The sequence below is a fragment of the Sporosarcina highlanderae genome (genome assembly GCF_030433715.1).
Lineage (GTDB): Bacteria > Bacillota > Bacilli > Bacillales_A > Planococcaceae > Sporosarcina > Sporosarcina highlanderae.
On the sequence record NZ_JAROCC010000005.1, the window covers coordinates 1 to 57,277 of the forward strand.

General features: G+C 39.6%; 67 protein-coding genes, 1 tRNA gene, 1 pseudogene and 2 riboswitches. Of the genes and pseudogenes, 13 read left to right on the plus strand and 56 right to left on the minus strand.

Translation table 11 applies throughout. The features are described 5' to 3' along the window. Positions 1–99 precede the first annotated feature (99 nt). From P5G49_RS07390 to P5G49_RS07445, 12 genes are all read right to left on the minus strand, one after another. Positions 100–681, minus strand: coding sequence for an ECF transporter S component (locus P5G49_RS07390; protein WP_301242857.1), 582 nt, complete (start codon positions 679–681; stop codon positions 100–102). A 216-nt stretch (positions 682–897) separates the two neighbouring features. Next, positions 898–1,029: riboswitch (FMN riboswitch) on the minus strand. A gap of 76 nt (positions 1,030–1,105) precedes the next feature. Beyond that, the gene (locus P5G49_RS07395; protein WP_301242858.1) at positions 1,106–2,305 is read right to left on the minus strand and encodes a hypothetical protein; all 1,200 of its coding nucleotides are present in this window, start codon (positions 2,303–2,305) and stop codon (positions 1,106–1,108) included. Further along, a complete protein-coding gene (locus P5G49_RS07400) occupies positions 2,306–2,833 on the minus strand; it encodes an RNA polymerase sigma factor SigX (RefSeq protein WP_301242859.1) in 528 nt (175 codons plus the stop codon). Between the two features lie 73 nt (positions 2,834–2,906). Beyond that, complete coding sequence (locus tag P5G49_RS07405) at positions 2,907–4,706, minus strand: ATP-binding protein (RefSeq protein WP_301242860.1); 1,800 nt, start codon at positions 4,704–4,706, stop codon at positions 2,907–2,909. Further along, entirely contained in the window at positions 4,699–5,418 is a 720-nt protein-coding gene (locus P5G49_RS07410; RefSeq protein WP_301242861.1) for a response regulator transcription factor, read from the minus strand. Before P5G49_RS07410 ends, P5G49_RS07405 begins: the two co-directional genes overlap by 8 nt. A 103-nt stretch (positions 5,419–5,521) precedes the next feature. After that, positions 5,522–6,706 (minus strand): c-type cytochrome biogenesis protein CcsB, encoded by a 1,185-nt coding sequence (gene ccsB / locus P5G49_RS07415; RefSeq protein WP_301242862.1) that lies wholly within the window; start codon positions 6,704–6,706, stop codon positions 5,522–5,524. Between the two features lie 2 nt (positions 6,707–6,708). Continuing rightward, positions 6,709–8,352 (minus strand): cytochrome c biogenesis protein ResB, encoded by a 1,644-nt coding sequence (gene resB, locus P5G49_RS07420; RefSeq protein ID WP_301242863.1) that lies wholly within the window; start codon positions 8,350–8,352, stop codon positions 6,709–6,711. Between the two features lie 16 nt (positions 8,353–8,368). Beyond that, on the minus strand, positions 8,369–8,899 hold the full coding sequence (gene resA / locus P5G49_RS07425; protein WP_301242864.1) for a thiol-disulfide oxidoreductase ResA: 531 nt from the start codon (positions 8,897–8,899) through the stop codon (positions 8,369–8,371). Between the two features lie 134 nt (positions 8,900–9,033). Next, positions 9,034–9,765 (minus strand): pseudouridine synthase, encoded by a 732-nt coding sequence (locus P5G49_RS07430; RefSeq protein ID WP_301242865.1) that lies wholly within the window; start codon positions 9,763–9,765, stop codon positions 9,034–9,036. Between the two features lie 137 nt (positions 9,766–9,902). Continuing rightward, positions 9,903–10,913: a D-alanyl-D-alanine carboxypeptidase family protein gene (locus P5G49_RS07435; RefSeq protein ID WP_301242866.1), complete on the minus strand. Its 1,011-nt coding sequence runs from the start codon at positions 10,911–10,913 to the stop codon at positions 9,903–9,905. After that, positions 10,910–11,521 (minus strand): SMC-Scp complex subunit ScpB, encoded by a 612-nt coding sequence (gene scpB, locus P5G49_RS07440; protein WP_301242867.1) that lies wholly within the window; start codon positions 11,519–11,521, stop codon positions 10,910–10,912. The genes P5G49_RS07435 and scpB overlap by 4 nt, the downstream gene beginning before the upstream one ends. Further along, positions 11,508–12,269 (minus strand): segregation/condensation protein A, encoded by a 762-nt coding sequence (locus P5G49_RS07445; RefSeq protein WP_301242868.1) that lies wholly within the window; start codon positions 12,267–12,269, stop codon positions 11,508–11,510. The genes scpB and P5G49_RS07445 overlap by 14 nt, the downstream gene beginning before the upstream one ends. 68 nt (positions 12,270–12,337) lie before the next feature. On the opposite strand from P5G49_RS07445, the gene P5G49_RS07450 reads away from it, so the two are divergent. Further along, positions 12,338–12,838 (plus strand): DUF309 domain-containing protein, encoded by a 501-nt coding sequence (locus P5G49_RS07450; protein ID WP_301242869.1) that lies wholly within the window; start codon positions 12,338–12,340, stop codon positions 12,836–12,838. A 14-nt stretch (positions 12,839–12,852) separates the two neighbouring features. Here the strand turns inward: P5G49_RS07450 and P5G49_RS07455 are convergent, their stop codons facing one another. The 13 genes from P5G49_RS07455 to P5G49_RS07515 all read right to left on the minus strand — a co-directional run bounded on the left by P5G49_RS07455 (position 12,853) and on the right by P5G49_RS07515 (position 23,501). Beyond that, positions 12,853–13,215 (minus strand): GNAT family N-acetyltransferase, encoded by a 363-nt coding sequence (locus P5G49_RS07455; RefSeq protein ID WP_301243115.1) that lies wholly within the window; start codon positions 13,213–13,215, stop codon positions 12,853–12,855. 228 nt (positions 13,216–13,443) lie between these two features. Continuing rightward, positions 13,444–14,772 carry a diaminopimelate decarboxylase gene (gene lysA, locus P5G49_RS07460; RefSeq protein ID WP_301242870.1) on the minus strand — a complete coding sequence of 443 codons (1,329 nt, stop codon included), beginning with the start codon at positions 14,770–14,772 and terminating at the stop codon, positions 13,444–13,446. A gap of 63 nt (positions 14,773–14,835) precedes the next feature. Further along, positions 14,836–16,284 (minus strand): spore germination protein, encoded by a 1,449-nt coding sequence (locus P5G49_RS07465; protein WP_435877197.1) that lies wholly within the window; start codon positions 16,282–16,284, stop codon positions 14,836–14,838. Positions 16,285–16,288: 4 nt separating this feature from the next. Then, positions 16,289–17,077 (minus strand): SigF/SigG family RNA polymerase sporulation sigma factor, encoded by a 789-nt coding sequence (locus tag P5G49_RS07470; RefSeq protein ID WP_301242871.1) that lies wholly within the window; start codon positions 17,075–17,077, stop codon positions 16,289–16,291. Positions 17,078–17,080: 3 nt separating this feature from the next. Beyond that, positions 17,081–17,527: an anti-sigma F factor gene (gene spoIIAB, locus P5G49_RS07475; RefSeq protein ID WP_301242872.1), complete on the minus strand. Its 447-nt coding sequence runs from the start codon at positions 17,525–17,527 to the stop codon at positions 17,081–17,083. Then, a complete protein-coding gene (locus tag P5G49_RS07480) occupies positions 17,517–17,867 on the minus strand; it encodes an anti-sigma factor antagonist (protein WP_301242873.1) in 351 nt (116 codons plus the stop codon). Before P5G49_RS07480 ends, spoIIAB begins: the two co-directional genes overlap by 11 nt. A 222-nt stretch (positions 17,868–18,089) precedes the next feature. Beyond that, positions 18,090–19,388 carry a pyrimidine-nucleoside phosphorylase gene (locus tag P5G49_RS07485; RefSeq protein ID WP_301243117.1) on the minus strand — a complete coding sequence of 433 codons (1,299 nt, stop codon included), beginning with the start codon at positions 19,386–19,388 and terminating at the stop codon, positions 18,090–18,092. A 14-nt stretch (positions 19,389–19,402) separates the two neighbouring features. Continuing rightward, complete coding sequence (gene deoB / locus P5G49_RS07490; RefSeq protein WP_301242874.1) at positions 19,403–20,596, minus strand: phosphopentomutase; 1,194 nt, start codon at positions 20,594–20,596, stop codon at positions 19,403–19,405. A 37-nt stretch (positions 20,597–20,633) separates the two neighbouring features. Continuing rightward, positions 20,634–21,533: a site-specific tyrosine recombinase XerD gene (gene xerD, locus P5G49_RS07495; RefSeq protein WP_301242875.1), complete on the minus strand. Its 900-nt coding sequence runs from the start codon at positions 21,531–21,533 to the stop codon at positions 20,634–20,636. Positions 21,534–21,615: 82 nt separating this feature from the next. Beyond that, positions 21,616–22,074: a ferric iron uptake transcriptional regulator gene (gene fur / locus P5G49_RS07500; RefSeq protein WP_301242876.1), complete on the minus strand. Its 459-nt coding sequence runs from the start codon at positions 22,072–22,074 to the stop codon at positions 21,616–21,618. A gap of 86 nt (positions 22,075–22,160) precedes the next feature. Continuing rightward, entirely contained in the window at positions 22,161–22,673 is a 513-nt protein-coding gene (locus tag P5G49_RS07505) for a hypothetical protein (protein WP_301242877.1), read from the minus strand. A gap of 45 nt (positions 22,674–22,718) precedes the next feature. Beyond that, entirely contained in the window at positions 22,719–22,901 is a 183-nt protein-coding gene (locus P5G49_RS07510) for a hypothetical protein (RefSeq protein WP_301242878.1), read from the minus strand. Between the two features lie 51 nt (positions 22,902–22,952). Continuing rightward, positions 22,953–23,501: an NUDIX hydrolase gene (locus P5G49_RS07515; RefSeq protein WP_301242879.1), complete on the minus strand. Its 549-nt coding sequence runs from the start codon at positions 23,499–23,501 to the stop codon at positions 22,953–22,955. Between the two features lie 104 nt (positions 23,502–23,605). Here P5G49_RS07515 and P5G49_RS07520 point away from each other — a divergent pair, with 104 nt between their 5' ends. Further along, a complete protein-coding gene (locus P5G49_RS07520) occupies positions 23,606–24,508 on the plus strand; it encodes an aldo/keto reductase (protein ID WP_301242880.1) in 903 nt (300 codons plus the stop codon). Between the two features lie 104 nt (positions 24,509–24,612). Continuing rightward, positions 24,613–24,828: a hypothetical protein gene (locus P5G49_RS07525; RefSeq protein ID WP_301242881.1), complete on the plus strand. Its 216-nt coding sequence runs from the start codon at positions 24,613–24,615 to the stop codon at positions 24,826–24,828. Between the two features lie 55 nt (positions 24,829–24,883). Here P5G49_RS07525 and P5G49_RS07530 read toward each other — a convergent pair whose 3' ends face one another. Both P5G49_RS07530 and P5G49_RS07535 read right to left on the minus strand, forming a co-directional pair. Beyond that, the gene (locus tag P5G49_RS07530; protein WP_301242882.1) at positions 24,884–26,188 is read right to left on the minus strand and encodes a nucleobase:cation symporter-2 family protein; all 1,305 of its coding nucleotides are present in this window, start codon (positions 26,186–26,188) and stop codon (positions 24,884–24,886) included. Further along, positions 26,185–26,772, minus strand: a complete 588-nt coding sequence (locus P5G49_RS07535; protein ID WP_301242883.1) for a xanthine phosphoribosyltransferase — start codon at positions 26,770–26,772, stop codon at positions 26,185–26,187. The genes P5G49_RS07530 and P5G49_RS07535 overlap by 4 nt, the downstream gene beginning before the upstream one ends. 147 nt (positions 26,773–26,919) lie before the next feature. Then, a riboswitch (purine riboswitch) is annotated at positions 26,920–27,021 on the minus strand. 216 nt (positions 27,022–27,237) lie between these two features. On the opposite strand from P5G49_RS07535, the gene P5G49_RS07540 reads away from it, so the two are divergent. Then, on the plus strand, positions 27,238–27,567 hold the full coding sequence (locus P5G49_RS07540) for a KGG domain-containing protein (protein ID WP_301242884.1): 330 nt from the start codon (positions 27,238–27,240) through the stop codon (positions 27,565–27,567). Between the two features lie 79 nt (positions 27,568–27,646). On the opposite strand, the gene P5G49_RS07545 is transcribed toward P5G49_RS07540, so the two are convergent. The 4 genes from P5G49_RS07545 to P5G49_RS07560 form a co-directional block, all read right to left on the minus strand. Next, complete coding sequence (locus P5G49_RS07545; RefSeq protein ID WP_301242885.1) at positions 27,647–28,417, minus strand: exodeoxyribonuclease III; 771 nt, start codon at positions 28,415–28,417, stop codon at positions 27,647–27,649. 305 nt (positions 28,418–28,722) lie between these two features. Beyond that, positions 28,723–29,634 carry a pseudouridine-5'-phosphate glycosidase gene (locus tag P5G49_RS07550; RefSeq protein ID WP_301242886.1) on the minus strand — a complete coding sequence of 304 codons (912 nt, stop codon included), beginning with the start codon at positions 29,632–29,634 and terminating at the stop codon, positions 28,723–28,725. Continuing rightward, entirely contained in the window at positions 29,631–30,728 is a 1,098-nt protein-coding gene (locus P5G49_RS07555) for a carbohydrate kinase (protein ID WP_301242887.1), read from the minus strand. The genes P5G49_RS07550 and P5G49_RS07555 overlap by 4 nt, the downstream gene beginning before the upstream one ends. A gap of 86 nt (positions 30,729–30,814) precedes the next feature. Then, positions 30,815–31,933 (minus strand): NAD(P)/FAD-dependent oxidoreductase, encoded by a 1,119-nt coding sequence (locus P5G49_RS07560; RefSeq protein WP_301242888.1) that lies wholly within the window; start codon positions 31,931–31,933, stop codon positions 30,815–30,817. 198 nt (positions 31,934–32,131) lie between these two features. On the opposite strand from P5G49_RS07560, the gene P5G49_RS07565 reads away from it, so the two are divergent. Next, positions 32,132–33,226 carry a branched-chain amino acid aminotransferase gene (locus P5G49_RS07565; protein WP_301242889.1) on the plus strand — a complete coding sequence of 365 codons (1,095 nt, stop codon included), beginning with the start codon at positions 32,132–32,134 and terminating at the stop codon, positions 33,224–33,226. Positions 33,227–33,277: 51 nt separating this feature from the next. On the opposite strand, the gene P5G49_RS07570 is transcribed toward P5G49_RS07565, so the two are convergent. The 4 genes from P5G49_RS07570 to P5G49_RS07585 form a co-directional block, all read right to left on the minus strand. Continuing rightward, positions 33,278–33,436 (minus strand): aspartyl-phosphate phosphatase Spo0E family protein, encoded by a 159-nt coding sequence (locus P5G49_RS07570; protein ID WP_301242890.1) that lies wholly within the window; start codon positions 33,434–33,436, stop codon positions 33,278–33,280. A 191-nt stretch (positions 33,437–33,627) separates the two neighbouring features. Then, a complete protein-coding gene (locus tag P5G49_RS07575) occupies positions 33,628–34,179 on the minus strand; it encodes a YhcN/YlaJ family sporulation lipoprotein (RefSeq protein WP_301242891.1) in 552 nt (183 codons plus the stop codon). A gap of 111 nt (positions 34,180–34,290) precedes the next feature. Continuing rightward, positions 34,291–34,545, minus strand: a complete 255-nt coding sequence (locus P5G49_RS07580; protein ID WP_301242892.1) for a YqkE family protein — start codon at positions 34,543–34,545, stop codon at positions 34,291–34,293. 18 nt (positions 34,546–34,563) lie between these two features. Next, a complete protein-coding gene (locus tag P5G49_RS07585) occupies positions 34,564–35,748 on the minus strand; it encodes an acetyl-CoA C-acetyltransferase (RefSeq protein ID WP_301242893.1) in 1,185 nt (394 codons plus the stop codon). A gap of 108 nt (positions 35,749–35,856) precedes the next feature. Between P5G49_RS07585 and P5G49_RS07590 the strand changes: the two genes are divergently transcribed. From P5G49_RS07590 to P5G49_RS07605, 4 genes are all read left to right on the plus strand, one after another. Next, on the plus strand, positions 35,857–36,762 hold the full coding sequence (locus P5G49_RS07590) for a hydroxymethylglutaryl-CoA lyase (protein ID WP_301242894.1): 906 nt from the start codon (positions 35,857–35,859) through the stop codon (positions 36,760–36,762). A 15-nt stretch (positions 36,763–36,777) separates the two neighbouring features. Continuing rightward, on the plus strand, positions 36,778–37,704 hold the full coding sequence (locus P5G49_RS07595; RefSeq protein WP_301242895.1) for an alpha/beta hydrolase: 927 nt from the start codon (positions 36,778–36,780) through the stop codon (positions 37,702–37,704). A 149-nt stretch (positions 37,705–37,853) separates the two neighbouring features. Further along, entirely contained in the window at positions 37,854–38,330 is a 477-nt protein-coding gene (locus P5G49_RS07600) for a pyridoxamine 5'-phosphate oxidase family protein (protein WP_301242896.1), read from the plus strand. Between the two features lie 76 nt (positions 38,331–38,406). Next, the gene (locus tag P5G49_RS07605) at positions 38,407–38,772 is read left to right on the plus strand and encodes a TIGR02328 family protein (protein WP_301242897.1); all 366 of its coding nucleotides are present in this window, start codon (positions 38,407–38,409) and stop codon (positions 38,770–38,772) included. Between the two features lie 69 nt (positions 38,773–38,841). Here the strand turns inward: P5G49_RS07605 and P5G49_RS07610 are convergent. From P5G49_RS07610 to P5G49_RS07640, 7 genes and pseudogenes are all read right to left on the minus strand, one after another. Next, positions 38,842–38,928: pseudogene (locus P5G49_RS07610) on the minus strand (YneF family protein); the annotation flags it as partial. Between the two features lie 397 nt (positions 38,929–39,325). After that, positions 39,326–39,399 (minus strand) — tRNA-Arg (locus P5G49_RS07615). 274 nt (positions 39,400–39,673) lie between these two features. Next, positions 39,674–41,125: a restriction endonuclease subunit S gene (locus tag P5G49_RS07620; RefSeq protein WP_301242898.1), complete on the minus strand. Its 1,452-nt coding sequence runs from the start codon at positions 41,123–41,125 to the stop codon at positions 39,674–39,676. After that, positions 41,122–42,558 carry a class I SAM-dependent DNA methyltransferase gene (locus P5G49_RS07625; RefSeq protein ID WP_301242899.1) on the minus strand — a complete coding sequence of 479 codons (1,437 nt, stop codon included), beginning with the start codon at positions 42,556–42,558 and terminating at the stop codon, positions 41,122–41,124. Before P5G49_RS07625 ends, P5G49_RS07620 begins: the two co-directional genes overlap by 4 nt. Before the next feature lie 113 nt (positions 42,559–42,671). Further along, the gene (hsdR, locus tag P5G49_RS07630; protein WP_301242900.1) at positions 42,672–45,893 is read right to left on the minus strand and encodes a type I restriction-modification system endonuclease; all 3,222 of its coding nucleotides are present in this window, start codon (positions 45,891–45,893) and stop codon (positions 42,672–42,674) included. A 417-nt stretch (positions 45,894–46,310) separates the two neighbouring features. Next, positions 46,311–46,862, minus strand: a complete 552-nt coding sequence (locus tag P5G49_RS07635) for a hypothetical protein (RefSeq protein WP_301242901.1) — start codon at positions 46,860–46,862, stop codon at positions 46,311–46,313. Between the two features lie 547 nt (positions 46,863–47,409). After that, positions 47,410–47,634, minus strand: coding sequence for a hypothetical protein (locus tag P5G49_RS07640; protein WP_301242902.1), 225 nt, complete (start codon positions 47,632–47,634; stop codon positions 47,410–47,412). 207 nt (positions 47,635–47,841) lie between these two features. On the opposite strand from P5G49_RS07640, the gene P5G49_RS17485 reads away from it, so the two are divergent. The 4 genes from P5G49_RS17485 to P5G49_RS07655 are packed head-to-tail and all read left to right on the plus strand — an operon-like array spanning position 47,842 to position 50,342. Beyond that, positions 47,842–48,426, plus strand: coding sequence for a transposase (locus P5G49_RS17485; protein ID WP_363322169.1), 585 nt, complete (start codon positions 47,842–47,844; stop codon positions 48,424–48,426). After that, positions 48,383–49,396 (plus strand): Mu transposase domain-containing protein, encoded by a 1,014-nt coding sequence (locus tag P5G49_RS07645; RefSeq protein WP_363322170.1) that lies wholly within the window; start codon positions 48,383–48,385, stop codon positions 49,394–49,396. Before P5G49_RS17485 ends, P5G49_RS07645 begins: the two co-directional genes overlap by 44 nt. After that, positions 49,393–50,142, plus strand: coding sequence for an IS21-like element helper ATPase IstB (gene istB / locus P5G49_RS07650; RefSeq protein ID WP_301242903.1), 750 nt, complete (start codon positions 49,393–49,395; stop codon positions 50,140–50,142). The genes P5G49_RS07645 and istB overlap by 4 nt, the downstream gene beginning before the upstream one ends. After that, complete coding sequence (locus tag P5G49_RS07655; protein ID WP_301109191.1) at positions 50,139–50,342, plus strand: hypothetical protein; 204 nt, start codon at positions 50,139–50,141, stop codon at positions 50,340–50,342. The genes istB and P5G49_RS07655 overlap by 4 nt, the downstream gene beginning before the upstream one ends. Before the next feature lie 229 nt (positions 50,343–50,571). On the opposite strand, the gene P5G49_RS07660 is transcribed toward P5G49_RS07655, so the two are convergent. The 14 genes from P5G49_RS07660 to P5G49_RS07725 form a co-directional block, all read right to left on the minus strand. Beyond that, positions 50,572–51,072 carry a hypothetical protein gene (locus P5G49_RS07660; RefSeq protein ID WP_301242904.1) on the minus strand — a complete coding sequence of 167 codons (501 nt, stop codon included), beginning with the start codon at positions 51,070–51,072 and terminating at the stop codon, positions 50,572–50,574. Between the two features lie 142 nt (positions 51,073–51,214). Then, positions 51,215–51,670, minus strand: a complete 456-nt coding sequence (locus P5G49_RS07665) for a hypothetical protein (protein WP_301242905.1) — start codon at positions 51,668–51,670, stop codon at positions 51,215–51,217. 139 nt (positions 51,671–51,809) lie between these two features. Further along, positions 51,810–52,157, minus strand: coding sequence for a hypothetical protein (locus P5G49_RS07670; protein WP_301242906.1), 348 nt, complete (start codon positions 52,155–52,157; stop codon positions 51,810–51,812). 108 nt (positions 52,158–52,265) lie between these two features. Further along, positions 52,266–52,673, minus strand: a complete 408-nt coding sequence (locus tag P5G49_RS07675) for a hypothetical protein (protein WP_301242907.1) — start codon at positions 52,671–52,673, stop codon at positions 52,266–52,268. Positions 52,674–52,848: 175 nt separating this feature from the next. Next, positions 52,849–53,655, minus strand: a complete 807-nt coding sequence (locus P5G49_RS07680) for a hypothetical protein (protein ID WP_301242908.1) — start codon at positions 53,653–53,655, stop codon at positions 52,849–52,851. A 26-nt stretch (positions 53,656–53,681) separates the two neighbouring features. Next, a complete protein-coding gene (locus P5G49_RS07685) occupies positions 53,682–54,008 on the minus strand; it encodes a hypothetical protein (protein ID WP_301242909.1) in 327 nt (108 codons plus the stop codon). Between the two features lie 635 nt (positions 54,009–54,643). Next, positions 54,644–55,021: a hypothetical protein gene (locus tag P5G49_RS07690; RefSeq protein WP_301242910.1), complete on the minus strand. Its 378-nt coding sequence runs from the start codon at positions 55,019–55,021 to the stop codon at positions 54,644–54,646. Positions 55,022–55,106: 85 nt separating this feature from the next. After that, positions 55,107–55,676, minus strand: a complete 570-nt coding sequence (locus tag P5G49_RS07695; protein ID WP_301242911.1) for a hypothetical protein — start codon at positions 55,674–55,676, stop codon at positions 55,107–55,109. 108 nt (positions 55,677–55,784) lie between these two features. After that, on the minus strand, positions 55,785–55,946 hold the full coding sequence (locus tag P5G49_RS07700; protein ID WP_301242912.1) for a hypothetical protein: 162 nt from the start codon (positions 55,944–55,946) through the stop codon (positions 55,785–55,787). Between the two features lie 119 nt (positions 55,947–56,065). Then, a complete protein-coding gene (locus P5G49_RS07705) occupies positions 56,066–56,209 on the minus strand; it encodes a hypothetical protein (protein WP_301242913.1) in 144 nt (47 codons plus the stop codon). Between the two features lie 23 nt (positions 56,210–56,232). Further along, positions 56,233–56,385 carry a hypothetical protein gene (locus P5G49_RS07710; protein WP_301242914.1) on the minus strand — a complete coding sequence of 51 codons (153 nt, stop codon included), beginning with the start codon at positions 56,383–56,385 and terminating at the stop codon, positions 56,233–56,235. Next, positions 56,382–56,567: a hypothetical protein gene (locus tag P5G49_RS07715; RefSeq protein WP_301242915.1), complete on the minus strand. Its 186-nt coding sequence runs from the start codon at positions 56,565–56,567 to the stop codon at positions 56,382–56,384. Before P5G49_RS07715 ends, P5G49_RS07710 begins: the two co-directional genes overlap by 4 nt. A gap of 107 nt (positions 56,568–56,674) precedes the next feature. Further along, positions 56,675–56,872, minus strand: coding sequence for a hypothetical protein (locus P5G49_RS07720; RefSeq protein ID WP_301242916.1), 198 nt, complete (start codon positions 56,870–56,872; stop codon positions 56,675–56,677). Beyond that, on the minus strand, positions 56,869–57,243 hold the full coding sequence (locus P5G49_RS07725) for a hypothetical protein (RefSeq protein ID WP_301242917.1): 375 nt from the start codon (positions 57,241–57,243) through the stop codon (positions 56,869–56,871). Before P5G49_RS07725 ends, P5G49_RS07720 begins: the two co-directional genes overlap by 4 nt. Positions 57,244–57,277 lie beyond the last annotated feature (34 nt).

Below are 57,277 nucleotides of genomic sequence, written 5' to 3' on the forward strand. Positions count from 1 at the left end.
CACGGAAAGCGTCCGCTCGGAACGAAAATCAACAGTTCCAGCATAAGCCCTCGTAAGTGGACTTTTTCAGTGGCCTCCGCAATCGGGATAGCCTCTTTTTTACATTGATAATTTATGCTGTTGTTGGTTAATCCATTTATACATGCTCTTATATAGTAACAACGAAACGACCATTAACATGATCCCTTTTATGAGATTAAAAGGAAGGATCCCTAATACGATTACATTAAATAATGCGTCACCTGTATAGGCTGGCACATTTAAAAAGTAAGTATACATCGGCAGGAATACTGCATAATTCAATACGCTCATACCTATAGCCATTGTGACAGTTCCTGTAATTAGGCCCACTGTAAGTCCTTTTGTTGATTTGATTTTATTGAAGATGAAATAGATTGGCATTATGAAAAGAATTCCTGTTACAAAGTTTGCAATCTCACCAACCGGTACACCAGTCGGACTTCCCGATAAGAACCAATGCAGTACATTCTTCAGCAGTTCTACTGCGATACCCGCAACTGGTCCCATCGTCATAATTGCTATTACTGCCGGTATTTCACTGAAATCGATTTTCAGGAATGCTGGCAGTGCTGGTAGTGGGAAATTCAACTGCATCAAAACGGTTGAAATGCTCCCAAGCATTGCGATGAGAATCATCTTTCTTAACTTCTTGTTGTTCATTTTGTTCCTCTCTCCTTTTGCGATTCACTTCAAAAGAGGAAAGGTCTGACCGTGTTTTTTTGCTGTCCAATAAAAAAACCCCAAAGCTAATACGCTTCAGGGAGAGTTTTAAAAGGCATCATTAAATAAAGGATTGACAATGAAGAGAATTCCCCACATGTCTCCCATACTTAAATAAGCACCCTTTTTGTAGACAACACAAAAAGACGGCTGCACCTTCACCTTCTCCCATCCAGACTATACTGTCGGCTCCGGAATCCCACCGGAATCAGCTGTTAAGCTCGCGGGCTAAGAAGTAAATCTTCTATTTCCGCCGGTCGGGAATTGCACCCTGCCCCGAAGATGAATCAATATTATATTACTACTCTATTGTAGATCAAAAAAAGCATTTTGTAAACTCACCTGTTTACAAAATGCTTTTATACTATGGAAGCCAAATTGGATTTGCACCAACCGGTTTCGGCAATGGTTTTGTCAGATCGTAATATATGAAATGACTCTGTTTAGTATTTTGTAATTGGATCTGCATATTGTAGCTACCCGCAGTCAACATGAGGCCTTCAATCATTTCCAACGCTTCTTCTTGGGAGATTTCTGTAAGGTCTATTTGCGAATCGAAAGTCACACTAACAATTCCATCCTCTTCAGTTACTTGGTAGTCAACTCCAGCTGGAATGACCTCTTTTACAATGTCATTTTCCGCCTTTTTCATGGCTAATAGAGCCTCAGTAACTGTTTTAGAATCTCCATGCTCATATGGGATCAAATACACTTCCCCGGACGGCATGATGTATTTGAAATAAGGCGATTGACGATTTAATGAAAAGTCCATTCCTTTTCCAATATAATCGAATACCATCGGCTTACCCTCTTCATCCACCACTTCGAAATCCTCATAATCAGTAAATGTCGCTCTCGCTGAGTCCGTATACGAGGAGAGAGTAGCTGGTGACATATCATACCCATGATTTGCGGGTAATTCGTGAATTACAGAGTTCGCCGAATTTGACAAACTTCCTTTATATGGATGATAATCATCGAATCCATAGCTCTCTTCGTCAAAAACACCTGCGTACTGCTTATAAAGGGCAATACTATCCGGATTATCAATCCCTAAATCCGCCTTTACCCTGTCATTTTGGATAAGGATAGTTACAGGGACAACGTTTGCTTCATGAATAAGTCCAAAATTGAAAAATATTATGTCTTCATGCTCATCTTTAAGGACAACATGACTTTCTCTTCCCGCCAAGGTCCTTGTTGAAAATGTCGTTGCTTCAACAGAGTCAGCTTCACTTTCTTCTTCTACTGAATCCGACTCGGCATGATTATCCATTGTAATCGATTGCTTGGCAGAAAAACTTTCATTATTCATAATTGGTTCGGATACCATATCTCGGCTGCCCTTTAACATGGAAGGCACAAGCAAGCTAAGCAATAACAAGGCGGCTACTGCAACTATACTTGGGATCCATTTTTTCACTTTCGGACGACGTGCCTCTTTCATTCGATCATCTTTTTTCAGACGCTCTAAGATTTCCGATGAAGGGCGGTCATCCTTGATTTTCGGCATTGAATGAAGGAGTTTTTCTAATTTGTCGTCATTCCATTGATTGTTTGCCATTCAACTTCCCCCTTCTTCCGAAAGAGCATTCATTTTCTTTTGTAATGCTTTAATGGCACGGTGCTGGGTTGTCTTTACTTTTCCTTCTGTCCAACCAAGTGTTTCTGCCGTTTCGGCAATGGAGAGTTCTTGGAAGTAACGTAAGACAATTACCATTTTCTGATCGCCCGTGCATGTGTTTAATACTGAAAGCAATTGCCTCATGTCCTCATTCAATGATAATAACTCATCTGGAGTACTTCCTCCGGATACAAGCTCGCTTTGTTCCCAATCAAATTTATCAAAATGATGTTTTTGCCTTACTGATTTCTTTCTGAAGTGATCGATAGCAACGTTTTTCGCAATTGAAAAAAGCCAAGTCTTTTCAGAACTTTTTCCTTCAAAACCTGAATACGCCCTTAATACACGAATGTATACTTCATGCATTAAATCCTCGGATTGATTACGGTCACCCGTCAAATAGATCAGAAAGTTAAAGATGTCCTGATGATATTGCTCATAAAGCCTGTGGAAAACGGAGTCATCCACGAAATCCCCCCGTTCAATACATTAGTCGTAATTCAAGATGAAAAGTTTCATCTTCCCATCCCGATTTTTGATACTAGGAATGTAAATCGATATGTTCCGGTCCTATCGGCAAAGTACAGTTGAAAATAGTCCCAGAAGGTTGAGCCAATTCTGCAGTAATCCGTCCTTCGTGTGATTCGATTATCGTTTTGGCAATAGCCAAACCTAAACCAGTGCCGCTCTTTCCTCTTGTCCTTGCTTTGTCCGCCTTGTAGAAACGCTCGAAAATGAATGGCAAATCTTCTTTAGGTATTCCACTTCCAGTATCTGCTACCGTAATATCTACGGTATCCCCTTTACTTTCGACATGTAATGCCACTTTTCCTCCATCAGGTGTATGGCGAATTGCATTATCAATCAGGTTTGTAAATACTTGTTCCAGTCGATCATCGTCTGCAAATAGAATTGTACTCTTGTCTTTTTCATCGTATTTCAATGATAATTCAACATTGGAGTCTCTAGCGATTTGCATAAATTTATTCATGACTCTATCCAAAAATGGTATTAGTGAAAAATGATCTTTATATAAACGCATATGCCCTGATTCCATTCTTGCGAGGTCAAGAAGGTCTGTAACAAGACGACTCATCCTTTTCGATTCATCGTGAATGATTTGCACCATCTCATTCCGCTCTTCCTCACTCGTTACTACATTATCGATAATCGCTTCACTGTATCCTTGAAGTAAAGAAATAGGAGTCCTCAACTCATGTGACACGTTGGCGATAAAGTCGGACCTGAGCTTATCTAATTTATGCTGTTCAGTCATATCACGCAACACCGCAACGGCCCCGCGGATACTATTTTCACTGTACAGCGGACTTATTGAAACGCCATAAAATTGGCCAGCTAATTCCAATTCATCTTCCACTTCTTCCGAAAAAGAAATGGCATGCTCTAACATATGGAATATTTCAGGTGGTAGTACCTTATCATTTGCCCCATTTGCGAAATACCATTTTTGCAAGAGCCGTTCAGCCTGAGGGTTACTAAGTAAAATAGAATAATCTCTGTTAAATGTTATGACAGCATCCGTCATCGAAGTCAAAATGCTAGATAATTGCTCTTTTTCCTGCTTTATCAATTCCATTTGATATTTAAGCTGTCTTCCCATTTGGTTGAAGGCTGTGGCCAACTGCCCAATCTCGTCATTTTGGGTTGCTGGAAGTCGCGTATCAAAATTCCCTTTCGACAGTTCAAATGCCGCCTGTCTCATCCCACGTAATGGAGAAGTGATTCTTGTTGAAAGGAAAAACGCAAAAATCGTAGTTAAAATGAATGCAATAAAAGCTGAAAGGAAAACAATATGTGTAGTTCTTTTCGTTGTTCGGTGGACAGCATCCAAACTTTGGTACATGACAATGGAGTTGAATGTTCCATTCATTTCTTCAAATGGATAAACAAGAACCAAGTATTGCTCCATGACATTAGTATCTTTGAGCGATGGCAACATCATTTCTTTAACAATTTTTTCATTCAATTGTAAATCCAAGAAGAACTTCGGCTCGGATAAAATCTTTTTCTCAATCTTGTCTTCGTTTAACCCTTTATGGAATGAATAATGTACTTTCTTGTTAGAATCAATGATCATTGCATTCGTTTCGTTATCCAATATATCTTGGATAATTAGTCGCATTGCAGCTTCACTATCATGATCGATAACAATTTTACCAATTGTAGTTGCTTCTCTGCGAAGCGAATCTTCTGCCTGATTCGTGTGGAAATTATCAAGAAACTCAAGAAGCAGTACGGTAACGATAAAGAGGACAAATGAAACGAGAAGCAATATGGTTGCCCATAGCTTCCCGACGATTGAGTGCCATATTCTATTCATTTGGTACCTCGAATTTATATCCGACACCCCAAACAGTTACAATCATTTTTGCTGCACTTTCGGATACTCGGCTAAGTTTTTCTCTGAGCCGTTTTACATGCGTATCAACTGTACGTAAATCCCCGAAAAATTCATAATGCCAAACTTCTTTCAACAATTGTTCCCGATCAAAAACTTTGTCCGGCGCTTTAGCCAAGAAATAAAGCAACTCGTACTCTTTAGGAGTTAAATTGACTTCTTTCCCCTCAGCAGTTACCCGATGGGCATCATGATCGATTGTCAGCTGTGGAAAGACCACAAGATCTTTTGAGCTGTTCGCTGCATTCGCATCTGGGAATGTAACAGACCGTCTAAGAATCGCTTTTACCCGAAGGACAACTTCACGCGGACTGAAAGGTTTAACGATGTAATCGTCTGCCCCAGTCTCAAATCCCGCAACCCGATCGGATTCCTCCCCTTTGGCAGTCAACAGAATTACAGGTGTCATCTTTTTAGCCTCACGTAGTTCCTGTAATACTTGTAGACCATCCTTCTCCGGCATCATTAGGTCAAGTAAAATACAATCGTAATGATTCGCAAGTGCTTTCTCAATTGCCTCTGCACCATTAATTGCCTCTTCTATTTCAAAGCCTTCACGGGAAAGATACATATTAAGAAGACGACGGATACGATCCTCATCATCCACAACTAATAACTTTACAGTTTCATCCATAATTACTATCTCCTTTCGACAACTCTCCTGCTTTCATTGTACAAGCAGTTAGAAAAAAAAGAAAGACTGCACAGCTCCTCAGTGGCTGTGCAGTCTTATCGGCTTATGCATACGAATGCAAACCGGCTATAATCAGGTTCACGGCAATTAGGTTGAACATGATGATAACAAATCCAATAACCGCCAGCCACGCTGATTTCTTACCTTCCCACCCCTGTGAAAGGCGAACGTGTAAGAATGCTGCATAGAAGAGCCAAGTAATAAGTGCCCACACTTCCTTAGGATCCCATCCCCAAAATCTTGACCATGCTTCGTGTGCCCATATCATCGCGAAGATCAATGCCCCTAAGGTGAAAACTGGGAATCCGATAAGTACGGATCGGTAACCGATTTCATCCATAAGTTGCGAATTGGCTTTCTTCGCAAATGGTTGGAATACAAGCGCAATCGGCTTTCGGAATATAAGCCGCAGCAAAAGATATAGGATTGTTCCCGTCACAACCGACCAAACAAAAGTCGTCAATGTTTTCGCATTGATAACAGCTGGCAATTCCGCCCAAGGAGTCATCGCCTCGGGTGTCTTGGCTTCATATTCATTCATGCCGAATAACGGCGGGTAATTATACTCTATTTTTGCCGGCTTCTCATTTTTATCGATATACGTAAAATGAGCTTCATAGCCAGTCATTTTGAATGTTGTCGAGGATACTACAAATCCAAGAACAAGTACAAGAGTGAACACGACGGCTTCAAGCCAAAACCGCTGTTTCGACGGTTTGGTCAAATCTACGTTCTTCAACAAATAAATCAAACCCGCCACCGCACTAATTGCAAGGATTGCCTCACCTAACGCCGCTGTAATGACATGCACTGCTAACCAATAGCTTTGCAGTGCAGGAATGAGCGGTGTAATTTCTGTCGGGAACATACTGGCATACCCAATAATAATGATAGCTATCGGCAGTGCGAAAAGTCCCAACGAAGGCGTTCGATACAAGTAGAAAATAAGAATGAAAGCCCCTACTAACATCATGGCGAACGCAGTAGTAAATTCGAACATATTACTCATCGGTGCGTGTCCCGACGCTATCCATCTTGTAATGAAATAGCCTAAGTGCGTGATAAAACCGATAATTGTAATTGAAATACCAATTTTACCCCATCTATTGTTCTTATAAGACGCCTCAGATTTCGCACCTTTTACCGCTCCACCGAAGAAAAGAGTGGCTACCAAATAGGCGATGAACGAAACTAACAGCAGATTGGCGCTTAGTGATGCAAGACTCATAATTATTTTTCTCCTTCCTCTTGCTCGATTGACTCATTATCTCGTCTATCTTCATAACTTGGCAATTTGGCAAAGTCCTTGACCTCGTCCAATTCCTTTTTTAAAGTGAACCAGTTTTTATTTGTATGGGCAGCGACTAACAGTTCTTCGCCTTCCCCTTTTTGAACCCAAATACGTCTATGGTTCCAGAAGGATCCTTGACAAACACCGATCATGAAAATGAGTCCACCTAAAAGAAGTATATATAAAGTCTTGTCTTTACGAATTGTCAGACCTGAAATATCACGTGTGTCTGCACTGACGAATTTAACCGCATATACATTTTCCTCAGTTTCTAATGTTTGCCTGATAGCGACAAAACTTTTTTCACCTTTAGGCTTGTCAGGTGTTTTCATATCAAATATGAATGCAGGGTTATTTGGAATTGGAGATTTAGAAACAGGTTCACCGTTCTCTACACCGGCATAATCCGCGTAATATCCTATCAAATTAACCTGCGCACCATCATTTAATTCATAAACACCTTTTGGATCATCAAGATCAATTGTAAACTCACCAAAAGACTTCCCAGTTTTCTTTTCCACTAACTGCATTGTCATCGATTTAAGTTCATTCAGACGATAATCCATTTGAAAAATGCTGTACCCCTCAAATTTCAGTGGTTTATTGACAATTATCGAATAGTCTTTTACAAGATCCATATCCGTAGATCCAGGTAGAAGATTCTCTTTCTTTTTGTATAAAGTTACATCTGTTTGATAATTTTTTACAATAGTACCTACTCTGTCAAGGGCAGCCCCAAAGACTTCATCGGCTTCCTCTTTTGTATAATATTCTATACTAAAATCTTTACTCTTTAAATAGAACTCCGGTGCACCAGGTATTGAACGTAATTCACCTTCACGGATCCACATCGTTTCATCGACATAGAAACCCGGAATACCACGTAACAGGATACCGAACAGGAAAATGATTAAGCCCGTATGATTGACATAAGGACCCCAACGAGAAAAACGTCCTTTTTCGGCTAAGATTGCGCCGTCTTCCGTTTTCACGTTATATTTCATTTCCTTCAATTTTTCCGCTGCATTGGTTAATGCAAGATCCGGATTCTCTGAAGGTCCTAGACCGTAAACCCGTTGTCTTTTCATGAATGAAGTATGGCGCTTGGTCCGCTGTTTCTTCAATGATTTATAAAGTGGGATGACCCTGTCCACACTAGCGATAATGATGGATGTCCCAAGCATTCCAATTAGTATCTTAAACCACCAGCTATTGTACATGTCATAGAAGCCCAATTTGTAATAAAGGGTTCCAATGAAGCCATATAGTCGTTCATAGTAATCTAACATGTCTTCTTCACGTACTGGTACGTAAAACTTTTGAGGAAATAAAGTACCGATTGCCGAAGTGGCAAGTACCGCAACAATGATGCTTACACCAATCTTTACACTCGAGAAAAAGTTCCAAATCTTATCGATGATCGACCTTTTATAAGTCTGTGACCTACGGGCAGAGCCTTCGTAACGCATATCGACGACATCGCTATTTTTAGCTTCCTCTGTCATTGGTCTGCCACATCGTTCACAAAGCACTATTCCAAATGGGTTGTCATGACCACATTGGCATTTGACGATTTTACTCATGATTACGAACTCCTTATTAAGGCTGGATGCTTTCCATGTAGGAAATGATTTCATCCCTTGTCATTTCCGTGATTATGATCTTTTGTATTCTTCCATCTTTATCGATAAGGAAAGTCGTAGGGAGTGGTTGAATATTGTAAAGTTCCCTGATGTCCTTTGTCTTATCTATAACAATTGGAAATGAAAGGCCATATTGGTCTCGGAATGTTTCCACCTTCAAATTGGATTCACCACTGTTTACTGATAAAACATGAACACCTTTATCCTTGAAAGCTTTGTACTGCTCTTCCATATCTGGCATTTCTCGTTTACACGGAGGACACCATGTACCCCAGAAATTCAGAAATACACCTTTACCTTTATAATCAGATAATCGATGCTTGTTCCCATCTATGTCGACGAGTTCAAAATCCGGTGCCTTGTCACCTACCGCAAGAACTTTCACCTTATCTTTTGAAACAATGGAAAAAATAATAGCTGCCGCCAATAAAAGAAGAACTACGCTTCGAAAAATAAGGCGTGATTGCTTTTTTTTCGCCTTGGACAATTGGATAGCCCCCCCTAACGATAATAATATTCCGACTCTATTATAGCAAAACAACACTCATTAGATTTTGGAAGTAATGATAGCTTTGTGAACAAATCAGAAGCGCAGGGTGGCGGATAAAAGCCACCCAAGATTTATCCGATTTTTCCGGTTTCAGCAAGTACTCTCAATTGTTTTACTTCATGAGTCGTCAGTTCACGTGCTTCTCCTGCATTTAAACCGTGAGTAGTCAGCATCGCGAAAGACTCTCTTCTCAATTTTTGAACAGGACACCCGATCGCATCGAACATCCTGCGCACTTGTCTGTTTCGCCCTTCATGGATTGTGATTTCAACAATTGCCGTACCCGTCTTTTTATCGAACGATTGCATCTTAACTCTCGCGGGTGCCGTCATGCCATCTTCAAGTTCTATTCCACGTTCAAGTCTTTTCAACGCACTGCGCTCGGGAATCCCTTTTACTTTTGCCACATATTTTTTGTGAATCCCAAACTTCGGATGAGTCATCAAGTACGAGAAATCACCATCATTCGTCAAAATAATAATGCCCGATGTATCAAAATCCAGTCTTCCGACAGGGAATATCCGCTGTTCCACCATAGGGAGCAGATCAAGGACAGTCTTTCTGCCTTTATCATCACTTACAGTTGATATGTATCCTCTCGGTTTGTAAAGCAAGTAATAGACGAACTCTTCCTTAACAAGCTCGACCCCTTCGACTTCAACTCTGTCAGCACGTGTAACCTTTGTGCCTAATTCAGTTACAACTACTCCATTCACTTTTACTTTCCCATCGACGATTAGCTTTTCCGCTTTTCTTCGGGATGCAACGCCTGCCTGGGCCAATACTTTCTGTAATCTTTCCATATCGTCACCTTCCTTCTACCTCAAAAAATTATGTCATATTTCACTGCAAATGAAAAGAAGACCGACCTGTATATAGTCAGTCTTCCCGAAATAATCCTACCAACACAATTTCTAAGTACAATTTTGAACTTTTCTTCTTACTTAATTATCTCCAATTCAGCTGTAATCAGCACTTCATTATCCAATGAGACAGTCCATGTTCCCTTGCCTTTTTTGCCTTGGTTTCGTGGAATATATACAACATGAGACACCCTATCCTTCTCTTGCTTATTTAGAAGTAAGACAATGGGGCGTTTCAACTTCCCATTCACACCTGGCAATATTTTGTATTCACCTTTTTTGGCAACAGTTACAAGATCATATTTACTAAATGTTTCATTCGCCAGAGACTCATGTGTGTTCCAATCATTTCCGTTATTCAGCGTAACGACAATTAGGCTTTTACCATCCTTCTCAAAATACGTTACGAGAGTCCTACCAGCGGCTTTTGTGAATCCAGTCTTTCCGGCTATGACTGTTTTATTGGTATGAATAAGACGGTGTTTGTTTCGCCAGCTTCTCACTTCATCACCTTTACGATAGACAAAGTTCTCGGTTGAAGCGATTTTTCTGAACTCCTGATTTTTCATCGCGAAATATAGCATGAGACCTGTCTCGTAGGCAGTTGAAAGATGTTCATCATGATGAAGTCCTGACGGATTTTTAAATGTTGTCCTTTCAAAACCATATAACTTCGCCTTTTCATTCATCAAATCAACGAAGCCATCAACAGACCCACCAGCATGTTCCGCCAATGCAAATGCTGCATCGTTTCCTGATCGTAACATCAACCCGTATAACAACGCATCGCTATCCATTCGTTCACCTTGTTGTGTATAGATAGACGAACCTTCTGCTGAAGCTGCCGCAGCTGAAATCGTAATTTCACCGCCTGCAGCACCACTTTCGAGGAAGGTAAATGCAGTCCAGATTTTAGTCAAACTGGCTATCGGCAACTGAAGGTTTTCATTGGATCCACTTAACAGACGGCCGGTGTCTGCGTCTATTACCGCCCATGCACTTCCCATTGCAGCATCTTTCGAGTCTCCTTGGAATGGTGTTAATACAAGGGATAAGAGAAGGACAATTACTACTATCGTCCGCTTCAATCATTGTTTCCTCCTTCATCAGTCATTTCGAATGCTTCTTGGAATTTCGACATAAACAAATCAGTATCTCCAAACGGTTCTTCGTCACTATCAACTAAAGGTGGCAACATATCAATCGACTCTAGCCCAAATTTGTCCAAAAATAATTCAGTCGTCCCATAAAGTATGGGTCGTCCACTACTTTCTAAACGCCCTTTTTCCATGATGAAACCTTTCGCTACGAGTGTTTGTATCGGACCATCAGATTTCACTCCTCGTAAGTCATCTATTTCTACCCGTGTCACGGGCTGTTTATACGCGATAATAGCCAATACTTCAAGTGACGCCTGTGTAATTGGGTTTCTTGTCGGATTTTCAAGCATACGTAGAATGTCATCGGCATATTCAGCCTTTGTCACAAGTCGATATGAACCTCCGTACAGTCGCAAAGTAATGCCTGCACATGATCGATTTTCGTAATTCAAACGAAGTTGCTCCGCAATTATAACAGCGGATTCCTCATCCGTTTGAAGCAAGGTTGAAATGTTTTTCAACGTTAAACCGTCATCTCCCGCAATAAATAAAAAACTTTCAAGCATGCCGATGATCCTGTCATCAATTGTTTCCATAACTCTCCTCCATCCCGGTTGTAACAGTCATTTTCCCGAAATTATTATCTTGTAAAACGACAATATCTGACCGTTTCATTAACTCTAATAACGATAGAAATGTTACAACTAATCCTTCTATATCCCCTGATTCAAACAGCGAATCAAAGTCACAGCTACCGCCTTGTCTTTCAAGTATAATCATTATGTGATCCATCTTTTCACTTACAGAAATCTCTGATCTCATAATATTGGCTGTTAGTGGCGCACGAAGTTTCTTTCGTTCGAGCATTTTTTGAAAGGCACCAATCAGGTCAAACACATTCAGTTTGTCCTCTGTTTCAGGTGCAACCAATTCTCCATATTGAGAAAGGTCCCCAGGAAGTTTCGTAAAGTGAACTGATCGTTCTTCTGCGGATTCCTTTAATGTGATTGCTGCCTCTTTGTATTTTTTGTATTCGATCAAACGAGCAACCAGTTCGTCCCTCGGGTCTTCTTCCATTTCGAAGTCTGATGATTCGTCTAACGCTTCTCCTTCATGTACTGGCAATAACATTTTGCTTTTAATTTCAAGTAAGGTGGCTGCTAACACCAAATACTCGCTTAGTTCGTCCAATTTCAGGACACGCATGGCATGGAGGTGTTCAATATATTGGTTTGTAAGTTCAGCCATTGGGATATCATAGATATCGATTTCAAGTCGGTTGATTAAATGTAATAATAGATCCAGAGGCCCTTCAAAGGCTTCCAATTTCACTTTGTACGTCATAGTATTCCTCCATGCATTTAGTACTGGATTTACTGTAGTTTGTATATAGAAAGGAATGAATTATCTAAATGGACCCTACTTATCATCCGCTATTCTTAAAGTTTATTTGTTATTTTAATAAGAATCAAGACTACTTCGAATGTCACGAGGTTCTTGAAGAGTATTGGAAATCGATCCCGAATTACACGAAAGAGCATCCATTAACTGCGTACATCCTTTTATCTACCGGACTTTATCATTGGAGAAGAGACAATTTTAATGGTGCGTTTCGTACTCTATTAAAAGCTAAGCAAAGAATGCTTGACCAAGATTGCCATATGTCGGGTATCGATGGCGAAAAACTAGTAAAAGATATTAATCAATCAATAGATAAAGTGAAAAATACTGAGCCATTTTCACTTTTTACATTGTCATTAACCTCTGAAAAATTGAAAGTATTAGTAGAAGAAACTGCGTCTACAATGGAACTTCTTCCTCGAAACAGTAACGCTGTCATTCATAAACATATGCTAAGGGATCGTAGTGATATTCTTGAACAGCGGGAAAAGAAAAAGGGCAGACCATTTTGATCTGCTCCTTTCTCTTATTTCAAGTCATCTTCCCTGTTCAAACACTTCGCCATAAAGGACTTTGTATATTCATTACTTTTACATTCAAAATTAGGGTAAAGTTCCGCTAACTTCACAATCATTTCACTACCGATTCCCTCACCACGAAATGAGGGATTTACAGATAAATGCATGACCGTATATGAATTTTCATCCACTTCTACTCCGACCAGGCCGATGAAGTCTTCACCCTGTTTAAGAAGATATAGGTGCCAGCAGTCATCATTTTCATACTTATATATCGTTTCCTGCAGTTTTTTAACGACCTTTTCTCCTGGCATATACGATAGCAATCCCATTGCAATTTTCTCATATGCCTTTTTATATCGTAAAAGTATCATTAGGAGCCCCTTCTTTTCAAAAAATCCTCATTTTTTATCGTACCATTATGAAAATGGCTACTTCTGCTGAATAAACCTAATCGTACATGATATAGGGGGATATATCAATGATCGATAAAGTTTATTTATCCAAACCTGCTAAAGGGGCGATAAAGTACCAGTACACTGCCCCCCAGATAAGCGCGATGAAAATGATGATTAAAAAAAGGGTGAAATTACGCTTTCTCATAGTGATACTTCCTGTCCAGTCTTTTGAAGTGGGAGATCCAGTCTTATGATATCTTCATAAGTTTCTCTTCGGACAACTAATTGATGCTGCCCATTTTCACAAAATACAATGGCTGGCTTGGGTAGGCGATTATAGTTGCTGGCCATGGAGTATGTGTAGGCACCAGTGCAAAATACAGCTATGAGATCACCTTCTTCAGGTTCTGCTATGAAGGCATCTTCAATAATTTTATCTCCAGATTCACAACATTTTCCGGCAATAGTAACTTTATCGGAATGTGGGGACATCATCCGATTTGCCGTAACAGCTGTGTATTTTGCACCATAGAGCGCCGGTCGAATATTATCCGACATGCCTCCATCGACAGCGACATAAGTTCTTACTCCCGGAACTTCTTTCATGCTCCCAGTCGAGTAAATTGTCGTTCCTGCGTCACCTACGAGTGATCGGCCAGGCTCTATCCAAATCTCAGGCAAAGGATAGTTATGCTTTCTTGTCATCGAAAGAACGACTTTTTCCATTTCTTCTACATACGTTGACGGGGCAAGCGGTTTATCATCCATTGTATAGCGAATTCCAAAACCACCGCCAAGATTAAGGACAGTACAAATGAATTTGTATTTCTCACGCCACTCAATCATTTTATCCATTAATGCTTCTGCTGCAAAACGGAAAGCATCAGTTTCAAAAATCTGTGATCCGATGTGGCAATGCATACCTAACAAAGTAATATATGGGTGGTTGTACAATTGCAGGAATGCATCATCAGCCTGTCCGTTCTTTAAATCAAATCCGAATTTGGAATCTTCTTGTCCAGTCGTGATGAAATCATGTGTTTCAGCATGGACCCCTGGAGTGACTCGTAAGAGGATTTGCATCTTCTGTTGACGTGCTTCAGAGATTTCCTTGATCATCTCTATTTCCAAAAAATTATCAATTACAATGCATCCTATCTGTTCATCAAATGCATATTGAAGTTCTGTATAGCTTTTATTATTTCCGTGAAAATGAATCTTCTCACGCGGGAAATCAGCCGCGGCTGCTGTGTAAAGCTCCCCTCCTGAAACTACATCAAGAGAGAGGTCCATCTGTTTTGCAACCTCATAAATCGCAATAGAGGAAAAAGCTTTGCTTGCATATGCAACCTGAGCTTTAATGCCAGCTTTTTTGAATGTTTCTTTGAAGGCAATTGCCCGTTCGCGAAAAAGAGCGATATCATAGACGAGTAAAGGCGTGCCATACACTTGGGCAAGATCTACTGTATCCACGCCGCCTATCGTCAAATGGCCAAGTTCATTCACCGATTGAGTTCCATATAGGTGCATATTCCATTCCTCCAAGTCATATTTATAAAACTTTATCATATTTGGAAGGCAGGAAGCAATCCTTTACGACAGCCTATTCCTATTAGGAGAATCTGTAATGAATGGTCTCGGGGCATCAATTGTCATTGGATATCTTATAATAATCCGCTTCATTGCAGTCGGGAAAAATGGTATTAGCGGCCATAGATAAGGGACGCCCATCGGTTTCAGGGATGATAGGTAATATACAAGGAATGCAATGCCCAAAAAGAATCCAGGAGCACCCAATATAGCGGTCAATATAAGTATAAAGACCCTGAATATCTTCGTCGTTAGGCTCAATTCAAATGAAGGAATGGCAAACGTAAATATCGCACTGACAGCGACGTATAATATTACCTCTCCAGTAAACAGTCCAACATCGATTGCCACTTGTCCAATTACAATTGCAGCAACTAACCCCATTGCTGTCGACATAGGCGTAGGTGTATGGATGGCAGCCATTCGCAACACTTCTATACCGATATCTGCTATGAGTAATTGCACAATTAACGGAACTGATCCCGGATCATTCGGGCCGATATAATTAAGCATTACCGGCAAATGTTCTTGATGGGTTGCAAGCAAATACCAGAATGGAAGCAGTAACATGCTAAGCAACGCTCCAAATAGGCGGAGCCATCTAACAAAGGTTCCTGTAAATGGAGACTGCCTATATTCCTCAGCATGCTGCAAGTGATGGAAAATCGTTACAGGAACTAAAATCGCTGAAGGTGATGTATCGACGATAATGGCGATATGCCCTTCTAACAGATGAGCAGCACAAATATCCGGCCTTTCCGTAAATCGGACAAACGGCATTGGTTGGAATCTTTGCTTAAATAGAAATTCTTCCAAAGATTTATCTGTCATCGTAAGTCCGTCATGCTTTATTTCATCAAGTCTTTCACGTATGTACGAAAGGTGCTCCTCACTGGCAGCACCTTTCATATAAGTGATTGCAACATCCGTTTTACCATTTAATGAAGTTTGATGCATTTCAAAGCGAAGGTCCTCGGTCTTTAATCTTCTCCTCACAAGAGCGGTATTAATTATGATATTTTCAGTGAATCCGTCCCTTGAACCTCTTATGACTTTTTCCGTGTCAGGTTCCTCAGGATTTCTTCCTGGAGAACTTCTTAAATCCGCGACGAACACATATCCATTCGGCAAAACAAACCCGACTAATCCACTTAAAATACTCGTAAGTAATGTATCCCGTTCATTTACGTCTTCGAGAGCGTAGAAAGGAAAATAACTCAGAAACCATTCTGGATCATCTTTATCCTCGTCGTTTTTTTCGAATCCTTCTTGCATTTCCACCAGTAAAGTTGTCAATGTCGGCCCATCGATCAGACCGTTAATATAAAACATAAGAGAGGGCATGCCCCATAGATTGATGTTTTTTGCAGTGGCATCGAATGTTTCGTTTACGCCAAACTTACTTTGAAACCAACTTTCCGCTTCTTTCATAGATGTGAATAACTTTGCCATTATGTTAATCCGCCCTCACTTTTTTGTCACTTTCATCTTGTTGGGAGCTCATCCATGTCTTCAATTGGGCAAGTATCTTTTTTTCCAAACGGGAAACCTGTACTTGGGAAATGCCGATTCTTTCGGCAATATCACTTTGTGTGTAGTCAAGATAATACCTCATATAGATGATTGTCTGATCACGTTTATTAAGTTTTGAAACTACGTCTCTGAGAGGTATATGATCGAAAAATCTTTCAGAACGATCGTCCCGAAGCTGATCCATCAATGTCAAACTATCGCCTTCATTTTCATAAAGTTGCTCATGAAGGGAAGCTGGATCTCTTAATGCATCGGACGCTAAAATCACCTCATCGACAGTTACTTGCAACGCCTCAGCTATTTCTGAAACGGAAGGGGATTTACCATGGTTTTTAATATAATCATCCGTTGCATGTCGGATTTTAAAACTTAATTCGCGAATCGATCTACTTACTTTCACCATGCCATCATCTCTCAAGAAACGTTGAATCTCCCCAACTATCATAGGCACCGCATAAGTGGAAAATTTCACATCATAGGTCAAATCAAATTTGTCTATCGATTTCATAAGACCGATGCAGCCGATTTGGAACAGGTCTTCAAGGTCTGCTCCTCGCGATGCAAAGCGCTGAACAATGGACCAAACCAGTCGAGTATTCCCCTCAACCATCATGCGTCTTGCGTCCTTATCCCCATCTTGCGATTGTTGGATAAGATCTCTCATTTTTTCCTGGGACAAAAGAGCATCTTGTCTCTCAACAGATGTATCCATCGGTCACCTCATTCTGCTTACTTCCGTGACCGGAGAAAACGTTTTCTCAAATCGAACTACCGTTCCACTTCCAAGCATTGACTCGACAGAGAGACTGTCTGAAAAGCTTTCCATAATCGTAAACCCCATACCTGATCTTTCCAATAAAGGCTTTGTCGTGAACATAGGCTCCATCGCTTGTTCAACATCGAAAATTCCTTCACCTTGATCCTCAACTGTCATAATAATCTTGTTATCATCAATAACAGCATGAATTGTGACCAAGCTTTTTCCATCGCAATTATAGCCATGGATAATTGCGTTGGTAACAGCTTCCGAGACAATTGTTTTAAACTCCGAAATCTCTTCGAGTGTCGGATCTAATGGTGTGATGAAACAAGTCATCGCCATTCTTGCCAACGCTTCATTTTCTTCAATCGCAACGAACGATAATGTCATTTCATTTCTCATATAAGACCCCTCCGATTTCACCAATTACACTGTCGACAGAGCCACGCCTGATATTAGGACCCAAACCAGAAAAGGAAAAAATCTTTTCCATTGTCGCTGATGGATTTAGGATGATGGTTTCCCCATTGTAAGGTGCGAGGTCGCGCATCCTTCCTAAGATAAGTCCAATCCCTGCGCTGTCCATGAATCCAAGACGGCTCAAATCCCAAACGATTCCCCGTATTTTCCCCGTGAAGATAGAAGAAGATATTGTGGAACGAATCTTGTTTGCTTCCAGATTGTCCAACTCCCCTGATAGTGTTACAACCATTATTCCATCTATTTGATTAATTTCAGCCATGCTGAATCCCTCCTTTATGCGGAACTATTCAACACAGGAAGTGGAAAACCCTTTCGCTTGACAAAAGTAGTCATATAATTCTCAAATATCCTACCTTTCGACATTGTGTTCTACCTTAAAAGCCTATCCATTTTAAGGACGGTTTACACATGAAAGGAAATAATTTCTTAAAACCTAAAAACCATCCCTCGAACATTTTTCATGTTCAAGGAATGGTCTATTTCATTCTGTAATCAATTTTTTAATCAGCTCAGGTTTTTCCTGTATACTATCCGAAATATGGATATGATTTTGGATCAATTCAATTGATTTTTCCACGTTTTCACTGTTGGAATGAATGATAGCTAACGGTTCGCCAACTGTAACTTTATCACCAATTTTTTTCTTTAAGATAATGCCGACAGCCAAGTCAATTTCATCATCCTTTGTCGCTCTCCCAGCTCCAAGGAGCATTGCAGCGACACCTATTTCGTCTGCTTCCATTTTAGAAATGGTTCCTGAAGTCAATGAAGGAACTTCGATTTCGTATTTTGCAGTTGGCAATAATGACGTGTCATGGACGATTCGTGCATCCCCTCCTTGAGCTTCGATTAACCGACCGAATAATTCCAAAGCTGAGCCGTCCGCAATGACAGCTTCCAACATACCGCGCGCCTCCTCAATCGACTCAGCTTTTTTCCCAGCTACAATCATCTTGCTTCCTAACACATAACAAAGTTCCGTCAAATCTTCCGGACCATGACCTTTTAGTGTCTCAATCGCCTCTTTGACTTCAAGGGCATTCCCGATTGCATAGCCCAATGGCTGGCTCATGTCGGAAATGACTGCAACTGTATCGCGGCCAACTTGATGGCCGATCGACACCATCGAATGGGCTAATGCTTCCGCATCCTCTACCGTTTTCATAAATGCACCTTCACCGGTTTTAACATCCAAGACGATGGCATCAGCGCCTGCAGCAATTTTTTTACTCATAATGGAACTTGCTATAAGCGGAATGCTGTTTACGGTCGCGGTGACATCACGCAATGAATACAGATTTTTATCGGCAGGAGTCAAATTACCACTCTGCCCGATGACTGCAAGTTTGAGATCGTTAACCTGTTTGACGAACTGTTCCTCGGTGAGTTCGATATGAAATCCTTCAATTGATTCAAGCTTATCCAATGTACCGCCAGTATGACCTAAACCCCTTCCACTCATTTTGGCTACTGGCACACCGCATGCCGCCACTAATGGCACTAAAATAAGCGTTGTTGTGTCCCCTACACCACCGGTGGAGTGTTTATCTACTTTTACCCCTTCAATCGCGGATAAGTCGATCTGATCGCCAGATTCAACCATCGCCATTGTTAGATGCCCTTGTTCTTCCGCTGTCATTCCCTTGAAATACACCGCCATTAAAAATGAACTTGCTTGGTAATCCGGAATGGAGCCGTTTGTATAGCCATCGATGAAAAATGTTATCTCATCTTTCGTCAACGTTTCCCCGTCTCTTTTTTTCTCAATAATGTCAACCATTCTGAACACAGTCATCACACCTTTTCCGTTAATAAACTTAAGAAGCTTTCTCCATTCTCGGGCAACTTGACATTGAAGTTATCAGCAATCGTTGCACCAATATCCGAAAATGTCTTCCGTAAAGGCAATTCGCCGCCCTTTTTAAATGATGGTGAGAATATGATTAGTGGTACATACTCCCTTGTATGATCGGTTCCGCTATGAACCGGGTCATTTCCATGATCCGCAGTGATTATCAATAAATCCTCATCTTTGAGGGAATTCATGATTTCCGGGATACGCGCATCGAATTCCTGTAGTGCATTTCCGTAGCCTATTGGATCTCTACGATGGCCGTATAATGCATCAAAATCGACAAGATTTGTGAAGCTTAATCCTTGAAAATCGGATTTCATGACGTCAAGTAATTTATCAACACCATCCATATTGCTAACGGTCCGTACTGCTTCCGTAACACCTTCACCATTGAAAATGTCAGAAATTTTACCGACTGCAATCACCGCTTGACCCGCATCTTTCAATTCATTCATGACAGTTCGTTCGAAAGGTTTTAACGCATAGTCATGACGGTTTGTCGTACGGATGAAATTGCCTGGTTCGCCGACGAACGGTCTTGCGATAACCCTTCCAACAAGGAATTCAGGTTTTAATGTAATCTCACGCGCAATTTCGCAAATGCGGTATTGCTCTTCAATTGGAATGATTCCTTCGTGCGCTGCGATTTGAAGTACTGGATCTGCTGATGTATAGACAATAATTGCGCCTGTTTTCATATGCTCTTCGCCAAGTTCTTGAATGATTCCAGTTCCGCTCGCAGGTTTGTTGCCGATTACCTTTCTTCCCGTCCGTAACTCCAACTCATCAATTAGCTCCTGCGGGAACCCGTTCGGATACACTTTAAATGGTTTATCGATATTAAGTCCCATTATTTCCCAGTGGCCAGTCATTGTATCTTTACCAACCGAGGCTTCTTGCATTTTTCCGTAAAGACCGATCGGATTTGGTTCGACAGCAATTCCTTCGATTTCCTTTATATTTGATAAACCCAATTTTCCCATGTTCGGCATATTCAAGCCGCCCATTCTTTCTCCGATATGCCCAAGTGTATCCGCACCTATATCCCCGAATAGCTCGGCGTCAGGAGCTTCCCCGATTCCTACCGAGTCAAGTACGATTAAATGAATGCGTTTAAAATTTTGTTTTTCCATATTGATTCCTCCAGTTCAATTACAAGCTTATAGATGTTTAAGCTCTTGGATGGTATTTCACATAAACATCCTTGAGTCTTGCCTTGCTCACGTGTGTATAAATCTGTGTTGTGGAAATATCAGCATGTCCAAGCATTTCTTGAACCGCACGAATGTCAGCCCCGTTTTCAATAAGATGTGTGGCAAATGAATGACGTAAAATATGTGGCGTCAGTTCTTTTTGTATACCCGCTTTCACGGCATATCCTTTTAATATTTTCCAACAACCTTGCCTCGTCAAACGGGTTCCCCTCATATTGACGAAAAAGGCACTCGTCCCCTTCGTTTTCGCTATAAACTCAGGACGAGCTTCCCTTAAATAGGAAGTACATGCTCTTATAGCACCGCCGCCAAGTGGAATGATCCTTTCCTTGCCACCCTTACCGAATACACGGACGAATCCCATTGATAGATGAACATCTTCCACATCAAGATCGATCAATTCACTAACACGCATCCCGGTTCCATATAGCAATTCCAACAAGGCGATATCCCTTTTTCCTTGTTGCTTACTACTCTCAGGCATTGATATTAGCTTATCAACTTCCGCAACTGAAAGTACTGACGGTAATTTTTGCTCAAGCTTAGGCATTTCCAGATGTACGGTTGGATCCTGTGTCGTTACTTTTTCTCTTAATAGAAATTGATGAAAAGATCTTACCGAAGAAATATGCCTTGCAATCGTCCGTGAAGATTTCCCCTCTTCTTTCAATTTATGTAAATGTCGCAATATAGCATTACGATCGATTTTATCAATCGATTCAACGCCGTTTTTCTCCATCGCACCGATATATTCAACAAGATCCCGTTTATACGATAAAATTGTATTTTTGGAAAGTTGCCTTTCAACTTTTAGAAAGTGAATATAATCTTCCAACGCAAACATACCATCTTTCATTTTGAACAGGCAATATGGTGCATGCCATTTCCTCCTCTACTCATAAATGACAAAAAGGGACAGCATCTCGCCATCCCCCCCTTCACTTTTTACTATCATTTCCCGAAGATTTACAGCTCTGACAGATTCCGTGGAATGTCAGCCAATGGTCTTTAACAGTAAAACCGTATCGACTTTCGACAATTTTCTCCACATCGCCCAAGAGATCTTCTTGAATTTCGGCAACTTTTCCACACTCAATGCAAATAAGATGATGGTGAAAACGTGATGCTCCTTCTTGTCTCAAATCATATCGGGAGACACCATCACCAAAATTGATCTTGTCGACAATTTTCAATTCCGTCAGCAGTTCCAATGTCCGATAGACAGTGGCCAGCCCAATTTCCGGCGCCTTCTCTTTAACAAGTAAAAAAACGTCTTCAGCACTTAAATGATCTTCTTCGTTTTCTAGAAGGACTAAGACCGTAGCTTCCCGCTGAGGCGTCAACTTATAGCTGGCCCCGTGCAATTGCTTTTTAATCCGTTCAATCCGGCTCTCCATATGACGCCCCCCTCAACACTAAATCCATTATATCAAATGGGCGTTGAGTGTGACAACAGAAAGGGAATATGAACCTAACAAACGGATTACTTGATTAGAAAATGAAAAATCGTCATTTCTATTAAAAATATCAAAACACATAGTCCTGCCAATATAGGAATGGCCTGCAAGTTTCGCCTATTCCTTGAGATTCTATGGAAGAATGATGGACTTAATACAACGCAATATAGTAGATAAAGATAGCAAGTTACGAGTTGGAACGGGAACCACCAGATTGTATATGCCCATAACTTCATCCCAGAAGAGAGAAGGTATGAAGATGATAATCCAAATAAAACGCACTTAACCGCACCGACAAAAAGAATGGCATGTCTTGTTTTACTATTCATCGAAAGAAGAAATGCAACAATGAAAAATATAATTAACGTCAATAAAGGTCTTATAAAACTTCCTTCACTGGACGAGATAACTCTTGAATCGAAAAACCCGATCCAGTTTTCGGATGCAACGACTGGAATTTCCCTGAATAACAATGCCCCGCCGATATAACCGACGGCTAGTACGATAAATAGATGGATAAATGATAAGGAACGGACCATAGGTTTCACCTCCGCATCGTTTCTATAACGTATGCTTGTCCGTTCCTAAATATAACAAGTTGCTTTCCGTTCCAGGCGGATGCTTTCCAATCGAACCACGAAGAGTTCGATTTGCCGTATTTCTGCGCCTTTTGCAGAAATTAAGGCAGCGGCTAACTGCTCCCTGTTCGCAACGCTCCGCTTTTTCTCACAAACGCCGTTCTTCGTAACGGCGTTCGCAGGAGTCACCGCCTTCCACTCCAAGCAACTGGTGCCACTTAATAATCAATAATTATTTGCTCAATTATCTATAAGTTTTTTTGCATAAAGAATCGCAAATGCCGTTTTGGCATCATATATACTTTCATCCAGCACCATCTGCTCCGCCTCTTCGATTGTACATTCAATTATATTTATGAATTCATCTTCGTCACCTTGTGCCGGCTTTTCTATTTTATATAATCCTTTCGCAACGAAAATATGAATGATTTCGTTTGCAAAACCAGGTGATGTGGCAAATGACTGTAAATAGTTGAATTGATGTGCCCCGTAACCTGTCTCTTCCTCCAATTCACGGAGGGCAGTCACTTCATTATCTTCACCAGGTTCAATCTTACCGGCAGGGATTTCGATGATGGACCGATTTAATGCCTTTCTGTATTGTTCAACGAGGATGAGTTTATTGTCATCCGTTATTGCGATGATTGCTACTGCACCGGGATGGCCAACTAATTCCCTTTTCGCAAACTTCCCGTCAGGTAGTTCAACTTCTTCGACACGGAGGGAGATGACTTTCCCTTCGAATAAAACCTCGCTTGCAACAGTCTTTTCCTCAAAACGATTATTCAATTTATACACTCCTTTTCTCTTCCCAAGTAACAATACTTTCCCTATTAACTTCTACATTGTACAGTTTAGTGAAGTGGATGAAAACAAATGTGGAGGTGCTTTTGATGAAAAAAAGAGAGATTGGTAAAAGTGGTATATATGTATCGGAACTTGGACTCGGGTGCATGTCGTTCCCAGATAATTTAAACGAAGTGAAAAATATTGTAAACGCAGCAATTCACGCGGGCATCAATTTCTTTGACACTGCGGATTTATATGCTGGAGGCAGGAATGAATCTATTGTCGGTGAAGCTTTAAAAGACCGACGTGATGAAATCATCCTTGCGACAAAGGTCGGCAACCGGATGGTACCTGGTGAGGAAGGTTGGCGCTGGGATGCATCGAAGGAATATATAAAAGAGGCTGTTAAAGAGAGTTTGCAACGCCTTGGTACGGACTATATCGACCTGTATCAATTGCATGGCGGGACGATGGAGGATAATGTGACGGGAACGATTGAAGCTTTCGAGGACTTGAAAAAGGAAGGAGTCATCCGGCAATATGGAATTTCGTCGATTCGACCGAATGTCATTGAACGCTTTTTAACAAACAGTTCTGCGGTGTCGGTTATGATGCAATACAGTCTGTTGGATCGTCGTCCAGAGGAATGGTTCCCGAAGATTCGTGAAGCTGGTGCATCCGTCATTACAAGGGGAACATTAGCAAAAGGATTATTGACAGACGAAGGTATTTCGAGGGCTGAGAAGATGGACGGCTTTGTTGAGTATGGCGCAAAAGACTTGAAAAGGACGGTTGGTGTGTTGCATGAAACTACCAATGCTGTTCATGCCCATGCGATAGCATTCAATCTAAAGGAAGATGTAGTAGCATCTGCATTGATCGGCGCCAGCTCCAAGGATCAGCTACTTGATTCAATCGTGGCATATGAAAAGTCAGTGGATCAATCTAAGTTAGCCTCCATGGCACAATTGACCGAATCTCATCGATACAAACAACATCGAGGTTAAGTCTGTAACACTTTTGAAATAAATCTGTAATGATTAGGAAACTCTTTCAGGGGTATCTAACAAGTAGGCAACAATTAATGATTACACCTTGGAGGAGATTTTCAATGAAACTACTCACAGAAGACAAGAAATGGTTGAAACTCGGAGCGGCGACATTCCTATCCGTAGGATTACTCGCAGCATGTGCAGATGGGGATGATGATACGGACGTAGATATCAATAATCCACCTGCCGATGTAGATGACGGATCAGATACAAATGTCGATCTTGACGTTGATGATGGTACTGATACTGACACGGATACTGATGACAGTAAATAAGAGAATGAAAAACGAGACCTTGTTAAGGGGTCTCGTTTTTCTTTGCCGTATTATTCTAAGCTTCTTGTTCAGTCAACTGAACCTGTGCAGCTTTTGCTTGCTTTCGCTTTTTCGAAGGCAGCATATTGAATACGATATTTAATGCGATTGCTGTTAAACTACCAGAAACAATTCCGTTGCTCGTTAGCATTTGGAAACTCGCAGGAAGGTTTGCGAAAATATCAGGAACGACAGATACGCCAAGGCCAAGGCCTACTGAACAGGCGATGATCATTGCGTTTTCTTGTGATTCCCCTACTACCTTGCTCAACATTTTGATACCTTGTGAGATAACCATGCCGAACATTGCCACCATTGCTCCGCCCAACACAGAAGTTGGAATGACTGTTGCCATTGCCGCCACTTTCGGCATGAAACCTAATGATACAAGCATAATGGCTGTGATTAAAATGACCTTGCGTGATTTGACACCGGACATTTGGACCAAACCGACGTTTTGTGAAAATGTCGTGTAAGGGAATGCGTTAAAAATCCCGCCGATCAACGAAGCCAACCCTTCAGATCGGTATCCCTTTTCCAAATCTTTTTTAGTTATTTCCTTCTCAGTAATATCGCCCAATGCAAAGTACACACCAGTGGACTCCACCAATGAAACCATTGCTACCAATGTCATCGTTAAGATCGGAATGAGATGGAACGTCGGTGTGGCAAGATAGAATGGCGTTAATATATGAAATGCCGAAGCTTCTTTCACAGCGCCGAAATCCACGATGCCCATCATCATAGCCGCTACCGTGCCTGTAGCCATACCAAGAAGAATCGAGATTGACCGAAGAAAACCTGTTGTAAATCGGTATAAGAGGATGATGCATAGAAGAGTTCCAAACGACAGAAGAATGTTGGTACTTGATCCGAAATCTGGGGCGCCCATTCCCCCACCCATATTATTCAAAGCAACAGGGATCAAAGTGATTCCGATAATCGTTACAACAGAACCTGTTACGACCGGCGGGAAAAACTTGATCAATTTTCCAAAAAACGTACTGATGAGAACAATGATCAGACCTGAAGCGATGACCGCCCCATAAATTGCAGAAATTCCGTATTTATCACCGATAGAAATCATCGGACCAACTGCAGTAAATGTACAACCCAAAACGACAGGCAACCCAATTCCAAAAAACCGGCTGCTCATGATTTGTAGTATCGTTGCAATCCCGCACATGAGAATATCAATGGACACGAGGTACGTCAATTGTGTGGAAGTCAGCCCGATCGCTTGCCCAACTATAAGAGGTACTAATATAGCGCCCGCGTACATTGCCAATAAATGCTGAAAGCCTAATATGGTTGATTTCATAATGCGGTACCCTCTTCCTTAAATTTGACTTGTCCATTTTGAAGTGATTCGATGATCGCCAACGATTCAACTCTGATGCTTTTTTCACGTATCGTTGTACCGCCAGGTTGGAAACCTTTTTCAATTACAATACCAACTCCTACCAAGTCTGCCTCAGCTTGTTCGATGATGTCTTGTAATCCTAAAACAACTTGTCCGTTTGCAAGGAAATCATCTATTAATAAAACCTTGTCGCCTTTTTCAAGAAAATCTTTAGACACTGAAATTTCATTTGTTTCATTTTTTGTATAGGAGTGTACGCTTGCTGTAAGCAAATTATCAGTCATCGTCAACGACTTTCGTTTACGGGCAAAAATTACAGGGACAGCTAACATTAGACCAGTCATCATTGCTGGTGCTATACCGGATGATTCAATCGTAAGCACTTTCGTAACACCGCTATCTTTGAATCTTTCTGCGAACTCTTCTCCGATTGCCTTCATTAGTTCTGGATCGATTTGATGATTTAAGAACGTATCCACTTTCAACACTTCATCGGATAGCACTTTTCCGTCCTGCATGATTTTTTCCTGTAGTTGTTTCAACCTAAGTTTCCTCCTTTGAATTGTCACGATCAACAACGCAAAAAACCGGATGATCGTGCATCCATTCATTTTCATGAGTGGAGCAAGATCATCCGGTTTTATAAATACCGAATATAAAGTGAAGAAAATATGCATTTATAGCATATGCCTTCACTTCTTGCTTCTCATAGTCGGTTCATTTACGGTGAACCGGTAGAAACTTGCGAGCCATATCCCCGCGATTATATGAGTGGATGTTTGTTAGTTAGGACCTAATTATATCACGTTTTCGACAGGTTTCAACAAAGTCTTTCATTCGCGGAATAGTATATAAACATCACAAATTCAAAACTTTTATCTCGTTATCATTACCAATATTTCAATAGGATTAATTCCACCTGTAGCTCGTTTATTTTTTTCAACTTCGGCTATATATGAAACTGTAGGCCACTACAAAAATATCAAACTAAAAGGAGAGATATTACTATGGCTAAAAACAACAACAATGATAACAATCGAGGAAAAATGTCCTTAGAAGAAGCAGGGCGTAAAGGCGGAGAAGCAACTGCTCGAAATCATGACAGAGATTTTTATGAAGAAATCGGACGTAAGGGTGGAGAAGCCACAGCTGAAAACCATGATAGAAGCTTCTACGAAGAAATCGGACGTAAAGGTGGAGAAGCAACCGCTAGAAATCATGACAGGGACTTCTATGAAGAAATCGGCCGTAAAGGCGGAGAAGCCCGAGCTCAACAAAACGATAATTATAACAACAATAACAGCCGCAATAGGAATAACAACAATAACGACCGCTAAAATAGCAAGTAACTTTTAGCCAACGGAACGAAACAGCCGGAAGAGGTTATCAAGCACCTCTCCCGGCTGTTTTTCTATCCTACTCTTTTATTCCATCGACATCCAATTCCAATACAATCGGACAATGGTCGCTTCCCATTATATGCGGATGGATATCGGCAGTTTTCAAGCAATGCTTTAAACTCTCGGAAACAATGAAATAATCAATGCGCCAACCGATGTTTCTTTCCCTTACATTTCTCATATAGGACCACCAGGTGTACCCACCTTCAACTTCAGGATTTAAATGACGGAATGTATCGATGAATCCGGCATTTAATAAGGCCGTCATTTCCCCCCTTTCTTCATCGGTAAAGCCCGAGTTCCCAACATTCGTTTTGAAATTGCGAATATCGATGTTTTGGTGAGCAACATTCAAATCACCGCAGAAAATGACTGGCTTTAGTTGATTCAGCTGAATTAAGTAATCTCTCATTCTTGCTTCCCAATCTATTCTGAAAGGAAGTCTGGCCAAATCCCTTTGTGCGTTTGGCGCGTAGACATTCACTAAATAGAACTGCTTAAATTCCAATGTTAGTATTCGTCCTTCATCTTCCGAATCCATATCACCTACGCCATATTTGACGCTCAACGGCTCTTCTTTCGTGAAAACTGCAGTACCCGAATATCCTTTTTTGAGTGCATAGTTCCAATACTGATGATAACCTTCCAACTCAAGCTCGATTTGACCGCTTTGCAGCTTTGTTTCTTGTATACAGAAAATATCTGCGTCCTGTTCTTTGAAATAATCAAGAAAGCCTTTCCGTACGCAAGCTCGTAACCCATTGACATTCCATGAGATCAATTTCATGTTAAAAACTCCTTCATCCAACACAATACACTTCATTGTACTAGAAATAGATGTGTCGTCAAAGAATAATAGCTAAGGAATAGCTTGATTTGGGCGCAAGGCGGAATGTTTTGAGCGTGAGACGGGTAACCTTGAGCGCGGGACGGATATTCTTGAGCACGAAACGGCAATCTTGAGCGCGGGACGGCCATTCTTGAGCACGAAACGGCAATCTTGAGCGCGGGACGGCTATTCTTGAGCACGGGGTTAGCATTACAAAAATAGCTGCCCAGACGATTTCCTGGACAGCCTTACTACAAGTTCTATTATAAAGCGTTCAATTCTACTGCGATTTTTGCACCAACAACCGCATTATTTTTAACTAAAGCGATATTCGCTTCGAGGCTGCGTCCTTCTGTTAGGTCTTTCACTTTTCCTAACATGAATGGTGTAACGTCTTTTCCCGCGATATTTTGCTCTTCAGCTTCTTTAAGCGCCTCATTAATGATTCCATCGATGAATGACTTTTCCATTGCATCTGCTTCCGGAATCGGATTAGCAATAACTGCGCCGCCTTTCAAGCCCAGGTCCCATTTCACACGAAGAATGTCAGCGACTGTCTCCGGGTTGTCCACGCGGATATTAAGTTTAAAATCACTTTCACGCGTAAAGAATGCCGGAAGGACATCTGTTCCGTAACCGACAACAGGTACACCATTTGTTTCCAAATATTCGAGCGTCAATCCAAGATCAAGGATGGATTTCGCGCCTGCACAAATGACAGCAACATCCGTTTGCGCAAGCTCTTCCAAGTCTGCAGAAATATCCATTGTCGTCTCAGCACCACGGTGGACACCGCCGATTCCGCCAGTTACGAAGATTTTAATGTTAGCAAGAGCTGCACAGATCATGGTAGAGGCAACTGTTGTAGCGCCTAATTGTTTCGTTGCGAGCAAATACGCTAAGTCCCGTCTTGATGCTTTAGCAACACCTTGACTATTTCCGAACATTTCAAGTTCCTCGTCTGAAAGACCGATTTTGATCATGCCGTCAATGAGGGCAATTGTTGCGGGAACTGCACCATTTTCACGGATAATTTGTTCTACTTCACGCGCAGTTTGCACGTTTTGCGGGTATGGCATGCCGTGTGAAATGATAGTTGATTCCAAAGCGACTACTGGTTTACCAGCAGCAAACGCCTCTTGTACCTCTTGTGAATATGATAGATATTGTTTCATTGTAATTCCTCCAATTCGTTTTTAAGAAGTTCTCTTGTCAATTCAGGTCTTACTGTAAAAGAGCTTTCCAAAGTCTTAGCCGCGTTCAATAATCCCATATGGACTTTCTCTTCAAATGGTTCTCCAATCAAATGACCATGAAGCAATCCGGAAACAAATGCGTCTCCCGCTCCAGTTACATCCTCAACATGTACGTTTTCGACAGCTGGAAAACGGATAGCTTCCCCTCCTGCAGTTGCTGCCATAATCCCTTTTGAACCGGCAGTAACCACAACATTTTCAGCACCAAACGCAAGCAATTTATGGACAGCTTTTTCCCAGTCCGCTTCATTATCAATTGTCAGTCCTGTGTATGTCTCTGCTTCATCCCGATTGCAAATGAACCATGTGACGCCTTTCAAGTCACTTGGCATCCTGTTCATTTTTGGAGAAGAGACAGGAATGATGACAAGTGGATTTCCTTTTGCGCTGGCCAGGTTTTTAATATAGTCGACTGACTCCTTCGGACAGTTCAAATCTAAGATTATCATTGACGCGTTTGAAATAATCCTCGACTTTTCCTCCAAGTAGACTGGCGTCAAGAAATCGTAAATCTCCATATTTGCCAAAGCGATGACAAGCTCACCTGTCGGATCCAAAACAGCCGAATAAGAACCCGTAGATTTACCGATCAATTGGCCAACATCTGAAACATCCATATACGAGGAGGATTCCCTGACGATTACATCCCAGTCGCTATCATTGCCCGCAACTGTCAAAAGCCTGACATTATGATCAAGCCGCCCTAAGTTTTCCCCTATATTCCTCGCCACCCCTCCAACAGAGACTGTCATTGAGGCCGGATTGGAAGTTCCGAGTTGGGTTTTTTCATTTAAGTGGAATTTCCGATCTATATTGGCACCACCAATACAGATGATTTCCTTTTCTTCAGGTAGAATGTATGCCCTCCCCTGAATCTTTCCTTGTTTGATCAAACCGGATATGATGTTTGCCAAAGAAGGTCGAGAAATGCGAAGTGCATCCGCCATTTCCTGTTGTGATAAATAAGGGTTGGCTCGAATTAAGTCAAGAACAGCCCTTTCCTTTTCATTCAATTCCATCACCCTTTAAACATTTGTTTTAATTGTAAACTTTTGTTTTATCGATTGCAACAAAAAATTATGCTTAATAACAATGTTTTTTACATACTGATCGCTTTCTCTACTACATATAACGAAAGGTCAATGTCGACCTGTTGTCCAAGTGCAATGCTTGCTAATTGCTTTCCAAGATATGGACCGACTGTTAACCCTGAAGCACCCAAGCCATTTGCAAAGAGTAGCTCGGGATGACCTAACACTTCACCGATAACAGGCAGAAATCCCGGAGTAAACGGCCGAAAACCGACTCGTATTTCTTTAAATTCGGCTTCTCCTAAACCTGGAGCGACAGTCAAAGCCTTATCTAACACCTCATGAATTCCGCCGGCAGTAGCGTGCGACGTGAGATTAGTCTCATCTTCATGTGTTGCTCCAATAACGATCTTTCCATTATCAGACGGGAGAATGTATTGGTCTGTCGGTGGCATGACGACGGGCCAATTCGTTGTAGTATGTCCATCCAAATGCAAATGAATAATTTGCGCCTTTTGACCGGTAACCTGTACATTCAAGCCCAATGGTTCAAGTAATTCCGAAGCCCACGCACCTGCAGCAATAATCACTTTTTTTGCTTTGAACGACTTCCCGTCAACATGGACGCCGGTTATTTCACTCTTCTCGCTCACAAGAGTAGCCGAGCCATGCAGAACGGTTGCTCCATGTTTTGTAGCTGCATTAAGTAATGCATCCCTCAACGCCCTTCCATCTACTCTCGCTGCTCCTTCTACATAGACAGATGAAAAGCCTTCGGACAATAGTGGTAGCTGTTCGGATGTTTCTCGTTCATCTAAAAGTGTTACTTGTCCGATTTCAGGTGCTTCCTTCCTTCTTTCTATAGCCCTATCTTCCATCTTTTCAAGCTTATCCATATCCCGATGCAAACTGATTGCTCCTACTTTCCTATAACCTGTGTCGGTCTCGCCATCATCTTCTAACTGTCGAATCAATTCCGGATAATAGGATGCTCCTCCTTTTGCCAAAGCATACCAAGCTTTATTCCTCCTTTGAGAAATCCAAGGGCAAATGATTCCGGCAGCGGCATCTGTCGCTTGTCCTTTATCCTTCCGATCGATGATGATAACTTCCGCCCCCTCTTTCGCCAAATGGTACGCTGCTGAAGCTCCTAGTATTCCAGCTCCAATGATGATGATCCGTTCCATTATAAACACCTTTTCTCTGTTTTAGGTCTATTGTACAAGCGAAAAATCATACATACAAACATAGCAATAATGAAACCGTTTTCAAAATTGAAATAATAATGAAATAGTTTAAATCTTTATTTTCTTCCAACAAAGAAGTATAATTATTCCTATTAGTTGTACATACCAAAAAAATAAAACCAAGGAGATTTGATCGGCATGAAAATATCACCCATCCAGATTAAACTGAGCGACTCAAGAAAAGAAAAGCCGAATCCAGAGACACTTGTTTTCGGTAGAAGTTTTACGGACCATATGTTCACTGCGGATTATGAAGAAGGAAAAGGATGGCATAGTTATCGTATCGTACCTTATGCTCCAGTCACTTTAGACCCTGCCGCAATTGTTTTCCACTACGGCCAAACTGTCTTTGAAGGTTTAAAAGCATACCGTTCACCTGATGGGACTGTGAGGCTTTTCCGTCCTGAAGAGAATATGAAAAGGATGAATTTATCATTAGATCGTTTATGCATGCCAAAAATTGATGAAGAAATGGCATTGCATGCGCTAACTAAACTCATTCAAATCGAAAAAGATTGGATCCCAACGCTAAATGGCACTTCCCTTTATATCAGACCATTCGTCATTGCAAATGAAGCATTTTTAGGGGTGGCTCCAGCTAAAAAATATCAATTCTTCATTATCCTATCCCCAGTCGGCGCTTATTATAAAGAAGGCATCCATCCTGTCAAAATACTTGTAGAGAATGAATTCGTTAGAGCCGTAAAGGGTGGTACTGGAGGGGCCAAGACTGCTGGGAATTATGCGTCCGGATTAAAAGCCCAGGAGGTTGCAGGTCAACGCGGCTATTCCCAAGTGCTCTGGCTTGATGGAATTGAACGTAAATATGTCGAGGAAGTCGGCAGTATGAATATTTTCTTTAAAATTGATGGAGAAGTTGTCACTCCCGCTATTAACGGGAGCATCCTTGAAGGCATTACACGTAAATCGATTCTTCAGTTACTTGACTATTGGAATATTCCTGTCGCGGAACGAAAAATTTCAATGGATGAAATCCGAGAGGCATACGAAGCAGGAAAGTTAGAGGAAATTTTCGGAACCGGTACTGCAGCAGTCATTTCACCTGTTGGAGAATTAAATTGGGATGGTTATAAAATGATTGTGAATGGAAGCGAAACCGGCCCGTTGGCTAAGCAACTATTTGACACGCTAACAAATATTCAAACAGGAAAGGAAGAAGATCCGTTTAACTGGATTATTGAACTGAAAAACGAGTTAGCCAAACTCGCATAAGTAAGGCAGAGAGGAATTTCCAATCCTCTCTGCCTTTTTTAGAGTTTTAATCTATGCGATTTTTTGATAACGATTTAATAATACATCAAGTTCCTGACTGCAAGCTACCACTTCAGGATGTGTAAGACCGCGATTTTTTGCCTTTTCGACCATCTCGGTTCTTTTGATATGAATCATCAATGTTAATGTTTGCTTTTCAATTAATCCCATTGCTACATATCCTCCATCACTTTTTTATCCTTGCTCATCATAATCGACTTTACTTAAAAAAAATGTCGGTTTATGTAATAAGAAACCTATAAATAAACATTTGTCATAAATCCGTCACAATTGAAAAGGATAGGCATGTATATTATATACATACCCATCCTTTTCACTTATAAAACCGTTTTTAGAAAGAATTATCTTGCTTCAGGGAACATACGATGAAGGCTTTGCGTTACTTCTTCAAAGAAACCCGCCACTGGGTGACCTGCACGGATTTGATTTCCATATTCCGTAAAACTTTTAGCTACGTCTGGGTTAAAAGAAATGTACACATTATTGAAGTCAGTGCGTACTTTCTTCACTTCATCCGCAATCTTAGTCTTTAATGCCTCGTCTTCCTTGAAACCATTCTTTAATACGACCCCTACATAAGCGTTGTGGTTAGTCACTAAAACATTAGAACTTTCCACTTCTTTTAGCGCAGCGATTTTATCAGCAACATCGTCCGCAACTTCGACATTCGATTCACCGGTAGTATTGTTCACAGTACCATTATTGTGATTTTGATTGTTGTTCATTGTACCGTTTGTACCTGTACCGTTTGTTCCTGCAGCGCTCTCCCCGGTCCTATTCATGTCATTTGCAGCATTGTTATTCGTTGTATTCTTATCAGTTTTCGTCGTTCCACATCCGATTAATAAAACCATCAAAAGCAGGGATAGTGGAAGCAGAGCCAGTTTTTTCATTGATGAATCACTCCTTGTTTGATTGTCATAAATAAGCATGTCTAAAATTCGATTTTCTATACATACAACAAAAAAACGGATGAGAAACCCATCCGTTTTTTTGTGCATCTGCTAATATTTTGAGGCACTATCTCCATACTCATTCAATAGCTCTGCGAAAGTTTTATTCTTTTCCCGTTCGATTTTTTCTTGCCGAACTTTTTCGAGATGCTCTTCTTCCTTGGCCTGAGCGCTAGCCAGCAACTCTTTTTTTGCCTCTTTCAATTTAGAGACAATATCCGAATCGAGGGCATCCATAAGTGTTGTTTTTTCAGTCTCTGATTTTTGTGGTGTTTGTTGTTGCTTCTTTGATTTTTTCTTTGCCATACAGTTCACCTTCTTTCATTATGGAAGTTGAACGATTGTAGCCACGCCTTGTCCCCCGCCGATGCATAGTGTGGCAAGGCCGGTTTTTGCATCACGTCGTTTCATTTCATGCAGCAATGTAACGAGAATCCTAGCTCCGCTCGCACCAATCGGATGACCAAGAGCAATAGCACCGCCATTGACATTCAATTTATCTTTATCAAATTGAAGCTCACGATCTACAGCGAGTGATTGAGCAGCAAATGCTTCATTCGCTTCAATAATGTCAATATTCGACAATTCCATTCCTGATTTTTCAAGAACATTTTTCACTGCTTGTACAGGTCCAATACCCATAACAGATGGATCCACACCCGCATTTGCATTGGCCTTGATGAGAGCAAGAGGTTTGACACCTAATTCTTCGGCTTTCTTCTTCGACATGATGACAAATGCCGCAGCACCGTCATTGATGCCCGATGCATTTCCAGCCGTTACACTGCCTTCTTTTTTGAATGCTGGGCGTAGTTTGGCAAGTTTATCGACTGTTGTTCCTACTTTTACATACTCGTCCGTATCAAAGATCACTGGATCGCCTTTACGTTGAGGTATTTCTACTGGAACAATCTCTTCTTTGAACTTTCCATTCTCAATTGCAGCCGTTGCTTTTTCCTGTGAAGCTGCCGCAAATGCATCCTGTTCTTCCCTTGTTAATGAATAGCGTTCACATAAATTTTCTGCAGTAATCCCCATATGATAATCATTGAAGGCACACCAGAGTCCGTCAGAAATCATACTGTCAACAATTTTCTGATCACCCATCTTAAAACCTTCACGTGCATTTTTCAATAAAAACGGGGCTTGGCTCATGTTTTCCATCCCACCTGCAACAACTATATCCGCGTCACCTGCAAGTATAGCCTGTCTGGCAAGGTGAACTGCCTTCAAGCCCGAACCGCAGACTTTATTGATTGTCAAAGCGGGTACTGTTTCCGGTAGACCGGCTTTAATAGCTGCTTGCCGAGCCGGATTTTGACCTAAACCAGATTGCAATACATTACCCATAATCACTTCATCGACATCTTCAGCCTTAACGCCTGACCGCGAAAGTGCTTCCTTAATAACAATACCACCAAGCTCGGTCGCTGATACATCTTTTAATGACCCTAAAAAAGAGCCGATTGCTGTGCGTACTGCACTGACGATTACAACTTCATTCGACAAAACGCTTCCCCCTATCTTTTGATGACGCTTTCATAATCCCGAAAATTTCTTCTTTATGAATTGCCCTTTATAGCATCCCTTCAGTACAATATATATAGGAGGGATGATATGTTCATTTTACCAAAGAACGTTAAAATTATCGAGGTTGGACCGAGAGATGGTCTTCAAAACGAAAAAAGACTTGTAGAAGAGAAAGAGAAACTTAATTTTATACACGCACTTCAAGATGCAGGAATTGACGAAATGGAACTCACTTCATTCGTCTCACCAAAATGGGTCCCACAAATGGCAGATGCTAAAAACATTGTCGCAAACTCAAAAAGAATTGGACGGCAGTTTGTGCTTGCACCAAATGAAAAAGGGGCGGAACTTGCAATTGAAGCTAAGGCTAATAGTATTGCAGTATTTGTAGGTGTAAGCAATTCTTTCAATCAAAAAAACATTAACCGTACAACTGAAGAAAGCATGAATGCGCTTGAACCTGTGATTGCAAAGTTAAAAAACGAAGGTATCTTCATTAGGGGATGCATTTCGACAGCATTTTATTGTCCATATGAAGGAAAGATAAATAAAGAGGATGTCATCGACTTATGCCGGCGATTCGTAACGATGGGTGTAGATGAATTAAGTATTGCTGACACGATTGGAATGGCGAATCCTTTGGAAAGTTACGAACTGTTTAAACTACTTCAAGTGGAGTTTGCTGATGAAGTTCTTTTAACAGCTCATTTTCATGATACGAGAAAAATGGCGCTCGCAAATATATTTGCAGCATTGCAAGCAGGAATTGATCGTTTCGACACTTCCGCCGGCGGGCTTGGTGGATGCCCTTTCGCACCGGGAGCAACAGGGAATATTGCGACTGAGGATGTCGTGAATATGTTAGATTCAATGGGAATTGAAACAGGGATCGATGTCGAAAAAGTTTGCGAAGCTGTTGAAATGATTGCACCTTATGTTTCACAACCGATTGAAACAGGTATGTACAGATTATACAAAAACCGCGGTTGCTGAAGGAGTTGAATTGAATTGAAACGGCGCTTCCTTTATATAACTGGGATTATAGGAAGCATTTATACCGCTATTCTCACAGTGTTAGGATTTTACGCAACAAATCGATTAATGTACATGAAGTTGAAGGATAATGATGTAATCGTCAAGCGTGAAATCATTGCAAAGCGCTTTGACGAACAATGGTATGAAACCGTGCAAAAAGAGAACTTTTGGGTTGATTCACCCAACGGTTATCAGCTTCGTGCCGTTTTTTTACGTCCGTTAGACACTACAAGGACAGTGATCATCTGCCATGGTGTGACGGAGAATAAGATAAATTCAGTGAAATATGCGAGATTATTTGAACGGTTGGGCTTTAATTCAGTTGTATATGATCATCGACGGCATGGAGATTCCGGAGGGAAGACGACAAGTTTCGGCTTTTATGAGAAAACTGATTTAGATGCTGTCGTAACGGCCGTACGGAGGCGCATTGGAAGCCGTGCACTTCTTGGAATCCATGGCGAATCTATGGGTGCGGCAACAACGATTTTGTACGGAGGCGCTTTTGAAGGTGAAACAGATTTCTATATTGTCGATTGCCCATTCTCTGATTTTTCCGAGCAGGTCCTCCATATTTTGCGCACAAGTACACCACTTCGCACATCGATGACACTGCGGGCAGCTAACTTAATCTTGAAATTTAGGGATGGCTATACAACAAATCTTATTTCACCAAGAGAAGCTATCACTACTATTTCTATACCAATGCTTTTTATCCACAGCATGGAAGATGATTTCATCTTGCCTGAAATGACGAAGGAACTGTTCGGATTAAAGAAGGATAAAAAGATGATGAAGCTGTTTGATAGAGGAGCCCATGCAAAATCATTCAATGAAAATCCAGAGGAATACGAAAATGTCGTGCTTCAATTTTTACATGAATTTGGATTTACTACTTAGACATTGCAAAAGACCCTTTCTTTCTTAAGAACTTGAAAGAAAGGGTCTTTTGATTTTATAGGTACCGTTACACTGGCCTTCCCCCTTATCTGATTAAATAATTGCTACAGTGGGTACTATATCTCCATAAACATTAAAGAGGTGATGTAATGAAACAGAATGAAATTGAAACATTAAGAGAGTTAATCAAAGACGTGGACATTGCAATGCTCACAACACTTTCTGAAGAAGGGCTTATTTCCCGTCCCATGAAAACACAAGAAGTGGAATTTGATGGTGACTTATGGTTTTTCACGAAAAAAGAGACAGATAAGTATAAAGAAATATTACATGATAAAGATGTGAATGTAGCTTACGCAGGAAAATCCTACGTTTCTGTCCGTGGACAAGCGGAAATCATTGATGATGTGAACAAGAAAAAAGAGTTATGGAACAAAGCATATGAGAAAATGATGCAAACTTCGTATGATGATCCCGACCTTGTTCTAATAAAGGTAAAAGCTGAAGCCGCTGAATATTGGGAAACCGGAAACTTCGCAAAAAAAATCGCCTTTTTCTATAAAAAAATGACAGGGCAAAGTGTTGAATCTACAGATATCAATGAAACGCTTAAGTTAAATGACTAAATGCAAAATGGGTTGTCTGGCAATAGGACAACCCATTTTGCTTTTAGCATAACAAAAAATAGATTGGGGTGTCATAATGCGTTTATGGCATGAGGAATTGATCTCAAAACTTCCAAGGCAACAATTGCTTGGTCAACATCGGGAGTGCTGCGCTTTAAGGGGCTTGGGGTGGAAGAAAAAGCATTCTACAGTCAATTATGTATTCGAATATTCTCCGTTAAAACTGTATCATTACCATATGAAAGTGATGAATGAAATGAAAAGAAGAGGCTACCAAAATGATCGGGAATGGGAAAATCCTACATACCGAGGGAAAAACTGCCCCGCATACGATGAACTAATAGAGTGTCCAGATGATACACTTAAATACCCCGAACATGATGGAAAGTACCTAACTGAATGTCTTGAAAACTTAGCCGGTAAAGGCATTCATATTCAATAGATATTCCAAATTACGAAAAAAGTAAAAAAGACCCTTTATTCGATTAGAAAAAAGGTCTTTTTGTGTCGATTATTTTTTATCATTCAATTTGTTCATCTGATTCATCATCTGGTTAATCTTCTTTTGTGAAGGTTTTTGTCCCATCTGCATCAAAACGTTGATATAACGGGATTTCCTTCTACTATTCCGTCCACTTTCCCTGATGGGAAAAGTATACCACAGAGGATAAAAACTATCCACCTATCGGATTGTTATTCGAGTGATAGATTAATCTTTCCAACGGAAAAAGTATCATCGGTAAGGCGACGTATTGCCTGTCAATAATAACATCCCCCATCTCCTGTCATTCGTCTCGAACATATGAAAGATAGTGGAGTCAGTGTACTTACTTGTAATAACAATTTGGATATCAAATATCCCCTTCTATTTGGACAAAGAAAAAAGCATCTCCATCTACAATTCTTTAGTATAGAAACTCGACTGACCGAGTACTGTAATATTGGATCATAAGTAAAAGTGCTTATTTCTCTATTTATAAAGTTATATTACATTACGTCCCAGAAGGCATTCGAACCCCCGACCCACAGCTTAGAAGGCTGTTGCTCTATCCAACTGAGCTACTGGGACAATTGCAATTCTGCGATTTTAGGGATTAGGTCAATACGTTCTGACCGAAAATATCTTTACATTATGATAACATAGTCAAATAGGACTATGAAGATTTGTTTATCTAATATTCCTGCTATCATCTAGATTAATAATGTGAAAACAGAACAAGAGAACCTCAAAAGTAGAGATTCTCTTGTTTTCTAATATAACTTCACTAGTTGATAACATCACTAACATACATCTTAGATTCTGTTATGTATAGCAAGTAATAACAATTTTAACTTTTCGAAACCTATTTCATTTGTTCCTCTAACACTTCTTTCAGTAATTCAATCGCACTTTCTTCACTTGGATCATTTGTTCCAAGTTCACCTCGGTATGCTTTTAAAAGAATGCATTGCTTTAATTCATCTACCATATCTTTTAAATTAATTATGGATTCAGCTTCTTCTTCTCTATTAAATATACCTTCTAAAATGTGTACTATAGCTTTTTGCTCCTCAAATGGAGGTAGTGGCAAAAGAAACTCAGATATCATTGTTGCACTAAAGTTTTCTTGATTTCCCCCCTTTGCAATCTGTCTAAACCTTTGATACCCCTCCATAAAGTAGTAAAAAAGAAATTCAGACAAAACATTCTCATTTGGAAGTAATGCACAAACTGCTTGATTGCAAGCTGCTTCAATATTTAAAATAGATGCTCTTCCTCTGGTCAATCCTTGTCCATACATAGCAACTAAAACTGTGTTTATAGGAAGTAATTTTGCAGAACTGTTAGCTATTGCATCACTATTTATTTTTTCTTCACTGTCATAGATATAGTTCCATTTTACTTCTCCTGTTTTTATCCAAGGGATATCCCCTTCATAGTATGAAGGTTCACTTCTTTTCGGAGTCCCCCCTGACGTTATATTAAAAACATCCCCTAACCTAACCCATTTCCAATTGTGTGGTAATTCATACCTTAATTCATTATTGGTTATATCTTTTACTTTCTTTCTCTTACCTATTTGAGACTCTTTAATTTTACAATACAATGTTTCTGCATCCATAACATTTGGATTTTCCTCACGCCACTTCTTCGTCAACTCCCCACGAAACGACATATCCAAAATCGCAGCTCGACGTAGTTCCAATGTTTCTTTCGCTTCCTCAATTAACTGCTTCGCTTCATTAACTTTACTTAAAAGACGCTCCACTTTCTCAGCTATCCGTTTTTGTTCGTGAATTGGCGGAAGTGGGAATGGAATTGTTTTTAGTTTTGCAACCTGTATTCCCTTTACAGTAGAACCTGTAGACATCGACTCAATTAAAGGAGTATTAAATGTAAAGAAAATCCAAAGTAAATAAGTAGGAATCTCTATTTTAGGTCTTACTATTTTCAAGTCTTGATTAATTGCTGTTGAAATCTTCGTTATTGTACACTTTCCAGGTGACATCCTTGTAATTAATAACAACTCATTTTCTAACGCCATTGATGCTGAACTATTCTTCAAACCCTCAGAGGTAATATAATCTATAGTTGAGCTAATGTATGTTTGCTTAATATCCTTCACAGTAGACCAAGGGATGTCTCCATTCCAATAGTTAGTATTACTTTTCGAAGGCGTTCCCCCACCAATGAAATCCATTACATATCCAGAGTAAACCCAATTCCAATTGTTCGGTAGATTATAAGGTTGTCCTTCATCTGGAATTAGCACTTCCGTTAATATTTCATCAATGGTCTTCGTTTTCTTACTCACAGCTCGACCACCTCGTCTTGTTCTACTTCTCTTAATTCTACTACTACCTCATTCAATAATTCCATTGCTTGCTGCAGTTTCGCAATTGCCTCTTCAGCTGAATCTATCGGATCTGGTAAATTGTCATAAGCAGAAAGCGATTCATCTGCAATTAATCCGATATCCAAACTATCATCTTTCTTTGCGATGTCTTCACGCGTAAATTTATTCCATCGTTCATCATTTATTTTCGAACGATCGTCCGCCACGTAGGCTTTCTTGAAGTCTTCTAAATGTGCCATCGTCAACTGATTACGTTTTCCAAATGAGGCCATATTTGTACGTAGGTCGTATACCCAAGTTTCTTTCGTGTTGTTTTGCTCAGTTGTACCTCTGTTAAAGAACAAAACGTTTGTTTTTACCCCTTGCGCATAAAAGATTCCTGTTGGTAATCGCAATATTGTATGGAGGTTACATTTGTTCATTAAATCACGGCGGATTTGCGCTCCAATACCGCTTTCAAACAAGACGTTATCTGGTAAGATGACAGCTGCTCTTCCTGTTCCGTCCGTTACAAGTGAATTGTAAATAAGTTGGAGGAAATTTAGTTGCTTATTCGCCGTCTGGAACGTTAGATCATCGCGTGTTGCTCGTTCGCCACCTCTTTTGGTTCCAAATGGTGGATTCGTCAATACAACATTGAAATTCTTCATCCATTTCCCATTAGAAGATAATGTATCGCCATGCTCTAATCGACCTTCCATGTCGTGTAGTAGTGCATTCATGATTGCCAAACGGTGTGTATCTTTCACTAATTCCATTCCCGTAAAGGCCTCTTTCTTTTGAAATTCGGCTTCTTCTGGGGAAAGATCATAGTAATTATCTGTTTGTTGTTTTAAGTAATGATCTGCAGCAATCATAAAGCCGAATGTTCCCGCTGCTGGGTCATTACAACGCTCACCAACTTTAGGATCAATTAACTGCACCATAACATCGATTAAAACACGCGGTGTGAAGTATTGTCCTGCTCCAGATTTTTTCTCACTCGCATTTTTCTCGAGTAATCCTTCATACAGATTACCTAACCCTTCTTCTTTAGCACTGTACCAATCAAGACTATCTATGGATTTAATAATTTTTTCTAGGTTTTTCGGCTCGTCGATGCTTGTGGATGCCCCACTATAAATCAATCGCAAGCCCTCATTTTCAATCTCTTTATCACCCAGGTCGAGCAGCAACTGACGGTAAAACGTCTGTAACTCAATTCCCTCCTTGCTCACAAGGTCACTCCAACGCTTGCCCTCTGGGATGATCGACTCAGCATCCTGCTCTTTCATCATTTTCAAGAACAAAAGATAAGTCAATTCTGTTACATATTCGTGATATGTAATGCCGTCATCTCGTAAAACGGATGCTAAGTTCCAAAGTCTTGCAACAATTTCTGTATTATTCATGTTTATCCCCCTGCTCTCTATGTCAACTACCTATTATACCTGAATTTCTTATTTTTCTCTAAAGAAGAAAAAGGGAATCTAAAAGTTTAGATCCCCTATCTTCCATTATTCTATTAACTAATGTACAAATTATCATTAATGGCATATACGATGTTATCCAGTTCGTCTCCGAAATCACGTTTAAGCCTTTTATATCCGCCGCTACTTTTAAATGGTTCTTCTGAAAATGCTTCTTCTGGAGTTGGTGCTAATACGGGTACTTGCAGTAATTGTTTTTCAATACGCTCTAACCACTTTTCCTGTCTTGGTGTCCAGTCATGAAGGGAGTACACTTTTTGCATTGCTTGCTTTACACGAGTTTCATGATCGACAAGCGCTTCACCTAATGCAGCTTGGCGGATAAAGCTAATAATATCCGCTGCAATATCCACATTGTTCGCTTGCTTCCAAGCCGATTGCAAATGGGACTGTTTAAATCCTTTTGTATCCAGTAACGTCACTAGCTCTCTTAAGTCTTTGCGCGTTAGATCTTTCGGTCGTGTGCATACCAATTGAAGCGCAGGGATTACATTGATATTCGAACGAATGTATTGAACGAAACCATTTAAATAGTCTGTCGGCTTTTCATTCCCTTCTCCATAACCTCGGATTACATTGTCTATTTTATCTTCATGATTCGATATAATTTGCAGTTCTTTAGGCGTCTGATATGTCGCTAAATAATCAAACAAAATGCTATTCGTTTTAGCGTGTTCAGGTCGATAACATTTGACCTCTTGTATCCAGTCATCCAGCGAAGTTCCATCCGACAATTGTTCAAAGCGACGTTTCCCGCCATCGTCAATTCGTTGCTTCTTTCGCTGAATTTTAGCAATAAGCTGGTCTCGGAAATGGTTAGCTTCCTCCTCCGTCTCAGCATTCGTAAAGGATTCTTGTAAATCTGTAATCGTAAAATGCTGTTGTTTCACAACTGGCTTCATATCTGTATATTTCTGCAATTGATTGTAGATACCTACCGCGTCATAAATACGAAAATGAGTTTTCCCTATGTCTGGACAGAGCCGTGTTGCACGGCCGAGCATTTGATCGTAAAGAATTCGTGACTTTATTCGGCGCAAAAAGACTAAATTTGTAATGGTAGGCACATCGATCCCAGTAGTGAGCAAATCGACGGTTACTACGATATTAGGTAATTTTTCATTTTTAAAACGCTTAATCATTTCATTCGGATTATAGATAGAACCTGTGATTTTTATGATGGCATCATCCGAAACCGTATCTCCACGATTCTTAAATGCTTCTTTTAGTAATCGAACAACTAAATCCGCATGCTGATTGTTCGCCGCAAAGATCAGTGTTTTTTCTTGACCTTGAGGATCAATATAGTCGGTCATCTTATTCAATACCGCTTTATTAAAGGACTCCGTAATTACCTGTCTATTAAAATGCTCTACATTAAAAGTCAATTCATCCTCTAAGCGGTCTAAAATGATTTCCCCTTCTTCGGAATCATACATTTCTACTTCTTCACCTTTTTCGAATGAAATCCCTGTTTTAGCTAATTCAGATTCAAACAAGTATGGTGGTTCATGATCGACCAAAAAGCCATCTAGTACAGCTTCAGTATAAGAGTATTTATAAATCGGGAGTCCAAAAATGTCTGTCGTGTGGAGAGCTGGTGTAGCCGTTAAGCCTAAAACTGCCGCATCAAAGTAGTCAATTACACGACGATATTGACTCACATAATCGTTTTGATTTCGGAATAATAGTTCTTCTTCAGACATTTCGCGGTCACTTGTATATCCCCTATGGGCTTCATCCACGATAATGAAGTCATATTGTCCAACAGACGGCAATTTTTCCCCTTCATTATAAAACAACCGTCTGACCATTCCTTGAACAGTAGCAATCTGAACTTTTGTTTCAATCTCTGGTGTCATATCTTCCAAAGCTTTGACATCATAAATGCTCGCAAATGATAAGCCATCAAACTTCGTATCTTTGAGTGAATCCAACGCTTGCTGGCCGAGAGAGTTTCGATCGACTAAAAACAAAATACGACGACTTTTCTTCGCTTTAATCAATCGATACATTAGCGCAATCGCTGTACGTGTCTTACCTGTCCCAGTTGCCATTGCAAGCAGCATTTTACGTTTGCCTTGGATTATTGCTCTTTCTGCGGCAAGCACTGCTTCTTGCTGGTAATAGCGTAAGCCAAACTTCGTAATATCTTCTTCAGCAAGTTTAGCGTTTGCTTCTATGTCATTCACATCTAACAGTAATCGTAGATCCTCTGGTGAGTGCCACCCTTCTAGTGCATGAGCATGTTTGTAGGGCATACGTGAATCCCAAAACCAGATACCTGATTGGTCTTGAAGTTGTTTCAGATAGTCCCGTCCATTCGTTGCATATAAGAATGGAACTTTGTATTCTCCATTTGCAGGAAGTAATGTAACCCCTTCCTGTTTAGATATTAAACGTGCGTATGTTTTTGTTTGGCTTTCAAGGGCTGCTGGGATGTCTCGATGGTTTGCTTTCGCTTCCACAAGACCTACTAATTGCAACCCGATGAATAGTGCATAGTCAGCATATTTTGCGCCTACTTTCCACTCTGCAATAGCCATGTTTTTATTTTTCTCAGGCATGGTTTTATTCTTTTTATAATTGAGGTTGTCTGTATCTACCATCCAACCCACTGCACGTAATTTGTTATCAATTATAACGCGTGTCTGAGATTCAGATAACCTATGTTTCTTCACATGAGTCTGTGACTTTTCTTTCCGTTTAATACGAACGTCTTGAGAAATTGTTTCATCTGTAATCATGTTCAATTGCTGGATAAGCTGTCTTTCTTTATGTGCAATTTCCTTTTCAAGTTCTTCGATCGTTTGGTGCAGCTCTTGAGTACTTTCCTTAACAGGTTCACTTAGTTCTCTGTATTGAGGTGCAATAAACTTCCAGTCTACATACACTTCATAAAACCAAATGGAGAGCTTGAATGCAAGTTCAATTAGGCGTTTAGCTTCTTCAGTCGTTCCATAATCCGCTTCATGAGAAGCTGCATTGCCTCTTCGACGAAGCACGTCAAAAATATCGAGAATTTCTGGCTCCGCTAACCCTTCTTTTCTAATTGTACTGATCCGATCCACTTGCGATGTATTATAAGCTTCCCGAATATTATCTGAAGATAAAATAGCCTTAGCGATAGACTCACTTAGTAGCCGAAGTTTTAAAATGGAGGCGTGCGGATCTTCGAATGCATACCTTTCTGCACTTTCGCCCAATTTTCCTAAGACTTCCCATTGCCCCTCAAAAAAAGCAAAGTTACTTTTCAATTGACTTCACCGCATTTCATTATAGTTTAGTATTTCTATTGTACTATAGCGGAAACACTAAACACACTACGAAAACCTTATTTCCGATACACAATTTCCCATACTTAATTTATCTAGTTTGATTTTCTCTATTTCAATCGTCGGGGAAGACCTCCATGACGTGTAGAGACACCAACTACCGTCCTTAGGCTAGGAAAGGTTGTAGACAAATGTGGGAATATACCCCCATGCCAACGTGCAAAAGAAAAGAGACCCGTGAGAGTCCCTTAACTTACTTGTTGCTCTTTAATTAATTTATCTAGAGTTGGTCTCGATATACCAAGTTCCTTTGCTATTTGAGGTTCTCTTATTCTGTTGCTTTCACAAAGGATATGAGTCGTGAAGTCTCAAATGATTTGTTTGTTCTGTACTCATTTTTTACTCCTTATTATCTTTAACATCCAATGTCGCTGCAATTTCAATTGGTAACTCCTTTCCTAACTGTCCCTCTAAATATTCTATTCTGCTACTTAATCTTTTTATTTCACTTTCATAATTATCTACTAAGTTAATTGCTGTTTCATTGTCTCTTATTCTTTCTTTCCAGTTATTTATATTGATTAACGACAAAACTGCACCCAAAGTAATAATTGTTGCAGAATCACTAAAGGTATTAAACGAGTTAAGGAGTTTTTCTGATTTCATTAATACCGCTGGTAAAATAACAAATGAAGCAACTGCTGCTACCGTACTTATTACATAAACACAATTTTCAATTTTAGACATCGAATGACTTGAAGTATATATATCAGCTATAACAAAAAAGAATCCTGCAATAGTAGCACTGATAATAAAAACCTTATCGAAGTTAAACATAAAGTTCATAGAACCCATAACAACGTATGTAATACCAATAAATCCGATTAATGAGTTTGTGACCCTATACCTTTCCTCATTGGTTTTTAATGATTGTTTTAGAGAACATCTCATTTCTTATACCCCTTTGTCCTAAAGTGTTGGAAATTGTATATCTAATCTCTTAAAGATATTTTCTTGAATTAAAAATAATATTGAAAGCGAATAATCGAAGATAAAAATTAATCTTCTTTCTTCTTGTCTTATCTTCTTTTTTTCATTTTGGATCGTATCAATAATTAACAGTCAGTTCATTTTTTTAAAAATAACCATTCGTTCGCTCGTAACTTTTTTATATATTTGGGGAGCAGTTGAGATAAGTTATAATTTTGCAGAACCGAATTCACTTTTATCCATCTACAACTTTTTCTGTATAAAGTCATCATTACCATCTTTTAAAATTTCAGTTCTTCCATCTCGTATTGACTCCAGTAATCGCAATTCCACTTCATTCAATTCATTCTTTGATTCCATTATCCAACACTCCCATTATTTTTATTTGTATTGTGATTCGATCCACAATTCCAATGTATAACAGGCTGTATCGGAAGTCCTTCAATATGCTTAGTTCATTTTACGCAACAAAAAAGCCACACCAATTAGATGTGACTCTGAGTTATCGTTATAGAAATGATTTCGCTATCTCTTTAAATTCCTCAATATCTATAATTTCTATACTTGCTATTGCGGAAGGATTAATATAAGTGCAACTTAAACCCTCTGATATTTTATACCACTCTTTACGAGATTGTAATTCTTCAAATATTCCTTCTTCGCTCAACGACTTGAAATTTTCAGTAAGAACATTGCCATCTAAAAAATTTATTCTGACTTTAAATTCTTTCAATCTCCAACACTCCTATCAAATAGTTTGCAATCACTATTCATCAATACGTGCCAGGAATGAATATAGCCACTGATTTGTCCCACCTTTGCCATGTTTCTGGCCCACTAATGACAAGATTTTGTTCCACCTCTGCCATGCACAGGACCACCCTCCTTTATACTTGAGATGCACCTAATGGTGCAAATCAAATATAAAGGAGGTTTTTTTGTGATTAAATATCGGGAAATCTTGAGGCTCCGTGCCCAGGGGATTAGTCAAAGGGGCATTGCCTCAAGCACTTCAAACTCTAGGACAACGATACGGGAGGTGGTGAAAAGGGCTGAAGAACGCAACATTAGCTGGCCATTGGAGGAAGAATTAACGGATCATGACTTACAAGAGATGTTGTTTCCAGAGAAACATGCCTCTAATGATTTTAGACGAAAACCGGACTGTGACTACATTCATAAAGAACTGGCAAAGCCGGGCGTTAATTTGACCCTCTTATGGGATGAATATTCTCTTAGCTGTAGGTCAAATGAAGAAATCCCATATAGCTATCGGCAGTTCTGCAGGATTTATCATGACTATGCCCGCAAAACGAAAGCTACCATGCGTATTAAGCGTAAACCAGGAGAGCTTTTGGAAGTAGATTGGGCGGGGCAAACAATGTCAATTAGAGATCATCTAACCGGCGAAGATATCCCAGTATACATTTTTGTTTCTCCTTCCGTGCAGCCAATACGCTTATGTAGAAGGTTTTCTTTCAATGAATGCAGAGTCATGGATCACGGCTCATATTCATGCATTTAAGTTTTATGGAGGGGTTCCAAGAATCATTGTTCCTGACAATCTGAAGACAGGTGTAGTAAAGGCTTCAAAGTATGAACCAATCATCCACGCGGGCTATCAGGAGATGGCTGAGCATTATCACACGACGATTGTGCCTGCGCGCGTTCGTCACCCAAAAGATAAGGCAAGCGCTGAAAGTACAGTAGGTCATATTTCAACATGGATTATCGCTTCACTTCGAAACCAAGAGTTTTTCAGTTTAGGAGAGTTAAATGACGCGGTTCATGAGAAGCTAGAGGAATTTAACCAAAAACCTTTTCAAAAGAAGCAAGGAAGCAGACACATGGCATTTAAAGAAGAAGAACACTTCGCATTAACACCGTTGCCTGCTTCAACATACGAAATCGCAACTTGGCGAATTGCGACCGTACAATATGATTATCACATAGTGGTGGATAAAATGTCTTACTCTGTTCCATATGATTATGTAAAGTACGAGGTTGATATTCGAGTCACAAGAACCATTGTGGAAGTATTTTATAAAGGCTTGCGAATCGCTTCGCACAAAAAACTGAAAGGAAAACCAGGACAATCCAATACATTGTCTGATCACATGCCTAAGGAACATAAGCAATACATTGATTTTGACGCTTCATATGTACGCCAATGGGGAAAGACTGCTGGTCCTAATATCTTGATCACCATTAATAGTATTTTAGCTTCTTATCGTGTTGAAAAACAAGCACTGAAGTCCTGTTTGGGGCTAATTAAGTTGTCAGACACGTACTCAGTAGAACGGTTAGAAAAAGCATGTGAGCGTGCACTGAGATATACAAGTAGACCTACAATTAAAAGCATTCAGACAATGCTTAAAAACGGACAGGATAAACTCCCTGTCATAATTGAAGAAGAAAGTAATCGAAAAGAAGTTAAATCCAACCCTTACGGTTTTACACGAGGGGCAGACTATTATGGGGGTAAGAACCAATGACAACTGAAAACACTTTATCCAAACTAAATGATATGAGAATGGCGGCGATGGCTGAGGGATATATGGATCAATTGAAAAACCCGGAATATCAGGACCTATCGTTTGAGGATCGTTTCGCAATGCTTGTTGATATTGAGTGGGGACGCAGAAAGAATGCCAAGCTCGATCGCCTTAATAAAGGTGCAGAGTTCCGGGATAGCCAGGCATGCATAGAAGATATAGAATATCACGCTGACCGAAAGCTCGATAAAACTCAAATTCTAAGATTAGCAACTGGAAGGTATATTCAAGAGAAACATAATATCATCATTAAAGGTGCATCAGGAAACGGAAAAACTTACCTAGCATGTGCTTTTGGTGTCGCTGCTTGTCGTCAGTTTTATAAAGTGCGATATATACGCCTTCCGGATTTATTGGATGAACTCGCAGTAGCCAGGGGTGAAGGCATTTACCGCAAGGTAATTAAAAAATACATGAAGGTAGATTTACTGATCCTTGATGAATGGCTTTTAACGCCCCTAAAAGAAACCGAATCCAGAGATCTTTTAGAAATCGTTGAATCAAGATATCAAGTTGCCTCCACAATATTCTGTTCCCAGTTTGACCCACGTGGCTGGCATGAAAAGATTGGCGAAGGTACGTTGGCTGATGCCATTCTTGATCGAATTGTACACGGCTCCTATCATATGATGCTTGATGGTGATGTTTCAATGCGTGAACGTCATGGATTGGAGGGTTCTTTATGATTCCTGAAGAAGTGGAGAATCGTATTGCGAAGTATTTTTTTCATAATTATCTACCAGATGAAATCATGTATGAACTTGTAGACCTGCTTATCCCGCAGTGTTTGAATGTAGAGGATGAAAATGACTTAGACCAAGATGGACTAGTCACTGAAGCAGTGTTAATTCTTCGGGACCGATTGGATGGAAAAAGTATGAAATAACTAAATGCAGCCATCGAAAACTTGGTTCGATGGCTGTTTTAAGAATAATTTGTGTGGATTCCCCTATGGCAAGGGTGGAACAATTCAATGTCAGAAGTGGGCCAAAAACATGGCAAGAGTGGAACAATCGCATGGCTGTAGTCAAGGAATCCTTTTCATACCAACCAACTCTTCTATTTTGCTTGTTAACCAAAATAAAAAGCACCCTTTGGGATGCCTATTATACATTTCATTCTTTATTCATTTTCAATTCCATTGCGGCTGCATACTCTTTCACTTTAGGCAATGCCATTTCTACAACCGATGCATTAAGGACTAATTGTGCCATCGGTACATCGTCATTTATTTCGAGTTCTCCAGGTTTTGTTGTAAACATGGCAATCTTCTTACCTTCAACAAGAACATTAATTGTAACGGTCTCTGCCCCTTCTATGTCAGGTAGCTGAAGGAAGTCATATGTTTGATTGAGTACATGTTGAAATGCCAATCCTTGATTATCGGTCTTCATATCAATCTCCAATGTGATGTGACTGTTAATATCACGAGCATCTGTCACGTCCACATTAGATGCAAATTCATAAACGGATGTGTCGATTTGCTTTTCTTCCGGTTCATTAGTAGTTGTTTCAACCTGTTGCGTTTCTACTTCAGGCTTCTCCGGCTCTGTCGCTTCTTCGCTACATGCAGCAAGTAGTCCAGTAGCAAGAATGATCATCAATAGTTTTTTCATGATTATCCCTCCTGCTAACATTATATCTTAATAAATTGGGAAATAAAACCACGTACAAGGTTATAAGTAACACGCATCAATTTCATTCTTCTACCCAAGACAAGAAGATTAGCAAAAAAGCACCCTATAAAGGATGCTCTAATCAACTGATTTTAATATTTTCTTCAATCCCTTTAGAGAATGTTTCCCAGTCGATTTGGTTTAAATTGAATAGCCTTCCAACTAAACCAGCTCCACCCTTTTTATTATCATTTTCCAAAGCAAAGATTTTACTGTTTTTTTCTTCAACTGAAGCAGTCTCAATATAATATTTCTTCAAAATCAACATTAACTCATCAAGCAATTTCTGAGTCTTGCCTTCTTTCCCTTTGATGAAATCCATCATATTCTCACATAATGTCTCAAACTTTTCATTCGGATAGAAACACTGAAGTTTCTCACCATCTCTACTGATTTGAGCATTATACTGCAACAAATAGACTTCTCTGCATAAACTGTAAACTTCAACTAAATTTTCATCTGATAGTTGTTTACTCAACAAAGGTATCTCACTGAGCAATGCCTGATCTTCCAACAACTTTTTTTCGAAATTTTCCATTTCTCCAACACTCCCATTAATTTGTTTTTGTGAATCGCTCCACTTTTCCAATATATAACAGGCCTGAACGGAAATCTCTATATATGCTTAGTTCAATTTTAAACAACAAAAAAGCACTCTTTCGGGTGCAATATTAGTATTAATTACATTTACATGTATATAGGTAATTTCCATTTAACGCTCTGTGACAACCTGAACATACATAAGTCATTTTCCCCTGAACATCTATAAACTTTACATCAGCTTCGGTAAACCATTCTGGATGACTCTCAATATGCTCAATAAAAAATTCAGATCTGAGTTGATTATTCAGCTCATGAGGAACTAATTGATTTTCCGGATAACCTTTTACATCCCTTAACCAAGTCTCCCATTTTAAAGCTAAATCTGAGTAATAAGCATGTCCATCATTTTTTCCTCTTCGCCCGACAGGAGCTATCTCTACACCTATTCCGAGGGCTTTATCCCAACTGATTTTATTCTTCATATTGATCACTCCCCTTTTAAGTAAAACATACAGTAGTTGGGGATTTAATACAATGCAATTATTTAAGGCTTCCGAAGTGAAAATAATAAGCACCCTATAAAGGATGCTTTATCCCTCTTCATTCCACAGCTCTCTATAAGCCTCTTGAAATAAATTGTCTGCTATAACTTTATTTAAGTAGTCGCTCTTGTCATCTTCCATCGACCTAAAATAAGAAAAACCATTTCTAAATTGGATTTCCCCGATCAATCTGACATTTCCATTGGGATCGGTTCTACAGACATCAATGCTCTTATCTCTCTTCCGTAGCTCTAAATCAAAATTATAGATAGTAAAGTACGTAACTTCTTCTATTTGCCGAAATTCCACCATTGAGATATCTCTATTTTTTATGTCTTCTGTCAGCAAATCGAACTGATTTTGAAAGAAAGCAACCACACTTTCATAATCAATGAGTTTCTTACTGGTTATTATCTTATCCAATTTTTCTTTCAGCTTATCCTTCCAATTTTCCATTTCCCCAACACTCCTATTAATAGTTTTTTGGAAATCTTTACATATTTCAACTATATAACAAGTTGTTAAGGAAGTCCCCCAAAATGCTTAAATCAATTGAGACTATCTTACTCTTAGCAAAACCTACTCACTTAATACTAATCCACCAATTTCGGAGATTTACTCCCCCATAATTTTATTCAACAGAATTAAATTCCTTTATATACTGAAGTGTAGATATAACATTGATTAACTTTAAGGCATCAACTCTTGTCCAATATTCAGGATTGTCTCTGCCGTGCAAAACCCAATTTCTATTTATTGTTGTTCCTCTTTCTTCATGGAATTCCCTACGAACAAAAATCTTACTAGCTAAAAATTCGTTCAATGAGTATGAAACGATAATCATCATCCGCTCTTCTTGACTAGTTATTTGTTTTCTCCACACCCTTAACAATCGAGTCCCAACTTCAGGACTTTTAGCAATACCAGATACTTGACCTTCTATAATGCTAATAAGCATCGGTATAATAACTCGATATTTATCTTGTTCATAGAGCTCAAAGCAATCAATCAAGACACTCTTCCACTGCTTATCTATTTCACCAATAATAGTTGATTTTGTGCTGTAATAATTCTTTTTCGAGTCAGATTCAAAGTATTTGAAAAAAAGAGCATCTATCATAACTTGTTCAAGTCCCAACAATGCTTGATCAAGATAAAAATTAGTGTCCATTTCACCAGATAATGTCCATCCGTGAGAGGAGTTGTATTTAATTAACGACTCAATTCTCTCCCAATCAATTTCAAATTCAGGGAACTCAATCTTCGGAAATTTTAAGTTTGAAATAGCGGAAACTAAAGATTCTTGAAATTGTTGATATGGCAAAAAAGCATCTCTAATTTTCAGGAGATTTTCACTGATTTCAATTGCAAATTTCCTCAAATCGTCATGTGGAACCATAGCAATCACCTCAAGTATAAGATGATTCCATTTTACCATGAATATTCTGTTAAATATGAAATCCTTTACTTAAGCACAAACATATTCTTCAGCATGTTACCGTATGCCTCAATCTCACTTTTCAGCTTCTCGCATTCACTCTGCAATCTCTCAAGCTCATCTAAGTTACCACTACCAATTAACGTACCCATTTTCTTCTGTATTCTCTTTAGCTTAGCAATGATCTTATTCAACTCTTGTTCTCTTGCACCAACAAAATATTTCTTCTTACACTTTGGAGAATCAAAGTAGTTGAATCTGACATTGTTACCTTTGTAGATACCCGCTTTTTTACTCTTAATCTTCTTCACCGTGAACTCAGCTTTACAATCATCACAATTTAATAGACCCATATCTCTTCTCTTTATATATTAACGTCCATAGTGGAAATTAACCACTTAATACCATTAAACCCTTTAATTATATACTGTATATCATACTACCTGTTTCCAAGTTTTCTTAATTTCGATATAGTAAATGCTTGTCTCTGATACGTCATAATATTCAGCTGAATCACTTGTACTTACACCAAAGGAAAGCATTAAACGGATATTCCTTACATCATTCTCAGTTAACTTAGCTTTGTAATGATCCTCACCTTTATTGAAATCATAGTCATATCCTCCATCATTCCTCCCGCCACGCTTCTAATTGTAGCCATTTCCGATGCCGTCATATTTACCCATCAATTCCCTCAGAATATCCTTACCTTTGCTTATATCAACATGCTCAATGATCCCATAATGGAATGCTGCCGTTCCTAATTTGCTCATTGAAGTCATAAGCTTATTGTCAGGAAGAGTCCCATGCTATAACTGTGTCATGTATCTTGCTTTTACACTTACTAATAACGTTGTACTATATCCAATAAATACCTTGTCATTTACATTGTTGCTTACCTTGTATACAAATCCCTTTTTCAATTCAATCTTCTCCTTTTAATTTGCAATCAAAAAAGCCACACTCCTAAGAATGTGACTCAGTAAACTTATTTGTCTTCATATCCACTAAAATACTTAAACTGCTTAATCGTTCTATCAATTACCGATTCATTAAATGGATAATAACTATATTTTTCCGGGTTCATCTTGCTATCGACCGTCAACATCCACTTACCCTTATCTACAAATAACTCAACATAGATTTCAGGAGGCTTCTTTGTAACGTCTTCACTCATTAATATAGATGGCTGCCTACCAAAACTTACATAGTATTCAGAATTATTAATAAGCAGAGTCATTTCACCATTCAATTTATTGAAATTAGTCTCATCTAAGCTGAAATTACTCTGTAGTTTTTGATACATTAGATCATAAAAATCTTCTGTTTTCATAAATAGAATCTTATCTTCTTCTGAATGCCCCATATACCTCAACTCCTATCATTCTAATAATCTAACATTAAAACTATAGGAATAATATATCAACACCCCAGAACATCTTTCTGAATACTTAATAGTTGATTACTTTTTTAGTTTGATCTGTTTTTATTTCATTAATCAACTGTCGGAAATAATCCCCGATAGGTTCTTCTTCATCATTAAATAGATCATAAACGTCAGAGGTGAATTTTGAATAGCCATCCCCTTTAGAATAAAAATGTTCTAACATCACGATAACAAGAGCATCGGAAAAGTCATCAGAATATAGTAACTCGGATAAATATTCAACTATTATTATTCCTTTTAACTTATCAATAATTTTTTCTTCTACATTCGATGAAATAATTAATTTTCTATCTTTAGAAAGATAAGGGTTGTGATTTACTGTACATGGTTGGGAACACTGACCGCAATTATCGCATATAATCCATTTACATTTCGCACAACATTTATGTGTATTAGTAGATAACGGTGAGCGTTTACAACTCCAACAATGTGTATTTCTCTGTGGAATATTTTCAATGATCGGATTAACTATCTGAGTTCTATTCTTTAAATACTTAATATCATGGTACTTCAAATCAACTTCAACAAACTTGTCGACCACTTTATTAAATAACTTCTCTACCATTTTCCACATCACTTTACCCCCACTTTAATCTTCTAATAGAATTTATTCAGGCGATATACGTATAGCCCCTCAAATGAAATTTCAAGTTATTAAGTCTTTACTACCGCTTCATTCAGTTTAGTTTTCCACATCTTTACCATTCCCCCTTTTAGCATTTACTCTTCCCCTCAAATCAACCAATTCCTCAAACAACTCATTCATTTCAGTTTTAACCCTGTCATATTCCCTCTTCTCAAAATAGGCTGTAGCCAAAGCATGGAAATCATCATAATTTACCATCTAATCACCTCAGCCTATTCTTCGACACATTCCATTAATTATCCTCTTCGCAACCTATCAAGATAATCAGAAAACCTATCATCAAACGATTCCTCTTCTTCCACTTTTTCAGCTACACCTTATTTCGCATAATAAGCCATTATCAACATTTCATATTCTGAGTATTTCTCCAACAACTCTAAATAATCCTTGGAATGTTGAACCATAGCCTCACCTCGCTCAATAGTTTCTTTCGTTGCTTCAATCTGCTCATATACGTTCATAATTATTATCAATCTCCTTTTATTTAAATAAGCCAAAATGTACATAGAAAACTTATTAACGCAACTGCAACAATCTTAGCTGCTCTATTTTTCGTCTTGTCATCTGATCCACCTATTGCAAGCAACCCGAAAAACACAATCAACACAAACAGTAGTATCTGGTATGCAATAATCATCGGTTCATTTCCTCAAGCTCATATAGAATCCGTCTTATATCCTTATCCCATTGACAGAAGAAACGCTTGCTTAATCCATCATATAAACCGGAACACGCTTTCCTTGCAGCCTGATAGCTAACACGCTCAATCAAATCCTCAAGCTCCTGTTTCGTCATGACCACTAACTCTTGCTTGTCCATTCAATCGCCCCTTTGCTTTGTTTTGATCCATAACAACAAACTGTAAAGGTAAACGCATATCTTCAGCCAAACTATCCTTAATCTCATCATCCTTTTACTCCTTTATCTCACCGGGCTTGAATGAAAATCATTTCATCAATCAACCTTAGCATCTTTTGGCTATTAATCTCACTCTCTGCATTACTGAGCTGATACTTCAGCATTGAAATTTCCATTTCTAACAGGGAAATCTTCATCTTACATCCCAACTCTTTAGAATCTATCTCAACAAATTCAACTACCTCTGTTTCTTTTTCCGTTTTCATAAGTCTCTTTTTACCTGGAATATCCCTGTTGGTGTACTCACAAATCTAACTGCTTCATCATCAATCTGCTCATCCTGCTCTATGACTTCCTTCTCTACTTTCCTAACTAATGGAACAATCTTGGATTCACGCTCTATACACTTCACAAGGAATTTCATCCTTTCCTCTGCATATTCAGCAACCACATAAAGTGTCTTAGAATCCATCTCACTTCCAGCACGTCTAAACGCTAATACATTTTCAGAATCAAAATGCCATAGCATATTGACAATGTAAGGATTATCCACTCTTGACTTCAGCCATGTTTTCATCAATCTACTCTGCTCATCAATACGCTCATCTTCAATCCAGCACCATTCCATGAATGACACTTAAAACTGATATTCCTTTTCAAATCCCATTTTT

Coding starts and splice junctions, on each gene's coding strand:
- P5G49_RS07685 (WP_301242909.1), bottom strand. CDS start 54,008: ATGGGTCTATTAAATTGTGATGATTGTAAAGCTGAGTTCACGGTGAAG.
- P5G49_RS07570 (WP_301242890.1), bottom strand. CDS start 33,436: ATGGGATTAATTGAAAAGCAAACATTAACATTGATGATTCATATCAAA.
- P5G49_RS07675 (WP_301242907.1), bottom strand. CDS start 52,673: ATGGAAAATTGGAAGGATAAGCTGAAAGAAAAATTGGATAAGATAATA.
- P5G49_RS07485 (WP_301243117.1), bottom strand. CDS start 19,388: ATGGTTGACATTATTGAGAAAAAAAGAGACGGGGAAACGTTGACGAAA.
- P5G49_RS07545 (WP_301242885.1), bottom strand. CDS start 28,417: ATGAAATTGATCTCATGGAATGTCAATGGGTTACGAGCTTGCGTACGG.
- P5G49_RS07395 (WP_301242858.1), bottom strand. CDS start 2,305: ATGGCAAACAATCAATGGAATGACGACAAATTAGAAAAACTCCTTCAT.
- P5G49_RS07635 (WP_301242901.1), bottom strand. CDS start 46,862: ATGAGATGTTCTCTAAAACAATCATTAAAAACCAATGAGGAAAGGTAT.
- P5G49_RS07470 (WP_301242871.1), bottom strand. CDS start 17,077: ATGGATACATCTGTTGAGAGACAAGATGCTCTTTTGTCCCAGGAAAAA.
- P5G49_RS07540 (WP_301242884.1), top strand. CDS start 27,238: ATGGCTAAAAACAACAACAATGATAACAATCGAGGAAAAATGTCCTTA.
- P5G49_RS07705 (WP_301242913.1), bottom strand. CDS start 56,209: ATGAACGTATATGAGCAGATTGAAGCAACGAAAGAAACTATTGAGCGA.
- P5G49_RS07520 (WP_301242880.1), top strand. CDS start 23,606: ATGAAAAAAAGAGAGATTGGTAAAAGTGGTATATATGTATCGGAACTT.
- P5G49_RS07605 (WP_301242897.1), top strand. CDS start 38,407: ATGCGTTTATGGCATGAGGAATTGATCTCAAAACTTCCAAGGCAACAA.
- P5G49_RS07575 (WP_301242891.1), bottom strand. CDS start 34,179: ATGAAAAAACTGGCTCTGCTTCCACTATCCCTGCTTTTGATGGTTTTA.
- P5G49_RS07465 (WP_435877197.1), bottom strand. CDS start 16,284: ATGGCAAAGTTATTCACATCTATGAAAGAAGCGGAAAGTTGGTTTCAA.
- spoIIAB (WP_301242872.1), bottom strand. CDS start 17,527: ATGAGAAATGAAATGACATTATCGTTCGTTGCGATTGAAGAAAATGAA.
- P5G49_RS07700 (WP_301242912.1), bottom strand. CDS start 55,946: ATGGTAAATTATGATGATTTCCATGCTTTGGCTACAGCCTATTTTGAG.
- P5G49_RS07480 (WP_301242873.1), bottom strand. CDS start 17,867: ATGGCTGAAATTAATCAAATAGATGGAATAATGGTTGTAACACTATCA.
- P5G49_RS07680 (WP_301242908.1), bottom strand. CDS start 53,655: ATGGTAAAATGGAATCATCTTATACTTGAGGTGATTGCTATGGTTCCA.
- P5G49_RS07530 (WP_301242882.1), bottom strand. CDS start 26,188: ATGAAATCAACCATATTAGGCTTTCAGCATTTATTGGCAATGTACGCG.
- P5G49_RS07665 (WP_301242905.1), bottom strand. CDS start 51,670: ATGGAAAATTTCGAAAAAAAGTTGTTGGAAGATCAGGCATTGCTCAGT.
- P5G49_RS07430 (WP_301242865.1), bottom strand. CDS start 9,765: ATGGAAAGATTACAGAAAGTATTGGCCCAGGCAGGCGTTGCATCCCGA.
- P5G49_RS07690 (WP_301242910.1), bottom strand. CDS start 55,021: ATGGGGCATTCAGAAGAAGATAAGATTCTATTTATGAAAACAGAAGAT.
- istB (WP_301242903.1), top strand. CDS start 49,393: ATGACAACTGAAAACACTTTATCCAAACTAAATGATATGAGAATGGCG.
- P5G49_RS07710 (WP_301242914.1), bottom strand. CDS start 56,385: ATGATTATTGCATACCAGATACTACTGTTTGTGTTGATTGTGTTTTTC.
- P5G49_RS07580 (WP_301242892.1), bottom strand. CDS start 34,545: ATGGCAAAGAAAAAATCAAAGAAGCAACAACAAACACCACAAAAATCA.
- resB (WP_301242863.1), bottom strand. CDS start 8,352: ATGAGTAAAATCGTCAAATGCCAATGTGGTCATGACAACCCATTTGGA.
- P5G49_RS07655 (WP_301109191.1), top strand. CDS start 50,139: ATGATTCCTGAAGAAGTGGAGAATCGTATTGCGAAGTATTTTTTTCAT.
- P5G49_RS07390 (WP_301242857.1), bottom strand. CDS start 681: ATGAACAACAAGAAGTTAAGAAAGATGATTCTCATCGCAATGCTTGGG.
- P5G49_RS07600 (WP_301242896.1), top strand. CDS start 37,854: ATGAAACAGAATGAAATTGAAACATTAAGAGAGTTAATCAAAGACGTG.
- ccsB (WP_301242862.1), bottom strand. CDS start 6,706: ATGAGTCTTGCATCACTAAGCGCCAATCTGCTGTTAGTTTCGTTCATC.
- P5G49_RS07565 (WP_301242889.1), top strand. CDS start 32,132: ATGAAAATATCACCCATCCAGATTAAACTGAGCGACTCAAGAAAAGAA.
- P5G49_RS07695 (WP_301242911.1), bottom strand. CDS start 55,676: ATGTGGAAAATGGTAGAGAAGTTATTTAATAAAGTGGTCGACAAGTTT.
- P5G49_RS07670 (WP_301242906.1), bottom strand. CDS start 52,157: ATGAAGAATAAAATCAGTTGGGATAAAGCCCTCGGAATAGGTGTAGAG.
- P5G49_RS07550 (WP_301242886.1), bottom strand. CDS start 29,634: ATGAAACAATATCTATCATATTCACAAGAGGTACAAGAGGCGTTTGCT.
- P5G49_RS07560 (WP_301242888.1), bottom strand. CDS start 31,933: ATGGAACGGATCATCATCATTGGAGCTGGAATACTAGGAGCTTCAGCA.
- deoB (WP_301242874.1), bottom strand. CDS start 20,596: ATGGAAAAACAAAATTTTAAACGCATTCATTTAATCGTACTTGACTCG.
- P5G49_RS07405 (WP_301242860.1), bottom strand. CDS start 4,706: ATGAATAGAATATGGCACTCAATCGTCGGGAAGCTATGGGCAACCATA.
- P5G49_RS07715 (WP_301242915.1), bottom strand. CDS start 56,567: ATGGACAAGCAAGAGTTAGTGGTCATGACGAAACAGGAGCTTGAGGAT.
- P5G49_RS07505 (WP_301242877.1), bottom strand. CDS start 22,673: ATGGTCCGTTCCTTATCATTTATCCATCTATTTATCGTACTAGCCGTC.
- lysA (WP_301242870.1), bottom strand. CDS start 14,772: ATGCACCTATATGGAACTCAATCGGTGAATGAACTTGGCCATTTGACG.
- P5G49_RS07450 (WP_301242869.1), top strand. CDS start 12,338: ATGGACCCTACTTATCATCCGCTATTCTTAAAGTTTATTTGTTATTTT.
- P5G49_RS07720 (WP_301242916.1), bottom strand. CDS start 56,872: ATGAAAACGGAAAAAGAAACAGAGGTAGTTGAATTTGTTGAGATAGAT.
- P5G49_RS07525 (WP_301242881.1), top strand. CDS start 24,613: ATGAAACTACTCACAGAAGACAAGAAATGGTTGAAACTCGGAGCGGCG.
- P5G49_RS07645 (WP_363322170.1), top strand. CDS start 48,383: ATGAATGCAGAGTCATGGATCACGGCTCATATTCATGCATTTAAGTTT.
- P5G49_RS07410 (WP_301242861.1), bottom strand. CDS start 5,418: ATGGATGAAACTGTAAAGTTATTAGTTGTGGATGATGAGGATCGTATC.
- P5G49_RS07625 (WP_301242899.1), bottom strand. CDS start 42,558: ATGAATAATACAGAAATTGTTGCAAGACTTTGGAACTTAGCATCCGTT.
- P5G49_RS07660 (WP_301242904.1), bottom strand. CDS start 51,072: ATGAAAAAACTATTGATGATCATTCTTGCTACTGGACTACTTGCTGCA.
- xerD (WP_301242875.1), bottom strand. CDS start 21,533: ATGAAAGATGGTATGTTTGCGTTGGAAGATTATATTCACTTTCTAAAA.
- fur (WP_301242876.1), bottom strand. CDS start 22,074: ATGGAGAGCCGGATTGAACGGATTAAAAAGCAATTGCACGGGGCCAGC.
- P5G49_RS07590 (WP_301242894.1), top strand. CDS start 35,857: ATGTTCATTTTACCAAAGAACGTTAAAATTATCGAGGTTGGACCGAGA.
- scpB (WP_301242867.1), bottom strand. CDS start 11,521: ATGGAAACAATTGATGACAGGATCATCGGCATGCTTGAAAGTTTTTTA.
- P5G49_RS07445 (WP_301242868.1), bottom strand. CDS start 12,269: ATGACGTACAAAGTGAAATTGGAAGCCTTTGAAGGGCCTCTGGATCTA.